This window comes from Pseudonocardia sp. 73-21 (assembly GCF_001899645.1).
Taxonomy (GTDB): Bacteria; Actinomycetota; Actinomycetes; order Mycobacteriales; family Pseudonocardiaceae; genus Pseudonocardia.
Genome location: NZ_MKVV01000054.1, coordinates 1 through 56,468, shown reverse-complemented (window position 1 = coordinate 56,468; position 56,468 = coordinate 1). Strand labels below are relative to the sequence as shown.

General features: G+C 72.8%; 59 protein-coding genes and 1 pseudogene (1 of these 60 running past the window's edge). 31 read left to right on the top strand and 29 right to left on the bottom strand.

Translation table 11 applies throughout. From position 1 onward, the window contains the following. Together BGP03_RS17630 and BGP03_RS17625 are read right to left on the bottom strand one after the other, a co-directional pair. A protein-coding gene (locus tag BGP03_RS17630) for an efflux RND transporter permease subunit (RefSeq protein WP_298800233.1) crosses the window boundary here: on the bottom strand, positions 1-1,712 show its beginning. 2,296 nt of this gene lie to the left of the window's left edge; 1,712 of the gene's 4,008 nt are visible here — the first part of the coding sequence; its start codon is at positions 1,710-1,712; its stop codon lies beyond the left edge, outside the window. Between the two features lie 269 nt (positions 1,713-1,981). Continuing rightward, positions 1,982-2,140 (bottom strand): hypothetical protein, encoded by a 159-nt coding sequence (locus BGP03_RS17625; RefSeq protein ID WP_296376392.1) that lies wholly within the window; start codon positions 2,138-2,140, stop codon positions 1,982-1,984. Positions 2,141-2,211: 71 nt separating this feature from the next. On the opposite strand from BGP03_RS17625, the gene BGP03_RS17620 reads away from it, so the two are divergent. The 3 genes from BGP03_RS17620 to ilvD are packed head-to-tail and all read left to right on the top strand — an operon-like array spanning position 2,212 to position 4,895. Continuing rightward, positions 2,212-2,664, top strand: coding sequence for a MarR family transcriptional regulator (locus BGP03_RS17620; protein ID WP_298800234.1), 453 nt, complete (start codon positions 2,212-2,214; stop codon positions 2,662-2,664). 4 nt (positions 2,665-2,668) lie between these two features. Beyond that, entirely contained in the window at positions 2,669-3,049 is a 381-nt protein-coding gene (locus BGP03_RS17615; protein WP_298800235.1) for a PH domain-containing protein, read from the top strand. 4 nt (positions 3,050-3,053) lie between these two features. Further along, on the top strand, positions 3,054-4,895 hold the full coding sequence (ilvD, locus tag BGP03_RS17610) for a dihydroxy-acid dehydratase (RefSeq protein WP_298800236.1): 1,842 nt from the start codon (positions 3,054-3,056) through the stop codon (positions 4,893-4,895). Positions 4,896-4,999: 104 nt separating this feature from the next. On the opposite strand, the gene BGP03_RS17605 is transcribed toward ilvD, so the two are convergent. The 3 genes from BGP03_RS17605 to BGP03_RS17595 form a co-directional block, all read right to left on the bottom strand. Continuing rightward, positions 5,000-5,857 carry an aminoglycoside phosphotransferase family protein gene (locus BGP03_RS17605; protein ID WP_298800237.1) on the bottom strand — a complete coding sequence of 286 codons (858 nt, stop codon included), beginning with the start codon at positions 5,855-5,857 and terminating at the stop codon, positions 5,000-5,002. An 85-nt stretch (positions 5,858-5,942) separates the two neighbouring features. Then, entirely contained in the window at positions 5,943-6,548 is a 606-nt protein-coding gene (locus tag BGP03_RS17600) for a DoxX family protein (protein ID WP_296376382.1), read from the bottom strand. Between the two features lie 28 nt (positions 6,549-6,576). Next, entirely contained in the window at positions 6,577-7,482 is a 906-nt protein-coding gene (locus BGP03_RS17595) for a 2-hydroxyacid dehydrogenase (protein ID WP_298800238.1), read from the bottom strand. A gap of 51 nt (positions 7,483-7,533) precedes the next feature. On the opposite strand from BGP03_RS17595, the gene BGP03_RS17590 reads away from it, so the two are divergent. Both BGP03_RS17590 and BGP03_RS17585 read left to right on the top strand, forming a co-directional pair. Next, the gene (locus BGP03_RS17590) at positions 7,534-8,685 is read left to right on the top strand and encodes a PQQ-dependent sugar dehydrogenase (RefSeq protein ID WP_296376377.1); all 1,152 of its coding nucleotides are present in this window, start codon (positions 7,534-7,536) and stop codon (positions 8,683-8,685) included. A 14-nt stretch (positions 8,686-8,699) separates the two neighbouring features. Continuing rightward, positions 8,700-9,017 (top strand): hypothetical protein, encoded by a 318-nt coding sequence (locus BGP03_RS17585; RefSeq protein WP_296376376.1) that lies wholly within the window; start codon positions 8,700-8,702, stop codon positions 9,015-9,017. Positions 9,018-9,109: 92 nt separating this feature from the next. Here BGP03_RS17585 and BGP03_RS17580 read toward each other — a convergent pair whose 3' ends face one another. Next, positions 9,110-9,361, bottom strand: coding sequence for a hypothetical protein (locus BGP03_RS17580; protein ID WP_298800239.1), 252 nt, complete (start codon positions 9,359-9,361; stop codon positions 9,110-9,112). Positions 9,362-9,725: 364 nt separating this feature from the next. Between BGP03_RS17580 and BGP03_RS17575 the strand changes: the two genes are divergently transcribed. Next, positions 9,726-10,109: a hypothetical protein gene (locus BGP03_RS17575; protein ID WP_298800240.1), complete on the top strand. Its 384-nt coding sequence runs from the start codon at positions 9,726-9,728 to the stop codon at positions 10,107-10,109. Here BGP03_RS17575 and gatB read toward each other — a convergent pair. The 3 genes from gatB to gatC are packed head-to-tail and all read right to left on the bottom strand — an operon-like array spanning position 10,090 to position 13,384. Continuing rightward, positions 10,090-11,589 carry an Asp-tRNA(Asn)/Glu-tRNA(Gln) amidotransferase subunit GatB gene (gatB, locus tag BGP03_RS17570; protein WP_296376371.1) on the bottom strand — a complete coding sequence of 500 codons (1,500 nt, stop codon included), beginning with the start codon at positions 11,587-11,589 and terminating at the stop codon, positions 10,090-10,092. The genes BGP03_RS17575 and gatB overlap by 20 nt on opposite strands. Continuing rightward, the gene (gene gatA / locus BGP03_RS17565; RefSeq protein ID WP_296376369.1) at positions 11,586-13,079 is read right to left on the bottom strand and encodes an Asp-tRNA(Asn)/Glu-tRNA(Gln) amidotransferase subunit GatA; all 1,494 of its coding nucleotides are present in this window, start codon (positions 13,077-13,079) and stop codon (positions 11,586-11,588) included. The genes gatB and gatA overlap by 4 nt, the downstream gene beginning before the upstream one ends. Beyond that, positions 13,076-13,384 carry an Asp-tRNA(Asn)/Glu-tRNA(Gln) amidotransferase subunit GatC gene (gatC, locus tag BGP03_RS17560; RefSeq protein ID WP_296376367.1) on the bottom strand — a complete coding sequence of 103 codons (309 nt, stop codon included), beginning with the start codon at positions 13,382-13,384 and terminating at the stop codon, positions 13,076-13,078. The genes gatA and gatC overlap by 4 nt, the downstream gene beginning before the upstream one ends. 237 nt (positions 13,385-13,621) lie before the next feature. On the opposite strand from gatC, the gene BGP03_RS17555 reads away from it, so the two are divergent. From BGP03_RS17555 to BGP03_RS17545, 3 genes are all read left to right on the top strand, one after another. Next, the gene (locus tag BGP03_RS17555) at positions 13,622-14,281 is read left to right on the top strand and encodes an ACT domain-containing protein (RefSeq protein ID WP_296376366.1); all 660 of its coding nucleotides are present in this window, start codon (positions 13,622-13,624) and stop codon (positions 14,279-14,281) included. Positions 14,282-14,348: 67 nt separating this feature from the next. Then, a complete protein-coding gene (locus BGP03_RS17550) occupies positions 14,349-15,527 on the top strand; it encodes a helix-turn-helix domain-containing protein (protein ID WP_296376364.1) in 1,179 nt (392 codons plus the stop codon). Positions 15,528-15,828: 301 nt separating this feature from the next. After that, a complete protein-coding gene (locus BGP03_RS17545; RefSeq protein WP_298800241.1) occupies positions 15,829-17,490 on the top strand; it encodes a family 16 glycosylhydrolase in 1,662 nt (553 codons plus the stop codon). A gap of 56 nt (positions 17,491-17,546) precedes the next feature. Here the strand turns inward: BGP03_RS17545 and BGP03_RS17540 are convergent, their stop codons facing one another. The 4 genes from BGP03_RS17540 to ligA form a co-directional block, all read right to left on the bottom strand. Further along, entirely contained in the window at positions 17,547-18,719 is a 1,173-nt protein-coding gene (locus tag BGP03_RS17540) for an acyl-CoA desaturase (protein ID WP_296376359.1), read from the bottom strand. Between the two features lie 8 nt (positions 18,720-18,727). Continuing rightward, positions 18,728-19,801, bottom strand: coding sequence for a ferredoxin reductase (locus BGP03_RS17535; protein ID WP_298800242.1), 1,074 nt, complete (start codon positions 19,799-19,801; stop codon positions 18,728-18,730). Between the two features lie 89 nt (positions 19,802-19,890). Beyond that, a complete protein-coding gene (locus BGP03_RS17530) occupies positions 19,891-20,613 on the bottom strand; it encodes a 3-keto-5-aminohexanoate cleavage protein (RefSeq protein ID WP_296376355.1) in 723 nt (240 codons plus the stop codon). A gap of 89 nt (positions 20,614-20,702) precedes the next feature. Next, positions 20,703-23,024, bottom strand: coding sequence for an NAD-dependent DNA ligase LigA (gene ligA, locus BGP03_RS17525; RefSeq protein ID WP_363093977.1), 2,322 nt, complete (start codon positions 23,022-23,024; stop codon positions 20,703-20,705). A gap of 268 nt (positions 23,025-23,292) precedes the next feature. Between ligA and BGP03_RS35975 the strand changes: the two are divergent. Further along, a pseudogene (locus BGP03_RS35975) lies at positions 23,293-23,409 on the top strand (hypothetical protein); the annotation flags it as partial. Between the two features lie 47 nt (positions 23,410-23,456). Here the strand turns inward: BGP03_RS35975 and BGP03_RS17520 are convergent. Further along, positions 23,457-23,951 carry a MarR family transcriptional regulator gene (locus BGP03_RS17520; RefSeq protein WP_299736765.1) on the bottom strand — a complete coding sequence of 165 codons (495 nt, stop codon included), beginning with the start codon at positions 23,949-23,951 and terminating at the stop codon, positions 23,457-23,459. 50 nt (positions 23,952-24,001) lie between these two features. Here BGP03_RS17520 and BGP03_RS17515 point away from each other — a divergent pair, with 50 nt between their 5' ends. Both BGP03_RS17515 and BGP03_RS17510 read left to right on the top strand, forming a co-directional pair. Further along, positions 24,002-24,385, top strand: coding sequence for a nuclear transport factor 2 family protein (locus tag BGP03_RS17515; protein ID WP_298800244.1), 384 nt, complete (start codon positions 24,002-24,004; stop codon positions 24,383-24,385). Beyond that, a complete protein-coding gene (locus BGP03_RS17510; protein WP_298800245.1) occupies positions 24,382-24,813 on the top strand; it encodes an SRPBCC family protein in 432 nt (143 codons plus the stop codon). Before BGP03_RS17515 ends, BGP03_RS17510 begins: the two co-directional genes overlap by 4 nt. 89 nt (positions 24,814-24,902) lie before the next feature. Here BGP03_RS17510 and BGP03_RS17505 read toward each other — a convergent pair whose 3' ends face one another. The 7 genes from BGP03_RS17505 to BGP03_RS17475 all read right to left on the bottom strand — a co-directional run bounded on the left by BGP03_RS17505 (position 24,903) and on the right by BGP03_RS17475 (position 32,187). Further along, positions 24,903-26,081: a methionine synthase gene (locus BGP03_RS17505; protein WP_296376346.1), complete on the bottom strand. Its 1,179-nt coding sequence runs from the start codon at positions 26,079-26,081 to the stop codon at positions 24,903-24,905. 47 nt (positions 26,082-26,128) lie between these two features. After that, positions 26,129-27,193 carry a tRNA 2-thiouridine(34) synthase MnmA gene (mnmA, locus tag BGP03_RS17500; RefSeq protein WP_298800247.1) on the bottom strand — a complete coding sequence of 355 codons (1,065 nt, stop codon included), beginning with the start codon at positions 27,191-27,193 and terminating at the stop codon, positions 26,129-26,131. Then, a complete protein-coding gene (locus tag BGP03_RS17495; protein ID WP_296376342.1) occupies positions 27,190-28,404 on the bottom strand; it encodes a cysteine desulfurase family protein in 1,215 nt (404 codons plus the stop codon). The genes mnmA and BGP03_RS17495 overlap by 4 nt, the downstream gene beginning before the upstream one ends. 226 nt (positions 28,405-28,630) lie before the next feature. Then, complete coding sequence (locus BGP03_RS17490) at positions 28,631-29,521, bottom strand: lysophospholipid acyltransferase family protein (RefSeq protein WP_296376339.1); 891 nt, start codon at positions 29,519-29,521, stop codon at positions 28,631-28,633. Further along, complete coding sequence (locus BGP03_RS17485) at positions 29,521-30,282, bottom strand: GNAT family N-acyltransferase (protein ID WP_296376337.1); 762 nt, start codon at positions 30,280-30,282, stop codon at positions 29,521-29,523. Before BGP03_RS17485 ends, BGP03_RS17490 begins: the two co-directional genes overlap by 1 nt. Positions 30,283-30,425: 143 nt before the next feature. Next, positions 30,426-31,385, bottom strand: a complete 960-nt coding sequence (locus tag BGP03_RS17480) for an electron transfer flavoprotein subunit alpha/FixB family protein (protein ID WP_298800248.1) — start codon at positions 31,383-31,385, stop codon at positions 30,426-30,428. Between the two features lie 16 nt (positions 31,386-31,401). Then, on the bottom strand, positions 31,402-32,187 hold the full coding sequence (locus tag BGP03_RS17475; protein ID WP_296376333.1) for an electron transfer flavoprotein subunit beta/FixA family protein: 786 nt from the start codon (positions 32,185-32,187) through the stop codon (positions 31,402-31,404). A 207-nt stretch (positions 32,188-32,394) separates the two neighbouring features. On the opposite strand from BGP03_RS17475, the gene BGP03_RS17470 reads away from it, so the two are divergent. Genes BGP03_RS17470 through BGP03_RS17460 form a run of 3 tightly spaced genes read left to right on the top strand, consistent with a single transcriptional unit; the run spans position 32,395 to position 33,889 of the window. Then, entirely contained in the window at positions 32,395-33,351 is a 957-nt protein-coding gene (locus tag BGP03_RS17470; protein WP_298800249.1) for a DUF302 domain-containing protein, read from the top strand. Continuing rightward, positions 33,351-33,662 (top strand): hypothetical protein, encoded by a 312-nt coding sequence (locus BGP03_RS17465; RefSeq protein ID WP_296376329.1) that lies wholly within the window; start codon positions 33,351-33,353, stop codon positions 33,660-33,662. Before BGP03_RS17470 ends, BGP03_RS17465 begins: the two co-directional genes overlap by 1 nt. A 23-nt stretch (positions 33,663-33,685) precedes the next feature. Continuing rightward, positions 33,686-33,889: a hypothetical protein gene (locus BGP03_RS17460; protein ID WP_298800250.1), complete on the top strand. Its 204-nt coding sequence runs from the start codon at positions 33,686-33,688 to the stop codon at positions 33,887-33,889. 314 nt (positions 33,890-34,203) lie between these two features. Here the strand turns inward: BGP03_RS17460 and BGP03_RS17455 are convergent, their stop codons facing one another. Continuing rightward, positions 34,204-34,455: a hypothetical protein gene (locus BGP03_RS17455; RefSeq protein WP_298800251.1), complete on the bottom strand. Its 252-nt coding sequence runs from the start codon at positions 34,453-34,455 to the stop codon at positions 34,204-34,206. A 471-nt stretch (positions 34,456-34,926) separates the two neighbouring features. Further along, positions 34,927-35,109, bottom strand: coding sequence for a helix-turn-helix domain-containing protein (locus BGP03_RS17450; protein WP_299736758.1), 183 nt, complete (start codon positions 35,107-35,109; stop codon positions 34,927-34,929). 1,073 nt (positions 35,110-36,182) lie between these two features. Here BGP03_RS17450 and BGP03_RS17445 point away from each other — a divergent pair. From BGP03_RS17445 to BGP03_RS17380, 14 genes are all read left to right on the top strand, one after another. Continuing rightward, a complete protein-coding gene (locus BGP03_RS17445; RefSeq protein ID WP_298800253.1) occupies positions 36,183-36,743 on the top strand; it encodes a hypothetical protein in 561 nt (186 codons plus the stop codon). Continuing rightward, positions 36,740-37,009 carry a hypothetical protein gene (locus tag BGP03_RS17440; RefSeq protein WP_298800254.1) on the top strand — a complete coding sequence of 90 codons (270 nt, stop codon included), beginning with the start codon at positions 36,740-36,742 and terminating at the stop codon, positions 37,007-37,009. Before BGP03_RS17445 ends, BGP03_RS17440 begins: the two co-directional genes overlap by 4 nt. Next, the gene (locus BGP03_RS17435) at positions 37,006-38,127 is read left to right on the top strand and encodes a hypothetical protein (protein ID WP_298800255.1); all 1,122 of its coding nucleotides are present in this window, start codon (positions 37,006-37,008) and stop codon (positions 38,125-38,127) included. The genes BGP03_RS17440 and BGP03_RS17435 overlap by 4 nt, the downstream gene beginning before the upstream one ends. Continuing rightward, a complete protein-coding gene (locus tag BGP03_RS17430) occupies positions 38,124-39,614 on the top strand; it encodes an SCO6880 family protein (protein ID WP_298800256.1) in 1,491 nt (496 codons plus the stop codon). Before BGP03_RS17435 ends, BGP03_RS17430 begins: the two co-directional genes overlap by 4 nt. Further along, positions 39,611-41,011 (top strand): hypothetical protein, encoded by a 1,401-nt coding sequence (locus BGP03_RS17425; RefSeq protein ID WP_298800257.1) that lies wholly within the window; start codon positions 39,611-39,613, stop codon positions 41,009-41,011. Before BGP03_RS17430 ends, BGP03_RS17425 begins: the two co-directional genes overlap by 4 nt. Next, a complete protein-coding gene (locus BGP03_RS17420; RefSeq protein ID WP_298800258.1) occupies positions 41,008-42,822 on the top strand; it encodes a type IV secretory system conjugative DNA transfer family protein in 1,815 nt (604 codons plus the stop codon). The genes BGP03_RS17425 and BGP03_RS17420 overlap by 4 nt, the downstream gene beginning before the upstream one ends. Further along, positions 42,819-43,313 carry a DUF4913 domain-containing protein gene (locus BGP03_RS17415; RefSeq protein WP_298800259.1) on the top strand — a complete coding sequence of 165 codons (495 nt, stop codon included), beginning with the start codon at positions 42,819-42,821 and terminating at the stop codon, positions 43,311-43,313. The genes BGP03_RS17420 and BGP03_RS17415 overlap by 4 nt, the downstream gene beginning before the upstream one ends. Beyond that, on the top strand, positions 43,310-44,461 hold the full coding sequence (locus BGP03_RS17410) for a transglycosylase SLT domain-containing protein (protein ID WP_299736754.1): 1,152 nt from the start codon (positions 43,310-43,312) through the stop codon (positions 44,459-44,461). The genes BGP03_RS17415 and BGP03_RS17410 overlap by 4 nt, the downstream gene beginning before the upstream one ends. A 311-nt stretch (positions 44,462-44,772) precedes the next feature. After that, on the top strand, positions 44,773-46,074 hold the full coding sequence (locus BGP03_RS17405; protein WP_298800262.1) for an IS256 family transposase: 1,302 nt from the start codon (positions 44,773-44,775) through the stop codon (positions 46,072-46,074). Positions 46,075-46,240: 166 nt separating this feature from the next. Further along, positions 46,241-47,407 (top strand): hypothetical protein, encoded by a 1,167-nt coding sequence (locus tag BGP03_RS17400; RefSeq protein WP_298800263.1) that lies wholly within the window; start codon positions 46,241-46,243, stop codon positions 47,405-47,407. Between the two features lie 177 nt (positions 47,408-47,584). Next, entirely contained in the window at positions 47,585-48,241 is a 657-nt protein-coding gene (locus tag BGP03_RS17395; protein ID WP_298800264.1) for a hypothetical protein, read from the top strand. A 71-nt stretch (positions 48,242-48,312) separates the two neighbouring features. Beyond that, positions 48,313-49,386, top strand: a complete 1,074-nt coding sequence (locus BGP03_RS17390; protein ID WP_298800265.1) for an FAD-dependent monooxygenase — start codon at positions 48,313-48,315, stop codon at positions 49,384-49,386. 564 nt (positions 49,387-49,950) lie between these two features. Further along, a complete protein-coding gene (locus BGP03_RS17385; RefSeq protein ID WP_298800266.1) occupies positions 49,951-50,145 on the top strand; it encodes a hypothetical protein in 195 nt (64 codons plus the stop codon). A 152-nt stretch (positions 50,146-50,297) separates the two neighbouring features. Further along, positions 50,298-50,579 (top strand): hypothetical protein, encoded by a 282-nt coding sequence (locus tag BGP03_RS17380; protein WP_298800267.1) that lies wholly within the window; start codon positions 50,298-50,300, stop codon positions 50,577-50,579. Between the two features lie 46 nt (positions 50,580-50,625). Here the strand turns inward: BGP03_RS17380 and BGP03_RS17375 are convergent, their stop codons facing one another. From BGP03_RS17375 to BGP03_RS17350, 6 genes are all read right to left on the bottom strand, one after another. Next, positions 50,626-52,221: a serine/threonine-protein kinase gene (locus BGP03_RS17375; RefSeq protein ID WP_298800268.1), complete on the bottom strand. Its 1,596-nt coding sequence runs from the start codon at positions 52,219-52,221 to the stop codon at positions 50,626-50,628. A gap of 167 nt (positions 52,222-52,388) precedes the next feature. Continuing rightward, positions 52,389-52,589, bottom strand: coding sequence for a hypothetical protein (locus BGP03_RS17370; RefSeq protein ID WP_298800269.1), 201 nt, complete (start codon positions 52,587-52,589; stop codon positions 52,389-52,391). Between the two features lie 26 nt (positions 52,590-52,615). Beyond that, complete coding sequence (locus tag BGP03_RS17365) at positions 52,616-52,954, bottom strand: DUF6247 family protein (RefSeq protein ID WP_298800270.1); 339 nt, start codon at positions 52,952-52,954, stop codon at positions 52,616-52,618. Positions 52,955-53,039: 85 nt separating this feature from the next. Then, entirely contained in the window at positions 53,040-53,312 is a 273-nt protein-coding gene (locus BGP03_RS17360; protein ID WP_298800271.1) for a hypothetical protein, read from the bottom strand. A gap of 296 nt (positions 53,313-53,608) precedes the next feature. Further along, positions 53,609-53,776 (bottom strand): hypothetical protein, encoded by a 168-nt coding sequence (locus BGP03_RS17355; RefSeq protein WP_298800272.1) that lies wholly within the window; start codon positions 53,774-53,776, stop codon positions 53,609-53,611. Further along, positions 53,773-54,498 carry a biosynthetic peptidoglycan transglycosylase gene (locus BGP03_RS17350; protein ID WP_298800273.1) on the bottom strand — a complete coding sequence of 242 codons (726 nt, stop codon included), beginning with the start codon at positions 54,496-54,498 and terminating at the stop codon, positions 53,773-53,775. Before BGP03_RS17350 ends, BGP03_RS17355 begins: the two co-directional genes overlap by 4 nt. Positions 54,499-54,593: 95 nt before the next feature. Here BGP03_RS17350 and istA point away from each other — a divergent pair, with 95 nt between their 5' ends. Next, entirely contained in the window at positions 54,594-55,868 is a 1,275-nt protein-coding gene (gene istA / locus BGP03_RS17345; RefSeq protein WP_298800274.1) for an IS21 family transposase, read from the top strand. Then, positions 55,865-56,425 (top strand): ATP-binding protein, encoded by a 561-nt coding sequence (locus tag BGP03_RS17340; RefSeq protein WP_298800275.1) that lies wholly within the window; start codon positions 55,865-55,867, stop codon positions 56,423-56,425. Before istA ends, BGP03_RS17340 begins: the two co-directional genes overlap by 4 nt. Positions 56,426-56,468 lie beyond the last annotated feature (43 nt).

Here is a 56,468-nt window from a genome sequence, read left to right as displayed (position 1 = left end):
GCGACGGTGCCGCCCATCAGGCCGACCGCGACCAGCACGGCGATCACCGGCCGGGCCAGGGCCCAGCGCAGCACGGGCAGGTAGCCGCGTTGCAGGGCGGTGGGCTTCTGCTGCGGTTCGGGATCGGCGTGCGCGGGGGACGCCGGGCTGCGCATGACGAGCGACGCGAGCACCGGCACCACGGTCAGCGACACGAGCAGCGACGCCAGCAACGCGGCCGCGACGGCCACCGCGAACGGCCGGAACAGCTCCCCGACCTGTCCGCCGACCAGGCCGATCGGGGCGAACACGGCCACCGTCGTCACGGTCGAGGCGGTGATCGCGCCCGCGACCTCCCGGACGCCGGTGAGGATCGCCGCACGCCGGGGGCCGCCGTAGCCGATGTGTCTCTTGATGTTCTCGATCACGACGATCGAGTCGTCGACCACGCGTCCGACGGCCACCGTCAGCGCGGCGAGGGTCAGGATGTTGAGGGTGAACCCGCCGACGTAGAGGACGATCAGCGCGATCAGCAGCGACAGCGGGATCGACACCGCCGTCACCAGCGTGGCCCGCACCGACAGCAGGAACGCGAGGATCACCAGCACCGCGAACGCCAGGCCGAGCAGGCCTTCGGTGGTCAGGTCGGACACCGACTGCTGGATGAACGGGGCCTGGTCGAACACGACGGTGACGGCGGCGGCGCGCGCCGGGCCGCCCAGCAGGTCGGTCACCTGCGGCAGTGCGTCGTTGACGGCCTTGGAGACCGCGACGGTGTTGGCGTCGCCGGTCTTGGTGACGCCGATCCCGATGCTGTCGACGCCGTCGGTGCGGGTGTAACCGGTGGCGGGGGCCCGCTCGGCGGTGACCGTCGCGATGTCGCCGAGGCGCACCGGGTCGGCCGGTGCGGCGGCGGCCGCGGACCGGGCGGCAGCGGAGGGGGCGCCAGCGGACGGGGTGGCGGACGGGGAGCGACCGGCGCCCGCGGCGGCGGAGGCACCTGGTGTCAGGTAGAGGTTCCGCAGCTCGTCGACGGTCGTGATCGGGCTGCCGACCTGCACGGTCAGGGGCGCGGTGTCGGGCGAGAGCTGCCCCGCCGGCACGCGCACGCCGTTGGCCTGCAGCAGCGATTGCACGGCGGTGAGCGACACGCCCTTGCCCGCGGCCTTGGCGGTGTCGACGTCGATGGTGATGCGGGGGTCGCGGATGCCCGTCAGGCTCACGTCGCCGACCCCGGCGAGCCCGGCGAGCAGCGGCTGGACCTTGTCGCGCAGCACGGCGGCGAGCTGGTCGGGCGGCAGCGTCGAGGAGGCGGCGAGCTGCAGCACCGGGATGCTGTCGGTGCCGATCGTGCCGACCTTCGCCGTCACGCCCTCGGGGAGCGTCGCGCCCTGGATCGCGCGCTCGACCTGCGTGGTGGCGGTGTCGGTGTCGGTGCCGTACGCCAGGTTCAGCGTCACGACGGAGCTGCCGCCGGTGCTGCTCGACGAGGTCCCGGTGACACCGGTGACACCGGCCACCGCCGCCTCGATCGGGTCCGTGACCTGCTCGGCGACCACCTCCGGCGACGCCCCCGCGTAGGGCGTGAGGACCGTGACCGTCGGCACGCTGAACGAGGGCAGCAGCTCCTGCCGCAGCGAGCCGGTGGCCAGCAGTCCGAACGCGAGGAGCAGCACCGTCACCAGACCGACGACGGCGCGGTTGGCGAGGCTGAGGCGGGCGAGCCATGTCATGGGTTCGATTGAATACTACGGACCATCCGAAGCATCGTCGCGATGCTGAGACTTCCCTGAGCGGAGCCGCCGTGAGCAGCGCCGATGACGGTCAGCGCCGGGAAGGGACCGACTCCCGCGACGGCCGCAACGTCACGTCGCAGCGCAGGGCGCCCGGGTGGGACCGTGAGCCCGTAGGTCGGGGACTCCCCACCGGGGGAGGCCGAAGACGCCGTCATCGGAGGCGTGGGCGTCGATGGTGATGCGGGGGTCGCGGATGCCGCTCGGCGTCACGTCCAGGGTCGTGGCCGTGTCGGTGCCGTACCCGCGGGCGGCGTGACGACGGAGCCGCCGTCGGCGCTGCTCGACGACGTGCCGGTGACACCGGGGAGCCCGGTGGCCGCCGCCCCGATCGGAGCGGTGACGCTGAGGCGGGCGAGCCAGGTCATGCGAGCGATCGGATACCATGGGCCATGCGGAGTATCGCGGGAGTGCTCGGGCTCTCCGGGGCAAGGGTGACGTGACGGGCGACGACGAGCGCGCGGCGTTGTTCGCGGCCATCGAGAGCCACGGCACGGAGATCCGCCGGGTGATGTCGCGCGCCGGGGCCGACCACCTGCTCGGCAGCGGCCTCACGATGCAGCAGTTCCGCGTGGTCATGCTGCTCTCCCAGGACGGCCCGCTGCCCCACAGCGAGCTCGCCCACGCCCTCGGCGTGAGCCTCGCCAGCGTCACCGGGCTCGTCGACCGGCTCGCGGCCCGCGGCATCGTCGAGCGCACCCCCTCGCCCGCCGACGGCCGCGTCCGGCTGGCCGGGCTGACCGCGCAGGGACTGACCCTCGCCGAACAGGTGACCACCGAGGGCCGCACCCTGCTCCACACGCTGCTGCGGGCCGTCGACACCGAGGCGCTGCGCGGGCTCGAGCAGGGTCTCGCCGCCCTGCGCGGGGCGATCGGGCATGAGGGACCATGAGGACGTGAGTGCACCGCAGGCGATCTTCCGCACCAGTCCCCTGGCCGTCCTCGGCGCCGTCGCGATCGCGTTCTGCGCCACCCCGGTGGCGTTCGCGGTGCCGTTCGGCGAGCTGGTCTACCTCGTGCCGATCGCGATGGTCGTGTGGGTCCTGCGGGTGCGCACCACCGTCGACGACGAGGCGCTGACCGTTCGGAAGGTCGTCGGGCACCGGCGCGTACCGTGGTCGGAGATCAGCACGCTGCGGCTCGACAAGAACCGGGTCAGCGCGATGCTGAGCGACGGGGCCGAGCTACCGCTCCCCTCCGTCGGCCTGCGCGACCTGCCCCAGCTCGCCGCCGTCAGCGGTGGCCGGCTTCCCGACCCGGCCGGAGAAGAGAGCTAGATCAATGCCTGAACTGCGTTCCCGCGTCACCACCCACGGCCGCAACGCCGCCGGAGCGCGGTCGCTCTGGCGCGCCACCGGCATGACCGACGACGACTTCGGCAAGCCGATCGTCGCCATCGCCAACTCCTACACCCAGTTCGTGCCCGGCCACGTGCACCTCAAGGACATGGGCGACCTCGTCGCGGGCGCGATCCGTGAGGCGGGCGGGGTGGCGAAGGAGTTCCACACCATCGCCGTGGACGACGGCATCGCGATGGGCCACGGCGGGATGCTCTACTCGCTGCCCAGCCGCGAGGTGATCGCCGACGCGGTGGAGTACATGGTCAACGGTCACGCCGCCGACGCCCTGGTGTGCATCTCCAACTGCGACAAGATCACCCCCGGCATGCTCAACGCGGCCATGCGCCTCAACATCCCCACCGTGTTCGTCTCCGGCGGGCCGATGGAGGCCGGCAAGGCCGTCGTCGTCGACGGCGTGGCGCACGCGCCCACCGACCTGATCACGGCGATCTCGGCGTCGGCGTCCCCCGCGGTGGACGATGCCGGGCTCGCCGAGGTGGAGCGCTCCGCGTGCCCCACCTGCGGTTCCTGCTCCGGCATGTTCACCGCCAACTCGATGAACTGCCTCACCGAGGCGCTCGGGCTCGCGCTGCCGGGCAACGGCTCCACGCTGGCCACGCACGCCGCGCGCCGGGAGCTGTTCCTCGAGGCCGGCCGGACGGTCATGAAGCTCGCGCGTCGCTGGTACGAGGAGGACGACGCCACCGCGCTGCCCCGCAACATCGCCACCCGCGACGCGTTCGAGAACGCGATGGCGCTCGACGTCGCGATGGGCGGCTCCACCAACACGGTGCTGCACATCCTCGCCGCCGCGCAGGAGGGCGAGATCGACTTCGACCTCGCCGCGATCGACGCCGTGTCGCGCCGCGTGCCGTGCCTGTCGAAGGTGGCGCCGAACGGCGACTTCCACATGGAGGACGTGCACCGCGCCGGCGGCATCCCCGCGATCCTGGGCGAGCTGTGGCGGGCCGGGCTCCTGCACGAGGACGTCCACACGGTGCACTCCCCCTCCCTCTCGCAGTGGCTGTCGGAGTGGGACGTCCGCGCCGCCTCGCCGTCGGCCACCGCCGTCGAGCTGTTCCACGCCGCCCCCGGCGGGGTGCGCACCACCCAGGCGTTCTCCACGGAGAACCGCTGGAGCTCACTCGACACCGACGCGGCCGAGGGCTGCATCCACGACGTCGAGCACGCCTACACGGTCGAGGGCGGGCTGGCGGTGCTGCGCGGCAACATCGCCCCCGACGGCGCGGTGATCAAGTCGGCCGGCATCCCCGAGGAGCTGTGGCACTTCGAGGGCCCCGCGCGGGTCGTCGAGAGCCAGGAGGCCGCCGTCGAGGCGATCCTGTCCAAGCAGGTGCAGCCCGGTGACGTGCTGGTGATCCGCTACGAGGGCCCGTCCGGTGGGCCCGGCATGCAGGAGATGCTGCACCCCACGGCGTTCATGAAGGGCACGGGCCTGGGGAAGGTCTGCGCGCTGATCACCGACGGGCGGTTCTCCGGCGGCTCGTCGGGTATCTCGGTGGGCCACATCTCCCCCGAGGCCGCGGCCGGTGGCGTGATCGGCCTGATCGAGGACGGCGACCAGATCGTGCTCGACGTCCACCAGCGCGTGATCGAGCTGCAGGTGGACGAGGACGTGCTGACCGAGCGGCGCGCGAAGATGGAGGCGAGCGAGAACCCCTGGCAGCCGAAGCACCGCGACCGCCCGGTGAGCAAGGCCCTGCGCGCCTACGCGGCCCTGGCCACCAGCGCCCACACCGGTGCGGTCCGCAAGCTGCCCTGAGAGAGGTGCGCTACCGCGCCCGTGCGCGGATAACGGTGTTCCCGCACTGATATCCGCGCACGACCCCCCGGCGGCATGACCAGCCGGCGCACGACGCTCGTTTGCTACGGCTCCAGTCGGCCGAGGGCGGCCGCGGCGAGCTCGACCATCTCCGCGACGCGCTCCGGGCCGAGGTGGTCCGCGGCGAAGCCCAGGTACTGCACGTTGACGTGGACGTCGGCCCAGTCGCGCTCGCCGGGGGGCTCGGGGTGATCCGACGGCAGCTCCGCCCCCTGCGCGCGGAGCACCGCCAGGTCCAGGCCGGCGGGCGCGACGCGGGCGTTGCCCCAGTCGATCAGCACGTCCCCGAGGATGTTGCCGCGGTGCGGGTCGCCGTGGCAGAGCGTGCGGGGCAGGGTGGCCAGGGCCCGCAGGATCCTCGGGTCGTCGCGCCAGGACCGGAGAGCCTTCTCCGCGTCACCGAATGCGGTGTCACCCGTGCGCGCCAGGCCGCCGCGGACCGCGACCAGGGTCCGGTCGCAGAGCGCCGCCCACCACGGGCCGTCCACCACCGGGATGCCGCGGGGGCGTTTGCGGTGCCAGTGCGTGTGGACGCGGGCGAGGGTGTCCCAGACCGCGTCCGGGACGGGGCGGCCGTCGGCGGGGGGCGGCGCGTCCACGAACGGCGTGACGATCCAGTCCGGCCCGACGGCGACCGGCCGGGGCACCCCACCGACCACCGCCACCGCGCGCATCGCGGCCACCTCCACCGGCGATGCCGCCTTCAGCACCACCGCCACCGCGCGCCCGTCGACGTCCAGGTCGATCCGCTCCACCGCGTCGGACACGTAGCCGCCGCCCAGGGGGCTGCGCACGCGCACGCGCGCGGTTCCACCGAGTGCGCGGCCGACGGCCGCGAGCCAGGGATCACCGGCGGATCGCGGTCCCCCGGTGGGCGACGACGTCGTGTCGCGGGCACTCACGCGCGGTCCCGTCGTGGTCGTCGCCCGCCGCACCGGCACGCCCGGCCGCGGGCGTCGGCGTGCGGCGACGGGCGATCACATGCGGTCAGGGCGTCGGCTGGCGCAGCAGGATCCGCACCAGCACCGCGGCGGCCACGCCGATCACCAGCGCCAGCACTCCCCACGACGCGGGGCGACGGTGCCAGGCGCGGCCGTTGTCCAGCGCGATCCGGCCGGGACCGGTGAACACCAGCGCGGCCGAGGCGAGCCCCAGCACGACGTCGAACTCCAGCGCGTCCGAGCCGGACGGGCCGGTCACGAAGAACCCGTTGCCGAGCTTCACCAGCACGGCGTTGATCATGACGGCGAGCAGTCCGGCCGCCGCCAGCGGCGTGAGCACCCCCAGCACGACGAACGCGCCGGCCACCAGCTCCCCGATGCCCGTGACCCACGACAGCGTGTCGGCCTGCTGGTAGCCGTAGCCGGACAGCTGGCGGGCGAAGGCGGCCTGCCCGGCGCCGCCCCAGATCCCGAAGACCTTCTGGGCGCCGTGCGCGAAGAACACCCCGCCGACCGCGAACCGCAGGAGCAGCAGGCCGACGTCGGCGCCGCCGTTCCAGGTCAGGGGACGGCGGGTGGGGCGCGTCTTCGTCGGCTCGTCCGTGCCGTACCCCACCGACCCCGGGAACGTCGTCGTCGGCTGCTCGCTCATGGTCGGGGAGAGTAGCCCGGTCGCGCGGTCAGTACCCGTTCTCGACGAGGTTCGGCGGTTTGTCCCCGCGGGCGAAGGCCCCGATCTGCTCGGCGGCGATACGGTAGGCGCGGCGGAACGCCCCCGGGACGCTCCCCCCGACGTGCGGGGTGATCAGCAGGCCCGGTGCCTTCCAGAGCGGGTGGTCGGCGGGCAGCGGCTCCGGATCGGTGACGTCGACGGCCGCGAGCAGGCGGCCGCCGTTCAGCTCGGCGAGCAGCGCGTCGGTGTCGGCCACGGGCCCGCGCGCGGCGTTGACCAGCAGCGCACCGTCGGGCATCGCCGCGAGGAACGCCGCGTCGACGAGCCCGCGGGTGTCGTCGGTGAGGGGCACGATCACGACGCAGGCGTCGAAGTGGGGCAGCAGGTCGAGCACCTCGTCGATGCCGTGCACGCCGTCCCGGGCGCGCCGACCCACCAGCGTGGTCTCCACCTCGAACGGGGCGAGACGCCGCACGGTGTGCTCCGCGACGTCCCCGGCGCCGACGATCAGCACCTTCTTCCCGGCGAGCTCCCGGGTCTGGCGCTGGTCCCAGCGGGCCTCGTCCTGCCTGCGGACGAACGCGGGCAGGTCCCGGTACACCGCCAGCATCGCGGCCACGATCCACTCCGCGGTGGCGCCACCGTGCGCGCCGCGGCAGTCCGAGAGCGCGACACCGTCCGGGAGCTTGCCCACCCAGTTCTCCGCACCCGCGGTGAGCAGCTGCACCAGCCGCAGCCCCTCCACCCGCGGGGCGAGCCCGACGGCGTCGGCGTTGGCGAGGAACGGCGGCACCAGCACGTCCGCGGCCGGCAGCTCGCCGTCGACGTCGTAGCGGGTGGCTCGCACCCCGGGGACGTCGGCGAGCGCGGCGACGCCCTCGTCGTGGGGCACCAGTACGTGGATCTCGGCCATGCCCGGACCGTACTCACTGAACGCTCACCCCGCGGCACCTAACCTGTCCCCGTGGGGAGACGGCTGCGGCACGGCATGACCATCGCCGCGCTCGGCCTCCTGCTGGCCGGCTGCGCCACCTTCCCCGACGACGGCCCACGCGCCTGGCAGCCCAAGATCGAGGGGGTCGGCGAGCTCGGGGGCCCGCCGGCGATCGCCCAGCCGAGTGCGCCGAACTCACCGCCGTCCGGCGGGAACGGCGCCCCCTCGAGCGGCACCCCGGCCCCGGCGTCGGGCTGTACGGATGCCGACCCGCAGGTCGTGGCCACCTGTCTCAACCCGGTCGGCGCCATCGCCGTGCTGCCCGACCCCGAGCAGGCGCTGGTCGGCGAGCGCACCACCGGCCGTGTCCTGCAGGTGACGAAGGGCAAACCACCCGTCCTGGTCGCGACCGTCCCCGTCGACGGCACCGGCGGCGGCGGGCTGACGGGGCTCGTGCTCTCGCCGTCCTACGCCGAGGACCAGCTCCTCTACGCCTACGTCACCACGCCCACCGACAACCGGGTGGTCCGCATCGCCCGCGGCGAGCCCGCCAAGCCGGTGCTCGTCGGGATCCCCCGCGGCCCGGTCGACAACGGTGGTGCGCTCGCCGTCGACGTCGACGGTTCGCTGCTGGTGGCCACCGGCGACGCCGGGGGTGACCCGAGCGGGCCCGGTCTGGCCGGCAAGGTGCTGCGCATCGACACGCTCGGCCGCCCGGGCACGGGCAACCCGACCGCGGGTTCGCCGGTGCTGAGCTCGGGCCTGCACGCGCCCGGCGGCATCTGCGTCGACACGCAGTCCACGTTGACCTGGATCACCGACCGCGACGGCACCCGCGACGTGCTGCACAAGCTGGTCCCGGGACCGCTCCCCGCGCCGGCGTGGACCTGGCCCGACCGGCCCGGCGTGGCCGGGTGCATGGCCGCACCCGGTGTCGTGACGGTGGCCGAGACCGGCGGGGCGGCGCTGTTCGTGCTGCACCCGGGCGACGACGGCACGTTCACGGGCGACCCCGAGACGCTGCTGGTCGGCACCTACGGCCGGCTCTCGGCCGCCGCGCTGGCGTCGGACGGTCTGTTGTGGCTGGGCACCGTCAACAAGGCCGGGGGCAGGCCGGTGCCCAGCGACGACCGCGTGATCCGCATCCAGCCCCCCGCGGGCGGCGGGGCCAGCGCGGCCTGACAGGCTCGTCCACCGTGAACGACCGCCGACGACTCTCCCTGATCGTGACGCTGCTCGGCAGCGCCTTCATCATCGCCGCGGGCGTGCTGAACCTGCTCGGCCAGGGCGTGGCGTCGCTGGTGTGCGTGGTGCTCGGGCTCGTGGTGGGGCTGGTCGGCATCGGTCTGCGGCCCCGTCCGCAGCCGCACGCCGATCGCGCCGCCGTCATCGACCGGGACGCCCTCCGGGCCGAGCGCGACGAGAAGGGCGAGGTGGCGGCGGTCACTATGCTCCGCACCGCCAACCCCGCCCTGTCGCTCCTCGACGCCACGAAGATCGTCCGCGGCCTCTGAGACGATCAGGCCATCGTCGCCGCCGCGCTCTCGATCGTTTGCGGCTACCGCCGCCCGTGCGCGGATAACGGTGTTCCCACCCTGATTTCCGCTCACGACCTCGTGGGGCACCGCTCGCACCACACGAACTCCCCCGACCAGCCGTGTCTCCGCAGGACAGTCAGCACTTCGAGAGCACCTCCACAGGGGTCGGTCGACAGGTCGACCCATCCGAACGTGAGCCGGGACCGCCCCGCGAGCTCGGCGGCGTTGTCGCGGCGGCGGTCGCGGAAGGCGACGTCGTCGAGCAGGTGGGTGCGGCCGTCGAGGCGGACGGTGAGCGGCAGGCCGACGTCGTCGTACACGGCGTCCTCCCAGAGCGTGACGCCGTCGACGGCGAATCGGCAGCACCGTGCGCGCCGCGCGGACGTCGGGCTCCTCGACCGCGACGTCGAGAGCGGTGTCGGCCCGGGACGTCCGGGGCGGGTCGGCCGCCACCACGATGTGCCGGTACGCGCGGGACCGGTGCACCACGACCAGATCCGGTTGGGAGATCGCGGACGTCCCGTACGGAACCGTGATGTGCACCGGGCCGTCGACCCGGGGGACGAGGTGCCACTCCTCGGCCGCGGTGCGGTGGCTGAGCACGGCGGCCGGACCGCCGTAGAGCAGCGCGGCGGCGATGCGGGACTCGCGCGGCAACGGCCCGGTGGAGGTGGCGTACATACCGTGGACGACCCGCTGCCACCGGGCGGCGGCGACCTGCGCGTCGATCGTGTCCCACGTGACGCCCAGAGAGCGGAGCTGCGTGATGGGGACGATGCCGGCCTGACGGGCCAGCAGGGCGTTCCACGTGTCGAGCAGCCCGCGAGCCTTGATCTCGGCCGGAACCGCGCGGTGGACAAGGGTCATGCCCCGACGATGGGGCAGGTCCGCCTCGTCGTGGGGCCGAACGTCGAGCCTGTGGACGAAGGCCGGCCGATGTGGACAACTCGCGCCCGCGGGGTCGTGCGGCTGCGGGTCGTGCGGCTGCAGGTCGTGCGCGGATATCAGTGCTGGGACACCGTTATCCGCGCACGGGCGGCGGCGGCCGCTATCCGCAGCGTTCGATGATCAGCTCGCGCACGCGCTTGGCGTCGGCCTGGCCCTTGGTCGCCTTCATCACCGCACCCACGATCGCGCCCGCTGCGGCGACCTTGCCGTCGCGGATCTTCTGCGCCACGTCGGGCTGGGCCGCCAGGGCCTCGTCGACCGCGGCGATCAGGGCGCCGTCGTCGGACACCACGGCCAGGCCGCGGGCCGCGACGACCTCGTCGGGCGTGCCCTCGCCGTCCAGCACCCCGTCGACCACCTGCCGGGCGAGCTTGTTGTTCAGCTCCCCCGACGCCACCAGCTCGATCACGCGGGCGACCGCCGCCGGGGTGATCGGCAGCTCGTCGAGGGGGACCTCGCGGGTGTTGGCCTGCTGCGTCAGGTACGCCACCCACCAGCTGCGGGCCTCGCCCGCGGGCGCGCCCTCGGCGACGGTGGCCTCGATGAGGTCGAGCGCCCCGGCGTTCACCAGGTCGCGCAGCTCCTCGTCGGTGAGGCCCCACTCGGCGGAGATCCGGCGGCGACGCTCCCACGGCAGCTCCGGCAGGGTGCCGCGCAGCTCCTCGACCCACTCCCGGGGCGGCGCGATCGGGACGAGGTCGGGCTCCGGGAAGTACCGGTAGTCCTCGGAGGTCTCCTTGATCCGGCCCGACCGGGTGCTGGCCGTGTCCTCCTGGAAGTGCCGCGTCTCCTGCACCACCTTCTCGCCCGCGTCGAGCACGCCGGCGTGCCGGCTCATCTCGTAGCGGACGGCGCGCTCCACCGACCGCAGCGAGTTGACGTTCTTGGTCTCGCTGCGGGTGCCCAGCACGCCGGAGTCGCGCGGCGAGAGCGACAGGTTGACGTCGCAGCGCATCGAGCCCTGGTCCATGCGGACGTCGGAGACGCCGAGGGCCTTGATCAGGTCGCGCAGCGCCGTGACGTACGCGCGGGCCACCTCGGGAGCCCGCTCGCGGGTGCCGGGGATCATCTTCGTGACGATCTCGATCAGCGGGACGCCGGCGCGGTTGTAGTCGAGCAGCGAGTACTCGGCGCCGTGGATGCGGCCCGTCGCGCCGCCCACGTGCAGCGACTTGCCGGTGTCCTCCTCCATGTGCGCGCGCTCGATCTCCACGCGGAAGGTGGACCCGTCGTCCAGCTCGACGTCCAGGTACCCGTTGACGGCGATCGGCTCGTCGTACTGCGAGGTCTGGAAGTTCTTCGGCATGTCCGGGTAGAAGTAGTTCTTCCGCGCGAAGCGGCCCCACGGGGCGATGTCGCAGTTGAGCGCCAGCCCGATGCGGATGGCCGACTCGACGGCCGTGCGGTTGACCACCGGCAGCGCGCCGGGCAGGCCCAGGCAGATCGGGCAGACCTGCGTGTTGGGCTCGGCGCCGAACTCGGTGGGGCAGCCGCAGAACATCTTGGTGTTGGTGTTGAGCTCGACGTGCACCTCGAGCCCGAGCATGGGGTCGAAGCGCTCGACGACGTCGTCGAAGTCGACCAGCGTGGGCGCGGTCATGCCTTCACCTCCGGGGCGACGAGGGGCTCGCGGGTCGATTCGTAGGCCGCCGCCACCCGGTACATGACGGCCTCGCCGAGCGCGGGCGCCATGATCTGCAGGCCGACGGGCAGCCCGTCCGCCAGCCCGGACGGCACGGACATGCCCGCGGTACCCGCCAGGTTGGTGGGGATGGTGGCCAGGTCGTTGAGGTACATGGCCAGCGGGTCGTCGACCTTGTCACCGATCGGGAACGCCGTGGTGGGCGTCGTCGGCGACACGAGGACGTCGGCCTGCGCGAACGCGGCGGCGAAGTCGCGGCTGATCAGCGTGCGCACCTTCTGGGCCTGCCCGTAGTAGGCGTCGTAGTAGCCGCTCGACAGCGCGTAGGTGCCGAGGATGATGCGCCGCTTGACCTCGGGGCCGAACCCGGCCTCGCGGGTGGCGGCCATGACCGCCTCCGCGCTCGCGCCCTCGTCGACCCGCAGGCCGTAGCGCATGGCGTCGAAGCGGGCGAGGTTGGACGAGACCTCGCTGGGCAGGATCAGGTAGTACGCCGCCAGCCCGTACTCGAAGTGCGGGCAGCTGACCTCGACGATCTCGGCGCCCAGCTTCTCCAGCTGACGCAGCGCCCCGTCGAACGACGCCCGGACGCCGGGCTGGTAGCCCTCGCCCCCCATCTCGCGGACGACGCCGACGCGCAGCCCGGAGAGGTCGCCGTTGGCGCCCTCGCGGGCGGCGGCGACGACGGCCGGGACCGGCGCGTCGATCGAGGTGGAGTCGAGGGGGTCGTGGCCGCCGATCACCTCGTGCAGCAGCGCCGCGTCGAGGACTGTGCGGGCGCACGGGCCGCCCTGGTCCAACGACGACGCGCAGGCGATGAGGCCGTAGCGCGAGACGCCGCCGTAGGTGGGCTTGACGCCGACCGTGCCGGTGAACGCGGCCGGCTGGCGGATCGAGCCGCCGGTGTCGGTGCCGATCGACAGCGGGGCCTCGAACGCCGCGAGCGCCGCCGCCGAGCCGCCACCGGACCCGCCCGGGACGCGGGTGAGGTCCCACGGGTTGTGGGTGGCGCCGTAGGCCGAGTACTCGGTGGACGAGCCCATCGCGAACTCGTCCATGTTGGTCTTGCCGAGGATCGTGACGCCCGCGGCGCGCAGCCGCGCGGTGAGCGTGGCGTCATACGGCGGGCGCCAGCCCTCGAGGATCTTCGAGCCCGCGGTGGTGGGCATGTCGATCGTGGTGAACACGTCCTTGAGCGCCAGCGGCACGCCGGCCAGCGGCGACGCCGGGGCGGTGCCGACGGCGAGCGATGCGTCGACGAGCGACGCCGACTCCAGCGCCGCCTCGGACGCGACGTGCAGGAACGCGTGGACCCCGGGACCGTCAGCGGAGCCGTCGACGGCCTCGATGCGGTCGAGGTGGGCCTGGGCGACCTCGACGGCGGAGACCTCGCGCGAGTGGATCTTCTCGGCCAGTTCGGCGGCCGAGAGGCGGATGAGGTCGGTCACTGCTCCTCCCCCAGGATCTGCGGCACGCGGAAGCGGCCGTCCTCGGAGGCGGGCGCACCCGAGAGCGCCTGCTCCTGGCTCAGGCCGGGGCGCAGCTCGTCGGGGCGGAACACGTTCTGCAGCGGCACCGCGTGCGACGTGGGCGGGATGTCGTCGGCGGCGACCTCGCCGACGCGCGCGACCGCACCCAGGATGACGTCGAGCTGGCCCGCGAACAGGTCCAGCTCCGCGTCGGTGACGGCCAGCCGGGACAGCTTGGCGAGGTGCGCGACCTCGTCCCGGCTGATCTGATCTCTGGAACTCAACACGTCCTCCAGGACGACTTCTCGGGGCTGCTCGACGGAACCGGGCGGTGACGTCAGAACGGACGGCGGCGCGGGCGTCGGATGGGCCTGAGTTTAGGCCGAGACCGCCATCGAGTTCCCACGCGGGGACGCTCCGTCGCGGGGATGTGCCTGGAGGCGGTCGGCCTGACACAATCCACCGTCGGGCGGCACGCGGCGTCGCTGTGCGCGAGAACAGTCGACGAGAGGGCGTGTGGAGTGTCGTACCTGCTCCGGGTGGTGCTACCGGACAAGCCCGGCAGCCTGGGGGCCGTGGCCACGGCGCTGGGCAACGCGGGGGCCGACATCCTCGGCGTCACCGTCGTCGAGCGGTCCCCCGGCCACGCCGTCGACGACCTGGCGGTGGAGCTGCCGAACGGCCGGCCGCCCGACGTGCTGATCACGGCGGCCGAGTCGGTGCCGGGCGTCGAGGTGGAGTCGGTGCGGCCGCACTCGGGGCTGCTGGAGACCCACCACGAGCTGGAGCTCATCGAGGAGATCACCGGCGACCCGGCGCGCGGGCTGGAGCTGCTCGCCGCCGGGGTGCCGCGGATCTTCCGGGCCGGGTGGGCGATCATCGCCGTCCGCGAGGGCACCCGCTCCTACCGGGTGGCCCAGAGCTCCGCCGCCCCCGAGACGATCGCGGGCCACCTGCCGTGGCTCCCACTGACCAAGGCGATCGTCATCGATCCCGAGGTGCACTGGGTGCCCGAGCCGTGGAGCTGCCTCGACACCGAGCTGGCCGCGGCGCCGTTCGGATCGGCGGCGCAGGCGCAGGCGCTGGTCGTCGGGCGGCCGGGCGGCCCGGTGTTCCGGCCGTCGGAGCTGGCGCGGCTCACCCACCTCGCCGGGATCGTGACGACCGTCCTGGCCTCGTGAGCGGATATCGGTGCCCGGGCACCGCCATCCGCTCACGACCCAGCCGCGCACGGGCCGCGGAGCGGCCGTGACGGGCGGGCTGGACCGGCCCTGGGCCCGGGTGCCGGCCTGGGTCGGGGCCGCGCTGCGACCCGAGCTCGCCGGCTCGGCGGACGACATCATCACGGCGGTGCGCACCGACGTCACCGACTACGCACGGCCGCTCGTGGGGCGCTTCGGCTCACGGCTCACCGAGGGCGTCTCGGTGGCGCTGGGCCAGTTCCTCGACCTGCTCGGCTGCGACGTGCCGCTCGAGGACGTCCGCGTCTACCGCGCGCTGGGCCAGCTCGAGCACCGCGAGGGCCGGACGCTCGCGGCCCTGCAGTCGGCCTACCAGGTCGGCAGCCGCACGCTGTGGCGCCGGCTCGGGGAGAGCACCACCGCCCGGCAGCTGCCACCGGACGTCATCTTCCGGCTGGCGGAGGCCCTGTTCACCTACATCGAGGAGCTGTCGGCGGCATCGGTGGCGGGATGGGCCGCCGAGGAGTCCAGCCGGGCGGGCTCGCTGCAGACCCGGCGTCACGCGCTCGTCGAGCTGCTGGCCCGGCCGACCCCGGCCCCTCCGGCCGAGATGGAGCGGCTGGCCGCGGCGGCCGGCTGGCGGCCGCCCGCCCGGCTGGCGGCGCTCGTCGTCGAGGACGCGGTGGAGGTGGCCACCCGGCTCCCGTCCGCGATCGGCGCGGACCTCGACCCGGTCGGTGTCGCACTCGTCGCCGTGCCGGAACGGGACGGCTGGGTCGACCAGGTCCGCGCCGGGCTGCGGGGCCGGCCGGGGGTGCTGGGCCCCGTGGTGGAGCCCGCCCGGGCACCCCGGTCGATCGCCCGGGCGCAGGCCGCCTGGCCGCTGCACGTGGGCGGGATGCTCCCCACCGACACGGACGACCCCCTCGTGCGCGCCGACGAGCACCTGCTGGCCCTGCTGCTGGCTGCGCAGCCCGATCTCGCCGCCGACCTCTGCGAGCGGGCCCGGCACCCGCTCGCCGACCTCCCCGACGGTGCCGCCGCCCGGGCCGAGGAGACGCTGCGGGCCTGGCTCGACGCCCACGGCGACGTGACGGCCACCGCCGCGACCCTGCACGTGCATCCGCAGACCGTGCGCTACCGCCTCGCCGGGCTGCGCGAGACGTTCGGCGGGGCGCTCGACGACCCGCTCCGTCGACTGGAGCTGGCCATCGCGCTCCGCACGACCGACCCCGACCAGCACTGAGGACCGCTCGTCGCGCCGATGTCGCCGCTCGACGGAAACTGCCGTTCGTCGCGCAACCCGAACCGGGGTCACCCGTTCGTGGAAACGGACGGCCCGGTCGTCGCAGATCCGTGGAAGGTTGCTCCGCGGACGGTCACGAGGTGGTTACGGTCTCCTGGCCGGTCGACCGCTCCCCACTCTCGACCGGTGCGCCTGGTCGGTTCCGGGATCCTGCCCGCCGACGCTCCCCACGGGCGGCCCCCAGCACACCGGGCAGGAGTCCGCGGCCGCCGCGGACACCGGGTACGAGGATCGCTCCCGCATGTCCAGACACAGCCTGCCCAGCTCCGGCCTGCCCGATCGTGGAACGTCCCGGCACGGCCTGGCGGACACCGTCGCTGACGGGTCCCCCGCAGCCGACGCACCGGGCTCCGGCCGCCCGGCCATCCCGCGGCCCCGCACACCGAGCGAGTCCCGGCACGCGCCGAGCGACTCCCGGCACGCGCCGAGCAAGTCCCGGCACGCCGTCGGCACCGCCCGGCACGCCGCGGACGGCCTCGGGGCGGGGCCGGCACCGTCGCGACACGCGGCCGACGCTCCTCCCGCGGCCCGCAGCGACCGGCCGGCCGGCCGGCACGCGACGGCCGATGAGTCCGAGACGCAGCGCCCGATCCACGACCCCTCGACCGGGCGCCCGGCCGAGCCGCTCACCGCCCCTCTCCCGGTCGTCCGCGCGCAGTCCGCGCCGGAGCCGGTCGCCGACGAGACGCCGACGGCCGCGACCGACGACGACGACGACGACCCGGCCGGCGACCCGGCCGGCGACCCGGCCGGCGACCCGGGTGACGACCCGGCCCCGACCCGCACGGCCGGCCGCCACGCCGCTCCGACGCGCCACCGTCGCAGGACCGACGCCGACGCCTCCCGCCCCGACAAGGGCCGGCGCGCGCTGGCCGGGCTGGGTGGGAGCCGCCGCACCGCCGCGGTCCTGCTCACCGCCGCCGTCGCGCTCGTCACGCTGCCGACCGCCGGTTCCGCGGCCGTCGACCAGTGCCGCTGGCAGGTGGCCGCGCACGACCTCCTCGTGAGCCTCGACGGGCAGACCGACGCGCGGTCCGTCCAGCTGCGGAAGGCCCTGACCCGGGCCGGGGTGGGCGCCGAGCTCCCGGCCGAGTGCGCCGGGCAGGCGGCCGACGACGCCGCATCGCCCGCGCCGGCCACATCGGCGCCCCGTACCCGCACCCCGCGCACCACCGCCCCGAAGCCCGCGCCCGCCGCGACCACCCCGCCGAAGGCCACCGCCGCACCGAAGACCACCACGGCGGCGCCCGCTCCCGCGCCGGCCGCGGCGGGCACGGGCACCGGCAGCACCGCCGCACAGGCCCTGGGCTGGGGCACGCCCACCAAGTCCGACGACTTCTCCGCCGGCCTCGGCCAGTGGGGCGTCTACGACGGGAGCGGCCACGCCGGCAACGGCCGTCGCACGCCGTCCGCGATCACCACCGCCGACGGCATCATGACGATGACCGGCGACACGAACGGCAACACCGGCGGCATGGCCTGGGGCGACGGCCAGAAGTACGGCCGCTGGGAGGCCCGCGTCCGCTCCACCGCGGGTTCGTACCACCCCGTGATGCTGCTGTGGCCGTCGGCGGAGAACTGGCCGATCGGCGGTGAGGTCGACTGGATGGAGATCTCCGACCCCGCCCGCAAGGTGGCCGACACGTTCCTGCACTACGGCGCGAACAACAACCAGGTGCAGGGCGACGTGAACGTCGACGCCACGCAGTGGCACAACTGGGCCGTGGAGTGGACGCCCCAGGGCATCACGACCTACCTCGACGGCAAGGCGTGGTGGTCGACGAAGAACACGTCGATCCTGCCGCCCGGCCCGATGCACATGACGATCCAGCTCGACAACTTCGGGGGGCGGAACACGACCACCCAGATGCAGGTCGACTGGGTCAGGCAGTACGCGCTCTGACGCCTCGTGCGCGGAAATCAGTGCTCCCGCACTGATTTCCGCGCACGGGGGGTGGGTCAGGCGCCGCCGGGGAACGCCAGGCGGACGATCTTGCGGACCACCTTCGAGTACTGCTTCGGCAGCGAACCGGCGGTGTAGGGCAGGCCGTAGCGCTCGCAGATCTCCTGCACCTTGGGCGCGATCCGGGCGTAGTGGTTGCTCGGGACGTCCGGGAACAGGTGGTGCTCGATCTGGTGGCTGAGGTTGCCGGTCATGAGGTGGAACAGCTTCCCACCGGTGAGGTTGGCCGAGCCCAGCATCTGCCGGACGTACCACTGGCCCTGGGTCTCGCCCTCGAGCCGGTCCTCGTCGAAGGTCTCGGTGCCGTCCGGGAAGTGCCCGCAGAAGATCACGGCGTGGGACCAGACGTTGCGCAGGGTGTTGGCCGTGAGGTTCGCCAGCGCGGTCGGGACGAAGCCCGGCCCCGAGAGCAGCGGGAACAGGATGTAGTCCTTGGCGAGCTGCTTGCGCGCCTTGCGCCACAGCGTCATGAGCTCGGCCTTGGCCTCGTCCCACGGCTTGATGCCGGCCTGGACCTTCTCCAGCTCGACGTCGTAGATCGCGATGCCCCACTCGAAGATCAGCGACAGCACCACGTTGGTGAGCGGCTGGATCAGGTCGGCGGGCTTCCACTCCTGCTCCGGCGTGATCCGCATGATCGCGTAGCCGAGGTCGCGGTCCTTGCCGCGCACGTTCGTGAACGTGTGGTGCTCGTAGTTGTGCGACTTCTGCCAGGACGCGCTGGGCGAGGCGTGGTCCCACTCCCACGTGGTGGAGTGGATCTTCTCGTCACGCATCCAGTCCCACTGGCCGTGGAGGATGTTGTGGCCGAGCTCCATGTTGTCGAGGATCTTCGCCGCGGTCAGCGCGGCGGTGCCGGCGATCCAGGCGGGCGGGAGCAGCGAGAACAGCAGGGCGCCGCGGCCGCCGATCTCCAGGCCGCGCTGCAGCTTGATGATCCTGCGGATGTAGGCGGCGTCCTTCTCGCCGAGGTTCGCGACGACCTCGGCGCGGATGGCGTCGAGCTCCTTCGCGAGCTCGGCCACCTGGGCCTCGCTGAGATGCGCGGCGGCCGACGGCGGGGAGGGCACGGCCGGGTCGAAGACCTGCGCGGTGGTGGGCAGCTCCCGGCGGGCCGGGGCCTTCTTCGCTCGCGTGGTGGTGCGGGGGGTGTCGAGTGTGGCCGTCATGATTACTCCTAGAGCTCGATCTCGACGTCACCCGCGGCACCGGAGACACAGGTGCGCACGGACTCGCCGGGGGTGTCGTACAGGTCACCGGTGCGCAGGTCGCGGACGGCGCCGGAGCGCAGCGTCCCCACGCAGGTGTGGCAGATGCCCATGCGGCAGCCGCTGGGCAGCAGCGCGCCGGCCGCCTCGCCGGCCGCCATCAGCGGCTCGCCGGGGGCGGCGTCGGCGTCGATGCCGCTCGTGGTGAACGCGACGCGGCCGCCGGTGGCGCCGTCGGCGGCGAGGGTCGGCGGGGTGAAGCGCTCGATGTGCAGGGCGTCGGGGTCGCCGTGGCGGTCCCACTGCTCGGTCAACGCGTCGAGCAGCCCGGCCGGGCCGCAGGCCCACGCCTGCCGCGCCGTCCAGTCCGGGACGTCGTCGGTGAGGGCGTCCCCGGTGAGCCGTCCCTCGAGCGCGGTGTGCCGCTCGACGAGCCGCATGCCGGTGGAGGCGGCCATCGCGCGCAGTTCGAGTCCGAAGACCAGGTCGGCCGGGGTCCGGTCGCAGTGCACGACGACGGCGCCGTCCAGCGTCTCGGGTCGGGTGGAGTGCAGCTCGCGCAGCATCCCCATGATCGGGGTGATGCCGCTGCCGGCCGCCAGGAACAGCAGTTTCTCGGGGGTGGGCTCGGGCAGCACGAACTCGCCGGCGGGCGGGCCGATCCGCACCAACGCGCCGACCGGGGTGCGGTGGGCGAGCAGACCCGAGACGGCCCCACCGGGAACGGCCGTGACCGTGACCGCGAGGTGCTCGTCGCCGGGGCGCGACGTGACCGAGTAGGTGCGCCACTGCCACACGCCGTTGACCTGCACCCCGACGCCGACGAACTGCCCGGCCCGGTGCACCGGACGACGCACGCCCGGGCGCAGCAGCAGCGTGGTGGTGTCAGCGGTCTCGCGATGCAGCCCGACCACGCGCGCGTGCGGCTGTGTGGTGGACCACAACGGGTTCAGCGTGCCGAGCAGGTCGTCGGGCAGCAGCGGCTGGGTGAAGCGTGCCGCCGCGTCCCGCGCGAGCTGACCGATCGAGCTGAGAACTCCCATACACACGACAGTATTGCGCGGTTCGCACAAGCGGCCACGTGTCCGACCACGTCCGGGTCCTCAATACTGTTGCAGAAGCAAAAGACCGATCAGCCACGGATGGCGAGTGCAGCCTTGGCCAGATCGTCGTTGCCGGTGGCGAGCCAGCCGTCGGGGCGCACCAGCACGTCCTCGAACCCGATGCGGGTGTCGATGCGCATGCGCAGCGCGTACTCCAGGACCGGCCACGCGCCGTCCTCCTCGCCGTGCAGCAGCACCGGCGCCCCCAGCTCCGAACCCAGCGCACGCATGATGCGGATGGCCTCGGCCACCGCGGTCTCCGGATCGGAGACGGTGGACTCCGCCAGCACCCGAGTGGTGCCGTGGGGAACACCGTTCGTGCGCAGGGTGACGGCGTCGCCGCTGGTCCAGACCCCGAGCTCGACCCCGATGCCGACCGACGCCGCGGCGGCGCACACGTCGACCCAGCCCTTCTCGTGCACGTTGACCGAGCACACGTCGGGCTTGCCGACGCCCAGGTGCCCCCAGGCCAGGACAGCCTCGATGCGCAGGCGTGGGTCGGGCTGGATCCACCGGCCGGTGGTGACCCCGATCTCCATGCCGGGCACCTCCTGGCGGATGGCCGCGACCGCGTCGCCGACGTGCATCGGGTCGAGCGTCTCCTGCCCGTCCGGGCCCCGGGGGTGCACGTGCACGGCGGAGATCCCCAGCCGGCCGACGGCCCGGGCGTCGCGCGCGAGGTGCCGCGCGAGGACCGGCAGCGCCGGGTGCGCGTCCTCGGGCCGCGATCCGTTCAGAACCGCCTGCAGCACTGCGACAACTCCCCCGCTGGGACCGGACCGACATCGACGATCATACGGACACCGGTGGCGCCCCGATCGGGGCTCCTCCCGCGCCGGGTTCAGCCCGTGGTGGCCACCTCGCGCGCCGCGTCCGGACCGCGGTCGAGCAGCACCCGGAAGCCGGCCTCGTCGAGGATCGGGACCCCGATCTCGAGCGCCTTCTCGTACTTGGTCCCGGGAGCCTCGCCGGCGACCACGAACGAGGTCTTCTTCGACACCGACCCCGCGGCCCGGCCGCCCCGTGCGGTGATGGCCTCCTTGGCCTCGTCGCGCGAGTACCCGTCCATCGAGCCGGTGACCACGATGGACAGGCCGTCGAGCGTGCGGGGCACGGACTCGTCGACCTCGTCGACCATGCGCACGCCCGCGGCGCGCCACTTCGCGACGACCTCGCGGTGCCAGTCGACGGAGAACCAGTCGCGCACCGCGGCGGCGATGGTGGGACCCACCCCCTCCACGCCGGCGATGGGAGCCAGTGCCGCGGCCAGGGCCCTGGCCTGTGCGCGGGTGGCGGCCCTGGCCGCCTTTTCCGCGGCGAGGGCGCGTTCCTCGGCGGAGCGCTCCTCCGGCTCGGCCTCGGGATCCACGGGTACGACCGACTCGGGCTCGTCCCCGGCCGTGTCCTCGCCCGTGTCCTCGCCCGCGTCCTCGCCCGCGTCCTCGGCCGCGCTGCCGTCGGAGGTGATCGCGACGCCCGCGGCCTCCGTGTCGTGGGCCGCCTGCGCCGCGGCCGCCTCGATGGCGTCCATCGACGTGAACTCCCGCGCCAGCGCCTGGGCCGCGGTGGGACCGACGTGGCGGATCGAGAGCCCGACCAGCACCCGCCACAGCGGCCGCTCCTTCGCCGCCTCCAGGTTGGCGAGCAGCTTGGCGCCGTTGGCCGACAATCCCCCGTCCTTCTTGCGGAACAGCTCGACCTGCAGCAGATCGGCTTCGTCGAGCGCGAAGACGTCGCCCTCGTCCTGGACCACCCCCGAGGTCAGCAGCGCGGTGGCGGCCTCGTAGCCGAGGCCCTCGATGTCGAACGAGCCGCGGCCGGCCACGTGGAACAGCCGCTCCCGCAGCTGCGCGGGGCAGGAGCGGGCGTTGGGGCAGCGCTGGTCGATGTCGCCGGCCTTCTGCCGCACGAGGGCGGTGCCGCACTCCGGGCAGTGGGTGGGCATCACGAACGCGCGCTCGGAGCCGTCGCGCAGGTCGATGACCGGGCCGAGCACCTCCGGGATGACGTCGCCGGCCTTGCGGATGACGACGTGGTCGCCGATGAGCACGCCCTTGCGGCGCACCTCGTCGGCGTTGTGCAGCGTGGCCATCTCGACCGTGGACCCCGCGACCACCACCGGCTCCATCATCGCGAACGGCGTGACGCGCCCGGTGCGCCCGACGTTGACGCGGATGTCGAGCAGCCGGGTGGTGACCTCCTCGGGCGGGTACTTGAACGCGATGGCCCACCGGGGTGCGCGCGAGGTGGAGCCCAGTCGCCGCTGCAGCGCCACCTCGTCGACCTTGACGACGACGCCGTCGATCTCGTGCTCGATGTCGTGGCGGTGCTCGCCCCAGTACCGCGTGTGCTCGATGACCTCGTCGACGCCGGTGAGGACCACCGTGCGCTCCGAGACCGGCAGGCCCCAGGCCCGCAGCGCGTCGTAGCCCTGGGACTGGTGCTCCAGCGCGAACCCCGTGCGCTTGCCGAAGCCGTGGCAGATCAGCCGCAGGCGCCGGGACGCGGTGACGCGCGGGTCCTTCTGCCGAAGCGACCCGGCCGCGGTGTTGCGCGGGTTGGCGTAGACGGGCTTGCCGGCCTCCACCATGAGCGCGTTGAGCGCCTGGAAGTCCTCCAGCCGGAAGTAGACCTCGCCGCGCACCTCCACCAGCTCCGGCACCGGGAACTCGTCGGTGCCGGTGAGCTGGACCGGGACCTCCTCGAGCGTGCGCATGTTGAGCGTGATGTCCTCGCCGGTGCGCCCGTCGCCGCGGGTGAGCGCGCGGGTGAGCTTGCCGTTCTCGTAGAGCAGGTTGACGGCCAGCCCGTCGATCTTGAGCTCGCAGAGGTAGTGGACCTCCTCCGTTCCCACGTCCTTCGCCACCCGCTCCGCCCAGCCGCGCAGGTCGTCGTCGGAGAAGGCGTTGTCGAGGCTGAGCATGCGCTCGAGATGGTCGTGGGCCACGAAGTCGGTGTTGAACCGGCTGCCGACCTTCTGCGTGGGCGACTCCGGCGTGACCAGCTCCGGGTGCTCCTCCTCCAGCGCCAGCAGCTCGCGCCACAGCTCGTCGAACTGCCCGTCGGACAGGACGGGCGCGTCGAGCACGTAGTACCGGAACTGGTGCCCCGCGACCTCCTCGGCCAACCGGGCGTGCCGCTGCTGCGCAGTTTCTGGGCTCACGGGGGCGAGGTTACCGACGAACCCCGACAATCCCGGACGGGCGACCAGCCGCTTCCGGGAGCGGGACCCCCTCGGTGGGGCTCCGGCCGGCGCCCGCACCTCGTGACGCCGCGGGGATGCGCGGACGGTGCCGACGGGTGGCGGCGGGTGGCGGCGGTAACGCTGCTCGTCGTGGCCGCCTGCGGCACGCCGTCGGGGCCGAGCGCCCGGCGGTGGCTCGACCCGGCGCTGCCCAGGGTGATCGACGCGCCGGGCCACCACCGTCACCGTGCGGCTCGCGGCCACGCCCGGCGAGCGGTTATTCGGGCTCGGCGAGGGCTTCGGGCGGCTGGACCTGCGCGGGCAGGTGCTGCGGAGCCGGACGGCCGACGGCATGGGCTGGACGGCGCCGCGGTCGGGTCCGCGCTGCCCCCCGGACGCGCTGGGGCCCGGTCAGGTCTGCCCGTCCTCGATGCCGGCGAGCAGGGTGCGGACCAGACCGTCGAGGGTCTCCCGCTCCGCCCGGGTCAGCACCGCGAGCAGCCGTTCCTCGTTCGCCACGTGCTCGGTGACGGCCGCGTCGACGGTGGCCCGCCCGGACGCGGTCAGGGACACGAGCATGCTGCGCCGGTTGCCGGGGTCGAGCGTGCGGGTCACGTGACCGGCGCCCTCCAGGCGGTCGAGGCGGTTGGTCATGGCGGCGGGCGAAAGCATCATCGACCGCGCCAGCACCGACGGGGGGAGCGTGAACGGCTCGCCTGAACGCCGCAGCGCGGCCAGCACGTCGAACTCGCCGGTGGTGAGCCCGTGCCGCAGGAACACCGCCTCGATGGCGGGCCCGGCCGTCCCGAGCAGCCGGCCGAGCCGGCCGAACGTGGCCATGGCGTCGAGGGGGAGGTCCGGGCGCTGGGTGCGCCACTGCTCGATGTGCTGGTCGACCGCGTCCACGACGGAATCCTACTTGACACAGTATATTTCGACGTCGTACTTTTCGATGCATGCAGACCACCGTTCACCGGCTCTACGCCGCTCTCGCCGCGGGGGACGTCCCCGCGGCCGCCGCCGTCCTCCGGCCCGACGCCGTCCTCCACGTGCCCGGCACCCACCCGCTGGCCGGCGAGCACGCCGGGATCCCCGCGATCCTGGAGTTCCTCTCCGCGACCCGCGCCCGCTCCGACGCGGGTGAGCGCATCGACGTCCTCGACGTGCTGGACGGGCGCGACCACGTCGCCGTCTACTGCCGCGTGCGGGCCGAGCGGGGACCGGCCACGCTCGACAACCCGACGGTGCACCTGCTGCGCCTGGAGGACGACCGCGTCGCCGAGATCTGGTTCCACAACCGCGAGCAGGCGCCCGTCGACGCGTTCTGGTCCGGCCGGTGATCGGCATCGCGGTGGAGGTCGCGATCACGCGGCCCGCGGCGCAGGTGTGGAACGTCGTCGCCGACTACGCCCGCGACCCCGAGTGGCGCCGGGGCGTCACGGCGATGGAGCCGTCGGGGCCGCTGGCCGTCGGCACCACCACCGACGAGCGCATGCGGTTCGCCGGCAAGGGCTACCGCAACGGCGGCGTCGTCGAGACGGTCGGACCGGGTCCGACGTTCACGTGGCGCACCACGTCGGGGGTGACGGCGGCGGGGCGGCGGACGGTCGAGGCGCTCGGGCCGGACCGGTGCCGGGTGCGGCTGGAGACCACGGTGGAGCCGAGCGGGTTCGAGCGACTCCTCGCCCCGGTGCTCGGGCGGCTGCTGCAACGGAACCTCGCCGGTGACGCCGCGCGCCTCCGGGAGCTGGTGGAGCGGGGGCCCTGATCGCTGCCGGTCGCACCGGGACCCCGACCCGGACGCACGCAGGCCCCGACTCGCGCGCACCTGCGCCCCGACCCGCGGGCAGCGTGCGGTCAGTCCCTCGTGTCCGGATCCTGGGGGTCGGTGTCGGGCGGGTCGACGAAGGCCTGGCCCAGCTCGCGGGCCAGCTCCAGGGCGCGGCGGGCCCAGCGGGGGTCGGCGCCGGCGAGGCCGCACGTAGGGGTCGGGACGGAGAGCGTGCCGAGCCGGGCGCGGTCGAAGCCGAGCCGGTCGGCCAGGTCGAACGCGGGTCCGGCCAGCTGCCGGCTGGTGACGCGGCCCCGGGGAGCCGTCGAGGGCACGAGGCCCAGCAGGAGCGGGGTGCCGGCGTCCCAGATCTCGCCGATGCGGTCCAGTGACGCGGGCTCCGCGGTGCGGCCGGCGATCTCCGGTCGGGTGGCGTCGATGCCGACGGCCGCCGCGCCCACGTCGGCGAGCACCGCCATCGGCGGCCGCGACGCGCAGCAGTGCAGCACCACCGGCACGCCGACGGCGGTGATCAGGTCGCGCAGCACGGTCCCCGCCGCCGCCTCCGACACCGCGCGCACGGTGCCGTACCGCGATGGGGTGGGCACCAGGCCGTTGATCACCGCGCCGAGCGACGGCTCGTCGAGCTGCAGCACGACGTGTGCGCCCGTGCGGGCCGCCACCTCCGCGATGTGCTGCTTGAGGCCCTCGGTGAGGCTGGAGGCGAACTCGCGGACGGCACCGCGGTCCGACAGCACGGTGTGGCCCGTGCGCACCTCGACGGACGCGGCGAGCGTCCACGGCCCGGCGGACTGGACCTTCACCCAGCCGGGGTGCACGGGGTCGCAGGCCTCGTCGAAGGCGTCGAGGTCGCCGCGCAGCAGGTCGACGGCGGTGCGGTGGTCGCGGCCGGGCCGCGACGCCACCCGGTAGCCCGACGGCCGCACCTCCACCGCGATGTCGACGAGCAGCCCGGCGGTGCGCCCGATCATGTCCGCACCCACGCCGCGCGCAGGCAGCTCGGGCAGGAACGGCATCAGCGGCACCTCGCCGACGACGGTGGCCGCGGCCTCCCGCACGTCGTCACCGGGCATGGAGCCGACGCCGGTGGCCGCGCCCGCGGGCCAGTGCGGGGCCGGCTCGGCGGGCTCGTCCGGGGTGACGACCTCGATCACCGGGGACGGCGGGGGCGGCGGTGCGCCCGGCCGGACCCCGGCGAGGCCGGCGGCGGCGAGTGCGGCGGCCAGCGGATCGTCGGTGCTCACGGCGCCTGTCTACCAGCACCGGGGTCGTGCGCGCGCGTCAGCGCACCTCAGTGGGCCCCGGTGATCGTCGCGCTGCCCAGCACCACGTCGCCGGCGTAGAGGGCCACCGCCTGACCGGGGGCCACCCCGCGTAGCGGCTCGTCCAGCTCCACGCGCACGCCGTCGGCGCTGGGCTCCGCCGTCGCCCCGGCCAGGCCGCCGTGGGCCCGCACCTGCGCGACGCACCGGAACCGCGGGCCCGGCGCGCGGCCGCTGCCCCACACCGGACGGGCGGCGTCGATCGTGCGGACGTCCAGCGCGGCGGCCGGACCGACCCGCACCGTGCCGCTCACCGGCTCGATGCCCAGCACGTAACGTGGGCGGCCGTCCGCGGCGGGCGCGTCGACGCCGATGCCCTTGCGCTGGCCGACGGTGAAGCCGTGGACGCCGTCGTGGCGCGCCAGCTCCTCCCCCGTGGCGTGGTCGACGATCGCGCCCGGACGCACCCCGATCCGCTCCGTGAGGAAGGCCCGCGTGTCACCGGAGGGGATGAAGCAGATGTCGTGGGAGTCGGGCTTGTCGGCCACCCGCAGCCCTCGCCGCGCGGCCTCGGCCCGGACCTCGGACTTCGGGGTGTCGCCGATCGGGAACAGCGCGTGGGCGAGCTGGTGCGGGGTGAGCACCGACAGGACGTAGGACTGGTCCTTGTCCTCGTCGACGGCCCGCCTGAGTGCACCGTCCACGAGCTGCGCGTAGTGCCCCGTGCACACCGCGTCGAAGCCCAGCCCCAGCGCCCGGTCCAGCAGCGCCGCGAACTTGATCTTCTCATTGCAGCGCAGGCACGGGTTCGGGGTCTGGCCGGCGGCGTAGGAGGCCACGAAGTCGTCGACGACGTCCTCGGTGAACCGGGCCGCGAAGTCCCAGACGTAGAACGGGATGTCGAGCACGTCGGCGGCGCGGCGCGCGTCGCCCGCGTCCTCCTTGGAGCAGCAGCCGCGGGAGCCGCCCCGCAGGGCGGCCGGGGTCTCGGACAGCGCCAGGTGCACGCCGACGACGTCGTGCCCCGCGTCGACGGCCCGGGCGGCGGCCACGGCGGAGTCGACGCCGCCGCTCATGGCGGCGAGGACCTTCATCGGACCGGCTGCCCGGCGCGCCGGGCCCGGTCCACGACCTGCCCGATCACCGCCGCCACCGCGTCGACGTCGGCGGCCGTGGAGGTGTGGCCGAGGGAGAACCGCAGCGAGCCGCGGGCGGTGGCCTCGTCGGCCCCCATCGCGAGCAGCACGTGGCTGGGCTGCGCGACCCCGGCCGTGCACGCGGAGCCCGTCGAGCACTCGATGCCGTGCGCATCGAGCAGCATCAGCAGGCTGTCGCCCTCGCAGCCGGGGAACGACAGGTGCGCGTTGCCGGGCAGCCGCGACGGGCCGCCGTCGACGACGCCGGTGCCCGGATCGCCGTTGAGGACGGCGTCGTCCACGCTGGCCAGCACCTTGCCGATGAGGTCGTCGCGCAGCCCGGCGAGCAGCGCGGCGCGGCGCGGGGCGTCGGCCACCGACATCTCGACGGCCGTGGCCAGCCCGACGACGGCGGGGGTGTCCAGCGTGCCCGACCGCACGTCGCGCTCCTGGCCGCCACCGTGCAGCAGCGGGGTGAGCGCGACGCTGCGACCCAGCAGCAGCGCGCCGGCGCCGTAGGGACCGCCGAGCTTGTGGCCGGTGAGCGTGAGCGCGTCGACGCCGGACGCCGTGAAGTCGACGGGCAGGATCCCGACGGCCTGGACGGCGTCGGTGTGCAGCGGCACGTCGAACTCGTGGGCGATGGCGGCGAGCTCGCGGACCGGGTTGACCGTGCCGACCTCGTTGTTGGCCCACATCACCGACACGAGCGCGACGGACCCGGGCTCGCGGGCGAGAGCGGCGCGCAGCGTGTCGGGCCGGACGCGGCCGTGGGCGTCCACGGGCAGCAGCTCCACCGTGGCGCCCTCGTGCTCACCGAGCCACTCGGCGGCGTCGAGCACGGCGTGGTGCTCGATCGCGGAGACGAGCACCCGCTTCCGGCGCGGGTCGGCGGCGCGGCGCGCCCAGTAGAGACCCTTCACCGCGAGGTTGTCGCTCTCCGTGCCGCCGGTGGTGAGCACGACCTCCGACGGCCGGGCGCCCAGCGCCGCGGCGATGCGCTCCCGCGACTCCTCGACGTCGCGCCGCGACCGGCGACCGGCGGTGTGCAGCGACGACGCGTTTCCGGTGCGCGTGAGCGCCTCGGCCATCCGCGCCACCGACTCCGCGAACATCGGAGTGGTGGCGGCGTGGTCGAGGTACGTCGCCCTGGTGCTGGGAGTGCTCACGTCAACCGTCCGATCGAGTTCCTCCGGACGAGGGTAGTCGCCGCGCCCCGGTCAGGGCCCGTCGACCAGCACCCCGGGTCCACGACGTGCGCAGGTACCGGCGTGCGCCGCGGTCGGACTCGCCGCCGCAGGTGATCCACCGCGGTTCCTACTCCGCGTATCGGGCCGGTGAGTAGTACGGATACCCCGTTCGGCCGCTCGCTACCCCACGACAGGGCCGAGCGGCTCAGGCCGCGACACCGAGGGGTTCGGCGGCGACGCGCAGCGGGGACGATACGGGCGCCGTCCGCCCGGTGAGGTGCGCCACGCCCGTCGCCGACCCCACGGCCGTCGCCGCCCGGGCGGCGAGCCCGCGGCGGTCGTGACCGGCCGGGTCGATCGCGGGCAGCACGTTCACCTCGCACACCAGTCCCGGCAGCCGCAGGACGCGCAGGAGGGAGTCGAGCAGCGTCTGCTCCCCCACGAACGCCGCCCCGCGGGCCGGTGTGCCGTCGGACAGCCGGAAGCCGATCGCGACCGGGCGGACCGTCACCTCCGCGTCGATGGCCGCCTGGAACGCCGCCCGGCGGAACGAGCCCGCCGCCTCGCCGCACCACGTCGTGCCCTCCGGGAAGACGCCGACGGCGGCGCCCGACCGCAGCGCGTCGGCGGTGGCCGCCACGGTGGCCGGCAGGGCGCGGAGCCCGGCCCGGTCGACGAACAGCGCGCCGGTGCGGGCGGCGAGCCCGCCGATCACGGGCCAGCCCCGCACCTCGAGCTTGGCGAGCATCCGCACGGGCTCCACGGCGTCGAGGGCGAGCACGTCGATCCACGACATGTGGTTGGCCACCACGAGCGCCCCGTCACCGGCTCGGTAGCGGTCGGCGCCGGTGACCCGCAGCCGCACGCCGGCCGCCCGCAGCGCGGCCCGGCTGCAGCGGCGGACCCAGCGGTCGCGCAGGCCGGCCGTCAGCACGGGGGCACCGGCGACGGTGGCCAGCAACACGAGCACCAGCCCGGTCATCCGCGCCGCGACACGCAGCCGTCCGCAGCGGGGGCCACCGGCCGGCGGGAGGCACTCGGGCGTGCACGGGGAGGCCGGGGCCCAGCTCGGCTCCCGGAGCACCGGGTGGGCCATCACCGCTCCCCCAGGAAGAACCGCGCGTACCGGGCGTCCATGTGGTCCAGGCCGAGCAGGACGAGGAAGTCGGCGCAGTCGAAGTCGGGATCGAAGGCCGGGTCGCCGCAGACCCAGGCACCCAGCCGGACGTACCCCCGCAGCAACGGCGGCAGGGCGGCCTTCGCCGGCCGCGCGATCCCGGTCGGGTCCCACGGCCGCAGCGGACGCACCCGGTAGGCCCCGGACGCGAGGTGCCGTTCCGCCACCCGGTCTGCGACCCCGGCCGCGAGGTGACCACCGTCGGCCAGCGGCACGCTGGCGCAGCCGACGAGCCACTTGTTGCCGGTGAGCAGCATGTAGCGGGCGAGGCCGGCCCACACGAGGCTGACGACGGCGCCGTCGCGGTGGTCGGGGTGCACGCACGAGCGTCCCGTCTCGACCAGTGAGGAGCGCAGGGGCGCGAGCGCGTCGATCGCGAACTCGCTCTCGCAGTAGAGCGACCCCGCGGCCCGGGCGCGCTCGGGCGGCAGCACGCGGTAGGTGCCGACGATCTCCCCCGTGGCGTCCTCCCGGACGACGAGGTGGTCGCAGAAGGCGTCGAAGCGGTCGGCGTCGATCCCGGGCTCGGGGCTGTGCACGGTGGCCCCGAGCTCGTCGACGAACACGTGGTGGCGCAGCCGCTGGGCGGCCACCACCTCGTCGGAGTCGGTGGTCAGGAGCAGCGAGTACCGCGAGCCCGCGGCCTGCGGCGTCTGGACGAGTACCTGCGAGGACGTCACGGCCCACTGTGTACGGACCGCGGGCAACGCGCGGCCCCAGAAGGGCCGACGTGTCGATGGAACCCGGATGAACTCCCCGGATCGCCCCACGGACGGCACCGCGCCCCCGAACGGGAGGGCTCGGGGGCGCGGAGGGGACGAGATCAGCTCTTGCGCTTGGCGATCTCTTCCTTGAGCTGCGGGGCCACCTTGAACAGGTCACCCACCACACCGAAGTCGGCGATCTCGAAGATCGGCGCCTCGGTGTCCTTGTTCACCGCGATGATCGTCTTCGACGTCTGCATCCCGGCCCGGTGCTGGATGGCACCCGAGATGCCCAGCGCGATGTAGAGCTGCGGGGAGACCGTCTTCCCGGTCTGCCCCACCTGGAACTGGTGCGGGTAGTAGCCCGAGTCCACCGCGGCCCGCGAGGCGCCCACGGCCGCCCCGAGCGAGTCGGCCAGCACCTCCACGACCTGGAAGTCCTCGGCCGAACCCACGCCACGACCACCGGAGACGACCACCGAGGCCTCGGTGAGCTCCGGACGGTCACCGCCCACGATCGGCTCGCGGCTGGTGACGGTGGCCTGACGCCCGGTCGACGCGGGGACATCGACGGTCTCCTCGGCGCCCGCACCCGCGGCCTGCTCGATCTCGATCGAACCCGGGCGCACCGTGATCACCGGGTGCTCGGTGTTGGCCTTCGCCTCGGCGATGAACGCCCCACCGAACACGGAGTGCGTGACCGCTGCGGCATCCCCACCCACCCCGACCCCGACGACGTCGTTGAGCCACGCGGAGTTCGTGCGCACCGCGAGCCGGCCGGCGATCTCCTTGCCGTCGGCGGAGACGCCGATCAGCACCGCGGCCGGGGACTTGCCCTCGATCAGCGACGCGAGCACCGACACCTCGGGCGAGAGGAAGTCGCTCGAGTCGGTCTCGGCCACGTAGATCTTCTCGGCGCCGTGCGCCTTGAGGCCGTCGGCCAGCTTGCCGGCGGTGCCCGCGGCACCGACGACGACCGCGGACGGCTCACCCAGCGCGCGGGCGGCGGTCAGCAGCTCGAACGTGGACTTCTTGATCTCACCCTCGAGGTGGTCGACCAGGACCAGGACCTCAGCCATGTTGTCTCTCCCCTTCTCAGATGAGCTTCTGCGAAACCAGGAACGCGGCGATCTTCGCTCCGCCGTCGCCCTCGTCCTCGACCTTCTCGCCCGCGCTCTTCGGCGGCTTCGGCGAGCTGGAGGTGACGGTGGTCAGCGCGCCGGCCAGGCCCACCTCGGACGCGTCGATGCCGGCATCGGCCAGCGTGATCGTCGACACGGGCTTCTTCTTCGCCGCCATGATCCCCTTGAACGAGGGGTAGCGCGGCTCGTTGATCTTCTCCGACACGGAGATGACCGCCGGCAGCTGCGCCGAGAGGAACGTGACGCCGTCGTCAGTCTCGCGGCGGACCTTCACGTCCGTGCCCTCGATGGTGATCTCGCGGGCGTGGGTGAGCGCCGGGACGCCCAGCAGGTCGGCGACCATGGCCGCCATCGCCCCGCCGCGACCGTCGGACGCCTCGTTGCCGGCGAGCACCAGGTCGAACTCCCCCGCGGTGCCGATCGCCTTGACCAGCGCCTTCGCCGTGGACACCGCGTCGGAACCGGCCAACGCCTCGTCGGAGAGGTGCACGGCCTTGTCCGCGCCCATCGACAGGGCCTTGCGGATGGCGTCCGTGGCACGGTCCGGGCCCATCGTCAGGACCGTCACCTCGGAGCCGTCGTTGGCTTCCTTGAGCTGCAGCGCCGCCTCGACCGCACGCTCGTTGATCTCGTCGAGCACCGCGTCGGTCGCGTCACGGTCCAGCGAACCGTCGGACGACTTCAGTTTGCGCTCGGAGTAGGTGTCGGGCACCTGCTTGACCAGCACGACGATGTTCATCGGACCTCTTCGACCTCCTGCCGGTGCGGGCGCCCGGGGCGCGCGACGCCGCTGCTCTTCTTCGTCTAGTACTCGGGTCGACTCTGCCACCGTCGCCGCACGTAAGCGCGCCGGGGCGGCACCGAACCGATTGTTACCGGTGAGTAAGCAGTCGGCAAACGTCAGCGGGGTGAAACACCTCACCTGCGGCGCCGATAGGGTCCTTCCGTGAGAACCGGCCGGCGAACGCCGCGTGTCGTGGTCGTACTGGCGGCGGTTGCGGTGTCGCTCGTGCCGGCGGCGTGCGGCACCGGTGACTCGGTCTACGACCTCGCCCCTCCGGCCCGCCCCGGCCGGCCCGCGGGCACCGTGCTCGTCGCGTCGGGCGCCGACCTCGCGGCCACCGTCACCCGGGTCCAGGACGCGATCACCAAGGCCGGCGGCACGGTGACGGTCGTGGTCGACCACGCCGCCGACGCGAAGACCGCGGGTGTCGACCTCCCGCCCAGCCGTCTCGTCATCGGCGGATCGGCCACAGCGCAGGACCCGCTGCTCCGCGTCAACCAGGGCGCCGGGGCCAACCTCCCCACCCGTTACCTGGTGCGACAGGCCGCCGGCGGCGCCGTGACCATCACCTACGACAGCAGCGACTACGTCGCCGCCGTCTCCGGGATCGGCAACCCGGGGGTGTCCCGCGTGCTGCAGACCGAGATCGACACGGTCGCCGCCGCGGGCGCGGGCGTCACCGTCCTGCCGATGGCCGCACCCCTCGTCGGCGTCACCCCCACCGGTTACCTCGTGACCACAGCGGGCCGCTCCGCGGTCGCGGCCACCGTCACCCGGATCACGGCGAACGTGGACGGGCCGAGCAAGCTCGTGGCCACGATCGACCTCGCCGCCGGCTCGGCCACCACCGGGCCGGCGCTGCGCGACACCACCGAGCTGCTCGTGAGCACCCCCGCAGCCGAGGCGCCCCTGATCGCCGCGGCCCCGTCGTTCGGATTGGAGATGCCGATGCGCTTCGTGGTGTGGGACGACGACAAGGGAGTGACGCAGATCGCCTACCCGGACGTGAAGGTGCTGGCGGCCCGGCACGGTCTGCCCGTCGCCGACCCGAATGTCGTGCGGCTCGCCGCCGACGCCGACCGCCTGGCCAAGCTCGCTGCCGGATCGGCGGCCCAGTGATGGTGGTCACCGGGTACGACGACCGCAACGGCTGTGGCTACGTGCTGAGAACCGGCGCCGACGCCACGCCCACGCCGGGCGCCCAGACCGTCTCGCACGACGGGGTCACGGTGCTGGCCACCCCCGAGCTCGCCGCCACCCTGCGCGACGCGCTCACCTACCGCGCCGTGGCGCAGCTGAGCTGGACCGGCCCCGAGGTCGCCCTGACCCTCGACGACCGCACGGTGCTCGCGTGGCTGCGGTTCACGGTCGGCGGCGTGCTCACCGTCTCGGGCGCTCCCGGCCCCGACCCGCGGGTGGCGGGGCGCTGAACCCCGTCGTCCAGGATGGGGGCATGACCCTGCCTCTCACCGGCGAACGCACGGTGCCCGGCATCGCCGAGGAGAACTACTGGTTCTCAATCACCCGAACGGTGTACGAACAGGGCTTCTGCCAGGTCGGCCACAAACGCTGTGCGCATAGTTTCGTCGGCAAGAGTGGATCACCGGGCCGCATGACAACGCCTATGTCTGCTGACCCAGGTTGCAGGGCTGCGTGACGGCATCGGGTTGATCATCGATCCGGATGAGATTCCTGGCGACCACGTCGTCGTCCCGGCCGATGGCCTCCTCCACCACTCCGGGAGTCGGGCGTCTCTACCTGGCGTCGATGGGTCTTGGTGCGCGCTGGTTGACATGCACTCATTGGGCAGCAGCCCCTATGAGTCTGGCGGCCTCGCGCTCTGGATCTCGTCAGATGTAGAGCGTTCTCGACGATCCTGGTCCTTCGTGCGGGGCACATGACTTGGGCGGCAACCGTAGCACTGTGATCGACCTCGGCCGTATACCTCGCCGTCAGGTGCTGGCGTCGCGACTACGAACGGCGTCGGCGTCGGCCCTGGGCAGAACGCAGTGCCATGCGGGTGAAGTAGGCGGTGCGCAGGTTCTCCACCCGCTTCGACAGTTCGTCCGGTGGTAGGACGCCATCCGGATCGGCTTCGCGCTCGAACTTCCGCTCCAACGCGGCCCGTGCCGGGGCGGTCGCCGCAGCCCGATCGACGGTCTTCGCCCATCGCGTGTGAGCAGCTATGCGCGCTGCCATCGAACGATCGGTCTGCTCGGCCATGACTCGGAGCCTGCGAACACCGATGGTCGTTCGCGTGGGCGCCAGGTGCTCGCCCGCGTACCTGATCATGGTCGGCGTTGTCATGGCGTCTCCATGTAGAGGCTGGTGCTGCGGGCAGACTCGGGCTCCAGCTCGGCTCGCGTGTGGGCAGGCGCAGCGTTGGCGGACCGTGGATCGATCCGTGGTCCAGCGTGGTCGAGGCCGTCGCTGGACGTGGCCACCGCGTGGTCGAGCCCTGGTCAGGTGTGGCCGGTACCGGCACCCCGCGCTCGGCGGGATCGATGCGGCGTGGTCATCCGCCGCCTGGTTGACATGCTGAAATGCCGGGCCTCCGGCGATTTCCGGGCCGGGCCGGAGCACGTAGCCCGGCTGGTCGACGAGGTGTCCGGGCGACTGGACGGCCGCCGACGCGGCATGGCCGATCTGGTGTCACGGCGGGCCGCGGTTGCCGGAGCGACAGAGCTTTGGAGATCAGCCTCCGCCGTCCTCACGCAGCCGCCGCAGTTGTGCGCGGACGTCATCGAGCTTCCAGCGGTGGTGTCCACCGGGGGTGCTCAGCTCGGGCTGGATCTTGCCTTCGCGGGCCCACTTGACCACCGCGCCGCGCGAGACGCCGAGCTCGCGCGCGAGCTGTCCAGTGGTCAGCAGTTCCATGATCCGCCAACGGTAGTTGCTGACCATGCGCAATGTTACCCGCAGTATCCGTTGCAGACGATCGCGTCGTTGTACGCGTTTAATTCGCTATGCTCGTTCGGTGGGCAGAGACGGGTACGACCGATGGACCGGATTCGTGGCGGAGCTGGCTCGGATGCCGGACGTCATCGAGCGGCTGCTGGCCGATCACACCGACGACGGCGACGGGTTCTGCCGCCGCTGCCGCACCCCTGGGCGGGGAACACCGGGCACACGTCACCCTGCTCCCTCGCGACGCTCGCGGCCGAGGCCCGAAGTCGCCAGGTGGTCGTACCCTGGCCCGCGACCCGGCCGCCAGCCTTGCCAACCACGATCCCGGAGCGGCGGATCGTTCGGCGACAGCCCGGGCGGCGCACTCAGCGCCGCTCCTGAATCTCGCGGCAGGCTGCTTCCAGCACTCTCCCGTGTCACCGCCGGTATGGCTGATGCCCATCGCTTCCGAGCGTCATCAGTCGTCGTTCCCGCCGCTCCGCTGATGCTTGACCAGGACACGCCCGCCTGCCGCGCCAGTCGTACGGCCTCGCGGAGGCGCTCCTCGGTCTCGGCGAGGTCGCGGGCGAGGTCATGGACGGCGAGCAGGGGTACTGCGCGGTTGAGGTGGCGCGCCCATTCGGCGAACGCGGCCGTGCCGGTCTCCCAGCCGTCGACCGCCTCCGGTGCCAGGCCGCTGCTGCTGGGCCACTCGCTGCGCGGGTAGAACTGCGCCCCGCGCCACCCGCAGTCGCAGCCCGACCGCCAGCCGATGACGTCCTCACTGCCGGGTCCGGAGTGGCTGCCGGTCTCGGAGGCCGTCGAGCTGTACCGCGACGGGGTAGCCGGTGTGGTCGTAGGCCGGCGCGTAGCCGGTGTCGTGAATCCATGCCATCTGCCGACCCCTCCGCGGTGATCCCGGTTGGGACGGTCGCGCCACCGGTGGTCGAGCCGTGGTCGTCGCGTGGTCACCGACGACCGCCACCGCGACCACGCCGCCGGACACCCCGCGACCACCGCCGTGTGGATCGTCGACGTCGATCGACGAGCACAGGAGGCACGGTGTGGACGAGGACGAGATGAGCGCGATCATCCGGCGTGGCCTACCCGGCCGGCCGATGGTCGCGGGTGTCGCGGGCGGGGTCGGGACGACGACGGTCGCACGAGCGGTCGGCGGTATCGACCGCGGGGTGTTCACCGGGCGGATCGTGGACGTCCTGGTCTGCCGCGCGACCGGGGACTCGTTGATCCGCGCCGCGCGCGCCGCGCAGCTCGTCGTGGCCGCTGGCGGGGTCCGCCCGGTCCTCGCCGTCTGTGCGGCCGGTGCGTCCGGGCCGAGCCGGCCGACCGCGGCACGGATGCGTCTGTTGGAGCCGCACACCGCCGCTGTGGTGGTGCTGCCCTATGTGCGGCGGTGGCGCGACATGGCCGTCCCGCTCGATGACGTCACCGGGCTGCTCACCCGCCCGCTGACCGAGCTCCCCCGAACGCTGCGCCGCTACGCCGCCGCGGCCGGGCACCTGCATGGCGTCCTCGAGGGCGCGACACCACCCCGACGGGCCGCGGCACCACGCCACGTGTCGGCGGTCCGCATTCACCCATCCACGACGAGGAGCCAGCGATGACCATCCCGATCGCCCAGCCGCCCAACCCGGCCCCCATCGCCCCACCGGGGATGGCGAACATCGTCAACCAGCTGCTGGGCTGGATGAAGTGGGGAGTCGTCGCCGTCGGGGTGGCGGGGATCCTGATGTGCGCGTTCATGCTGATCATCGGGCGCCGGAACCGCTCAGCCACCGCCTACGAGGGCGTGGTCGGGTCGGTGTGGGTGCTGGCCGGGCTCGGACTGGCCTCGGTCGCCGCGCTTCTCGTCGGGGCGTTCCAGCTGTGAACGCCCTGATCGCGCAGGCCCCGGGTATCGGATGCACGTTCGATCTGGGCTGCCAGACCGGACAGGCCCTGCGGTCCGGGTTCGGCGTGCTGGTCGCCGAGATCGCGAAGGGCACCGCCGAGTTCGTCGTCGCCGCGACCGCGTGGTGGACCACGACCAGCAGCGTCAACCCGGCCGACCCCGCCGTCACCTCGGCCCAGCAGATGACCCGGCCACTGATCCTGGCGATCATGGTCGGGTCGGTTCTGGTCCAGTCGATCCGGATCATGATCTCCCGCAAGGGCGAGCCACTGGTCATGGTCGTGACGGGGCTGCTGCGCTACGCGATCGTGTCCGCGCTCGGGCTGGTGGTGCTGCAGGCCGCGCTGTCGGCGGGCGACGCGCTCGCCCAGGACGTGCTGCACGGCGCGGCCGGCAACTTCGCCTCCTTGATGTACACGATGTTGACCGCGACCCCGACCAACCTGTGGGCCACCCTGGTCCTGTCCGGTATCGCCGGGCTGCTGGGGATCATCCAGTGGGTGTTGATGGCGCTGCGCCAGGCCGGGTTGCTGGTGCTGGCCGCGATGCTGCCGCTGGCCGCGTCGGGGTCGCTGAGCCGCTCCACCCGCGGTTGGCTCGACCGGCTGATGGGCTGGTTGATCGCGATCGTCGTCTACAAGCCCGCCGCCGCGTTCGTCTACTACATCGGGTTCAGCTACCTCTCTACCCGCTCATCGAAGCCCGGTGACATCGCCACGCTGCTGACCGGGCTGCTCGTGCTCGGCCTGGCCGTGGTCGCGATGCCGGTGCTGCTGAAGTTCTTCTCCTGGTCGGGCACCGCGCTCGGCGGGTCGGGCGGCGGCGGGTCCGGGCTGCTGGCCGCCACCGGCGCGGTGACCATGGCCCGCGGCAGCCGTGTCGGCAGCGACCGCACCACGGCGATGGACACCACCGGCCCCGGCACCGGCCCACCCGGAGCCGCACCGAACGCCGGTCGCGCCACGACAGCGGCGGCCGCAGCCGCCGGTGGACCCGCGGCCGGCGCGGTCGCCGCCGCAGCGGCCGTGGCCGCCGCCGGGCGGGGCGCGGCAGGCAGGATGGCCGGCGGGCCACCCCCGGGAGGTGGCCCCGGATGAACGCGCCCACCGAACCGGCGCGGCGCGACGGTCCGCGGCTCTACGGGAACTGGCGCCCGGAGCGCGGCTGGGGCATCGGCGCCCTGTCCACCACCGCCACCGTAATCGTGTTCGCCGCGGTGCTCGCGCCGCTGCTCGCGGTCTCGACGGCCCCCGCGGTGGCGCTGCCGCTGTTCGCGGTCGGTGCGGTCGTGATCGCCGCGCTCGTGGTGCGGCTGGGTGGGGTGTCGGCCGCAGACGTCATCGCACGCCGGGTCCGGTTCCACCGCGCCCGCCGCGCCGGTTGGACCCGCCTCTCCGGCGGGGTACTCACCGACCATCCCCGCGCCGAGGACCTGCCCGGCGTGCTGGCCCCGCTGCGCGCGCTCGACGTCGAGGACGGCCGCGGATCCTGCCACGCCCTGCTGTGGAACCGGCGCACCGGCGCCCTGACCGCGGTCCTGCGCTGCTCCCCGATCGGGCTCGAGCTGACCGACGCCGACCAGGCCGACATCTGGGTCGCGGCGTGGGGCGGGTTCCTCGCCGACCTCGGCTACCAACCGCTGGTCCGCCACGTCGCGGTCACCGTGGACACGAACCCCGCGGCCGCCACGACCGTCGCCGATCACGTGCGCGCCCATCTCGACCCCGGCGCGCCCGCGCTGGCCCGCCGGGTCCTGACCGAGCTCGCCGACGCCACCCCGGACCGCAGCGCCACGATCGACGTGCGGCTGGCCGTGTGCCTGGACCCCAACCGGGCCGTGCCGAAACCCGGCGATCTCCTTGCCGCCGCCGTCGAGGTCGGGCGCTGGCTGCCCGGGCTGGAGACCGCGCTCGCCGGATGTGGAGTCGCTGTCCTCGGCCGGGCCGACGTCGGATGGCTGGCCGGGCGGATCCGCGGCGCGTTCGACCCGCACAGTCTTCCCGACTCCCACCGTGGCGGCGCCGCGCTGCCGGGGTGGGCCGACGCCGGACCGGTCGCCGCGGAGGAGGCCTGGGACCGCTACCGCCACGACGGTGCCGTCTCGGTGACGTGGGCGTTGCGCGAGGCACCGCGGCAGGCCGTCACCGCCACCGTCCTCGCGCCCCTGCTCGCGCCTGGCCCGTTCGCCCGCCGGGTCACCTGGCTGTATGAGCCCTACCCCGCCGAGCAGGCCGCCTCGAAAGTCGAAGCGCAGGTCACCGCAGGCCAGGTCCGGCAGGCCTGGTCGGCCCGCACCCGGCGCGACGACACCCAACGCGACCGCGACGACCGCCACCGCGCCCTGCAGTCCGCGCGCGAGGAAGCCGAGGGCGCCGGCGTCGGCCGCGTCACCGCCTACGTCACCACGACCGTCACCGACGAGCACCTCCTCGACGCCGCGGTCGCCGACGTCGAGCAGCGGGCCGGGCAGGCCATGCTTCGGTTGCGGCGATTGCGCGGAGCCCAGGCGGCCGGGTTCGCTGCCGCACTCGGGCTCGGGATCGACCCGGCCGAGTTGCTCGCCCACCGGGGCGGCCGGCGATGACCGCCGACGCACCGGTGCCGCGCCCGTGGGGATGGGCGCTGCCGCACGGCGGGCGGGCCGCGAACGTCGAAGCCGGAACCCGGTACGCGGGCACGACCAGCCAGCTGTGCGGGCTGTTCCCGTTCGCCGTCGCCTCCGGTGCCGACGTGCGCGGCGTGCCGATCGGCCGTCACCTGTACACCGCCGAAACCGTCGGGCTCGACCCCGCGCACTGGCTGCGCACCGGCCTGGTCTCCAACACCGGGGTGTGGGTGCAGGGCCAACCCGGTATCGGGAAGTCCTCGATCACGAAACGCCTGATCCTGGGCCTGGTCGGGTTCGGGCTGCGCGCCGTCGTCCCCGGCGATGTCAAGGGCGAATACACCCCGCTCATCGCCGCCCTCGGTGGCACGGTGTGGCGGATCGGGCGCGGGCGCCACACCCTCAACCCGCTCGATCCCGGCCCCTACCAACCCGCGATCGCCGCCGCCGTCGGCGCCGAACGGACTCGGCTCGCCGAGACGCTACGCGCCCGCCGGCTCGCGCTGCTCGACGCTCTGCTCACCGTCGTCGCCGGCCGCGATACCGACCCCACCGGACGGCGGCTGCTCGGCTCCGCCCTCGACCTGGTCACCCACACCACCGACGCCCCGCTGATCCCCGAGGTCCTGCACGTCCTGACCCGCGGCGGTGACCTGCTGCATCGGATCGCCGCCGCCACCGGGCCCGACGACTACGCCCGCACGACCCGCACGCTGGTCAACACCCTCGGGCTGCTGTGCGACGGCCCACTGCGCGGGCTGTTCGACCAACCCTCCACCGTCCGCCCGGACGCCGACTCGCCCGCGGTGTCGCTGGACATCAGCGCACTGGACGGAGACACCGACGACATAGTCGCCGCCGCGATGCTCTGCTCCTGGGCCTGGGCCGCCGCGCTCACCGACACCACCACCCGCAACGTCGTACAGGTCCAGGACGAGTTGTGGCGGGCACTGCGCGCGGCACCCGGGCTGGTGGAGAAGGCCGACCGCATCACCCGCCTGGGCCGCCACCACGGCGTCGTGTCCCTGCAGATCACCCACAGCCTCGACGACCTCGACGCCCTGGCCACCGACGCCGACCGGGCCAAAGCCCGCGGCCTCGCCTCCCGCACCGCGATCCTCGTCCTCGGAGGCATGCCCGAACGCGAGCTCGACCGGCTCCGCGGCATCGTCTCGCTCACAGACAGCGAACGGGCCCTCGTCGCGTCCTGGGCGGCACCCCCGACCTGGCACACCGGGCACCGCCATCCCGGACGCGGCAAATACCTGATCAAATCCGGGCAGCGGATCGGGCTGCCCGTCGCCCTCACCCTCTCCCCCGCCGAGATCGCGCTGCACGACACCGACACCGCCTTCCACGCGGGCGGTCCGCGATGACCCGCCCGCCCAGCGGGCTGCTGCGCGACGCGGCCGCACCACTGATCCTCCTGGCCGTGATCGCGACGAGCATCGTCGTGAGCAGCGCCGTCTGGGTCGCGGCCGCTGTGGCGTCGATGGCGGGTCATGCGCGCCCGCCGGCGTGGAGCCTCGCCCTGCTGCCCCGGCTGCTCACCGACGGGCCGAGCGCAGTCCTGCCCGTCGACGCACCGGTCGCCCTCTTCTGGACCGCGATAGCCGTCATATCCCTTGTCGCCGCAGCCATCCTGACCGCCGCGGCCGTCATCCACATGCAGCGCGTTCCCCGGGATCCGGTCCGCCGCTCGCTGCTGCGGCGCCACCACCTCGGCGACCTCGCCGGTGACGCCGCCGCACGCAAGGCCCGCCAGCTCCGCCCCGCCCTCGACGCGGACCCCGAGCCAGCCGACCGCGGGATCCGGCTGCTGCGCATCCACGGCCGCGACGTCTGGATGTCGTGGGAGGACGTCGCCCTCGTCATCATGGGCCCACGGTCGAACAAGACCAGCGCCGTCGCCGTCCCCGCCGTCCTGTCCGCCCCAGGCCTGGCCGTCGCCACCTCCAACAAGGCCGACCTCTGGGCGCTGACCTCCGGGTTGCGCGGCGAGACCGGCCCGGTGTGGACGTTCGACCCGCAGCAGATCGCCTTCGCCCCCCAACAGTGGTGGTGGGACCCGCTGCGCGCGATCCGCGACGCCCCCGACGCCGAACGCGTCGAGGCCGCAGCCCGGCTGGCCGGACACTTCATGGCCACCATCGGCGGCACCCGACGCGACCCGTTCTTCCACGCCGCCGGCGAGCAGGTCCTCATCGGCACCCTGCTCGCCGCCGCCCTCGACCAAGCGACGCTCCGCGACGTCGTCACCTGGCTCCAGAACGGCCGCCGCGACGCCATCGCCGCTCTCGACGCGGCAGGCGCCGACGCGGAAGCCGCCGACCTCCACTCCAGCCTCGGCGGCGCCGACGTCACCACCAAGGGCATCTTCCAGACCGCCCGCACCGCCACCAAGGCACTGACCTCCGAGCGGATCCTGCGCTGGGTCACCCCACCGGCCACCTGGCGCGACCCCGGCCCTGAGCTGCCCGAGCTCGACCCCTGGCAGATCCTCACCGCCGCCGGCCACGGCCCGGCCACCCTGCACCTGCTGTCCAAGGAAGGCGCCGCGACCGCCGCACCCGTCGTCGCCGCGATCGTCGACCGGCTCCTCGAGGTCGCCGAACTCGCCGCCCAGGCCCGCGGCGGCCGACTCGACCCACCCGTGGTCGCCGTCCTCGACGAGGCCGCGAACATCTGCCCCATCCGGACCCTGCCGCAGCTGTACTCCCACTACGGCTCCCGCGGCATCCAGGTCCTGACCATGCTGCAGAGCTACCAGCAGGGCGTCGGGGTCTGGGGCAGCCAGGGCATGGACGCCCTGTGGTCCGCGTCCACGATCAAGCTCGTCGGCGCCGGCGTCGACGAGCACGCTTTCCTGCAACGCCTGTCCGGGCTCATCGGCGATCACGACGTCGAACAGACCTCGATCAGCCACGCCCGCGGGCAGGGCCCCACCCGGCAGTACTCCACGACCAGGCGGGCGATCCTGCCCGCCGACCGGCTCCGCGCTCTGCCCAAGACCCACGCCGTGCTGCTCGCGACCGGCCGACCGGCCGGGCTCGGCGAGCTGCAGCCCTGGTACCGCGAACCCGACGCCGCCCCCATCCACGCCTACGCCGCCACTGCGCTCGCCGAGCTCCGCGACGCCGCCGCGTCGCACCCCACCCACAGAATCAGCCGAGGAGACCAACCGTGACCGACGACATCACCCGCACCCTCGCCGAGCTCGCCGCGCGCGTCACCGCCCTCGAATCCTGGCGCGCCCACCAGACCGACCTTCTCGACGACCTCCTCAACGGCCACCCCGGCCTCGACATCGACCCCGACGACGACGTCGCCGCCCCCGTCGACCCGCCACCACTGGACGGGGAAGCGCTGATCGAGTGGGTGCACGACACCGTCGCGGCCGTCACCGCCCGCCCCCTACGCGGCGAGTACGCCTGGTGCCCGCGCTGGTGGGAACACCCCGAAGCGGTGTTCCGCTTCGAAGCGCTGCACCGCGCCTGGACCGAACTCGCCCCCGAACCCGGCGTTGCGATGTCGCTGTGGATCCGCGACCACCTCGACCCCTGCCTCCGCGAGCTCCTGCACCCCTCCGGGCCCTTCACCGACTGCGCCCACCACGAACGCCAACCCGCCCACACCGTGCACCGGCCGCTTCCCACCCTGCCGACCCAGGGACCATGAGCACCGGCCGGACGGTCACCGGACTCACCGCGGCCGCCGCCGCGGTCATGCTCGCGCCGCTCCTGCTCATCGGCGCCCTCACCGCCACGGTCATCCCCGCGCTCAGCACCGCGACTGCGCGGATCGACACCAGCACCCTCCCGCCCCTGGCCACGCAACTGCTGCCCGAGCTGACAAAGTTGATCGACCGCGACTGTCCCGAGCTACCCCTCCCGTGGGCGGTCGCCATCGCCGACGTCGAGTCCGGCTGGTACCCCGCCGCCTACAACCCGACCGGCCGCGCAGCCGGCCTCTTCCAACTCACCGAACCCACCTGGAACGGAGCTGGCGGCGCGCCCTGGCCGGCGACACCGCCGCCCACCGGTGCCGAGGTCTTCCAACCGGATCGGCACCTCCAGATCGCGATCCCCTGGATCTGTAGCAACCTCCGCCTCGTCACCGCCCATATCGCGGCCACAGGTAAACCGACCGACCCTCTCGACGCCCTACTCGTCTGCCACGTCGCCGGCTGCGGCCGCGTACTCGACTCCCGCAGCGGAATCCCCGCTGCCGGGGAAGCCGGCTGCGGCACGGCCTGCGCGGCCACGGTCCAGCGCTACATCGCCGACGTCCACGCGATCACCGAGCGCATCAGTCGCCCGACCGCGCCCGTCACGATCACCGACCTTCCCGATCCAGCGCCGTTCAGCGCGTCGGGGAGGGGCTGCACACAACCCGATCCCAACGGACGGGGCTGCGTCACCCCGACCATGCGTCACGCCTACGACGAGATCGTCGCCGCGTTCGGAGCTCCCGGCCCAGGCCGGGCGATCCGCGCCGCCGGATGCTGGGATCCACATGCCTGGAACCCCACAAGTGATCATCCCAAGGGCAATGCCTGCGACCTGTTCCCCACCCGCGCCGGTACGTTCCCCACCGGATCCGACCTGGCGGACGGCTGGCGCATCGCCACCTGGCTCCGCGCCCACGCCGCCGCCCTGCACGTGAAATACCTGATCTGGCAGGGCCGATTCTGGTCACTGACGACACGTGATGTGGCCGGCAGCTGGGGTGAACCCTACGACGGCGGCGGTATCTACAACGTACGAGACGCTACCGGCGGCCACTTCGATCATGTCCACGTATCCGTGGACGCGCAACATGCATAATTGCAATGAATGCGAGTTTCGCGTATCGGGTCGGTCGTGTGCTACCGAACTGCACTCGGCGGACGAGACCATCCGTCACCCACAGCTCGTCCGTATCGGTCATGATCGGCTCTCATAACATCTTTGGGCGAGTCGAGTTGGCGGAACGTGCCAAGCCAGTCGCGCTCGCGCCGCTGTCGACCTGACCGTGCGGGCCGGGCACCGAGGTTGTCCCGGGTCTCGTGGAAGTTGAGGTGGCGGTCCCCCACCTGAGTCCTGCCATGGGGTAGGTACTCGGGTGATCTGCCAAGAGCACCTGGAAGGGGACCGCCGTGAGGAAGAATTACCAGACCGATCCGATGGATACGAGTGGGCTGGCCGTGCCGGAGACGGTGAACGTGGCGCTGGCCGAGCTGGCCCAGGACATGCGCGAGGGCCTGTTGGCTCTCGCGGTCGGTGCCGGGTTGCAGGTGATGGCCTCGATCATGGAGGCCGAGGTGACCGCGATCGCGGGGCCCAAGGGCCGCCACGACCCGGACCGGACCGCGACCCGCCACGGGCACGGCGCCGGCTCGGTGACCCTGGGCGGACGCCGGGTCCCGGTCGATCGACCGCGGGTCCGCGCCGCGGATGGCTCCGGGGAGTTGCCGGTGCCGGCCTACGAGCTGTTCTCCGGCACGGAGGTGCTGGGACGGATGGCGATGGACCGGATGCTGGCCGGGCTCTCGACGCGCCGCTACCCGGTCGGGCTGGAGCCCGTCGGTACCCGCACCGAGCAGACCGCCACCGCGACCAGCAAGTCGGCGGTGTCGCGGCGGTTCGTCAAGGCCACCGAGACCGCGCTGGCCCAGCTGCTGGCCGCGGATCTGTCCTCGCTGGACCTGGTGGCGTTGATGATCGACGGGGTGCACTTCGGGGAGCACCTGTGCGTGGTCGCGCTGGGTATCGGCATCGACGGCACCAAACACCCGTTGTCGCTGGTGGAGGGCTCCACCGAGAACACCACCGTGGTCCGGGACCTGCTAGTCGACCTGCGCGAACGCGGCCTGGACACCACCGCGCCGATCCTGGTCGTCCTCGACGGCGCGAAGGCGCTGCGGGCGGCGGTACGCGAGGTGTTCGACCACCCGGTGATCGGCCGCTGTCAGCTGCACAAGATCCGCAACGTGCGCGACAAGCTCCCCCAGAAACTGCGCTCCGTCGTGGTGAAGCGGATGCGGACGGCCTACCACGCCGAGTCCGCGCTGGCCGCCCAGGCCCAGCTCGAGGCCCTGGCCGCCGAGCTCGACCGCACCCACCCCGGAGCCGCCGCCAGCCTGCGCGAGGGCCTGGAGGAGACCCTCACCGTGCTCCGCCTGGGAGTGCCTCCCACGCTCGCTCGAACGCTGCGATCGACCAACGCCATCGAAAGCATGATCGGCATCTGTCGTGATCACAGCACGAACGTCAAGCGGTGGCGCGACGGCACCATGGCGCTGCGCTGGTGCGCCGCGGGCATGGTCGAGGCCGGCACCCAGTTCCGGCGCGTCAACGGCCACCTCCACCTCAAGACGCTGCGGGCCGCGCTCGAACGGCATGTCGCCACCGAAACTGTCGGTGGCACCCGTCATGATGAGACCGTCAACGCCGCCTGATGATCACCGGGCCGCCACCGAAGTTCCACGAGCTTCGGGACAACCTCCCGGGCACCGGACGCAGCGAAGCCATCGTGCAGAGCGCTCCACTCCGAACAGGCGTGCTCCGCCGACCTTGAGAACACTTGTTTGAGTCGGTTCACCGGTACGGCCAGGATAGTCTTTCGTGTTTATGGAGCGGCGCCTGCAGGACAGAGTTGCCGCGTCGCGGCGGCGGACCTTCGTGGGCCGGGTCGCGGAGCGCGAGCTGTTCGGCGCCAGCTTGGTGGCCGATACCGGTTCGGGTTTCGTGGTGTTGTTCGTGCAGGGCGACGGAGGGGTCGGCAAAAGCGCGTTGCTGCGGATGTTCGCTGACCAGGCTACCGAGGCGGGGTTCGCGGTGGTGCGGGTCGATGGACACGACGTACGCCCGAACTCGGAGTCGTTTCTGCAGGTCGCGGGCCCGGATGTCGGCGTTGGACCGGTGGTGGTCCTGGTGGACACCTACGAGTTGCTGGAGCCGCTGGATGACTGGCTGCGCGAGGAGTTCGTGCCCGGTCTCTTCGACGGCTCGATGGTGGTGATCGCCGGCCGCCGCCCGCTTCCACCGGGTTGGCTTTCGGACCCGGCGTGGCGGGAGTTGTTGCGGGTGATCCGGCTGGGGAACCTGGGCATGGAAGACGCGACGCGCTATCTGGCTGCTGCGGGGGTGGATGCGGACGTGCGTGCCGAGACCGCTGTGGCGGTGCGCGGGCATCCGCTCGCGCTGGCGCTGGTGGCAGACGTCCTCGCCGAACACGGTCGGGCCGCGCTGGAGGGGTCTCTGCTGAGTGACCCCGACGTGCTCGCGGTACTGGTGTCGCGACTATTGGATGTGGTGCCCGACGAGGCGCATCGTCGCGCACTCGCGGTGTGTGCGCTGGCCCGATTCACCACCGAGTCGGTGCTGCGGGAGGTGCTCGAGGTCGACGACGCCGGCCCGCTGTTCGACTGGTTGCGTGGCCTGTCGTGTGTCGATGCGGGTCCGCGCGGGCTCTATCCGCACGACCTGGCCCGCGACGTGCTCGAGGCGGATCTGCACTGGCGTGACGAGGGGCGGTACCGGGAGCTGTCGGGGCGGATCCTGGGCCGGGTCTATCAGCGGATCGGCGTCGAGACCGGCAGCGCCCGGAGGGAGGCGATCTTCGATCTGATCTTCGCGGCGCGCGCCCACCCGGTCTCGAGCCGGTACTGGAACTGGGAAACGTTGGGCACGGTCGTCGGGGAAGCGGTGGACACCGTGGACCGCGATGAGCTGCTGGCTCTGGTGGCCGTCCATGAGGGGCCCGAATCCGCGGCCATCGCCGCCCGCTAGCTGCACCGCCAGCCGGAGGCATTCACCGTCTATCGCACCCGCGGCGAGCTCGCCGGAGTGGTCGCCTGGCTGGCCCTCACCGAAGCAGACGACGACGTTCGCGCAGACCCGGTCGCGGCCGCGGCCTGGCGGCACGCCCAGGAACACGACCCCCCGGCGCCGGGGCAAGAGGTGCTGTTGAACCGGTTCACGATCGACCGCGACGTCTACCAGAATCCTGGCTCGCCCGCGGTGGACCTGAACTCGGTGATCACTATCGAGCTGGTCGCCACCCGTCCGATGGTGGCCTGGGTGATGACGACCGCGGCCGACCCGGATGTCTGGGCGCCGTTCTTCGCCACGATCGCCTACCACCGTGCACCCGGACCCGACGAGCCGATCGGGCGCCGTCGGTACTCGCTGTTCGTGCATGACACACGCCGGCCGGGGAGGTTCGACGAGGCGATGCCTCCGTCACCGCCGGCTCCCGAGGCAGCGTTGACTCGGGAGGTTCTCGCCGACGCCACCCGCGCGGCGCTGCGTGATCTGGGCCGCACGGATCTGCTGGCCGGCAACCCACTGCTGGTGCTGCGCCAGGTGCGCGAGCGCGGCGGCGGACCCGAGGCGCTGCGCGCAGCTTTGTCCGAGGCGGCCGAGGCGCTGCGCGGGCACCCTCGCGACGAGAAGCTGTTCCGGGCGATCGACCGCACCTATCTGCGCCCGGCCCCGACCCAGGAACGGGCCGCGGAACTGCTCGGGCTGCCGTTCTCCACCTACCGGCGCCACCGCCGCGAACGAGTAGCCCGGATCGTCGAGCTGCTGTGGGCGCACGAGAACGGACAGGACCGGAACTGACCAGTTTCCGACCTGGGAACCGACCCCCACCCGCGGACATCCTTCGGCACTCGACAAGCCGGAGGTGCGCGATGGGCACGACCACGATCGGTGATCACGCCGTAGTGCTGGGTGGCAGCATGGCGGGCCTACTGGCCGCGCGGGTACTCGCGGAGAGCTACACGCGGGTGACCGTGGTGGAGCGCGACCAGCTGCCGGCCGCGGCAGCGCAGCGCCGCGGGGTACCCCAAGGCCGGCACGTCCACGCCCTGACCCCGCGCGGGCGGGAGCTGGTCGAGGAGCTGTTCAACGGCTTCACCAACGAGCTGGTGGCAGCCCGCGCGGAGACCGGAGACGAGCTCGCGCAGACCCGGTGGCTGTACTCCGGACAGCGCCTGGCCCGCACCCCGACCGGCGGGACCGCGTTGTACCTGAGCCGCCCGATGCTCGAAGGCCACCTACGAGCCCGGGTCCGCGCGATTGCCTCGATCACCATCGCCGACGGCTGCGACGTGCTCGGGCTCACCAGCACCCCGGACCGCCAGAGGGTCACCGGCGTGCACGTGCTAGACCGCGCAGCTGGTAGCACAGCTCGGACACTGGCCGCTGACCTTGTCGTCGATGCGACCGGGCGCGGGTCCCGCACGCCGGTCTGGCTCGAACAGCTCGGCTGCCCGGCCCCGGAGAAGGACAGGGTGGAGATCGGGATCTGCTACGCCAGCCGCAACTTCCTCCTGCGCCCCGACGCTCTCGGCAGCGACCGAGTGATCCTCTGTGGCGGCACCGCCGAGCATCCGCACGGGGGCGCCCTGAGCGTGCAGGAGAACGGGCGGTACATCGTCTCGACGGCCGGCATGCTCGGCGAACGCCCGCCCACCGAGCTGGCCGCGTTCCGCGCTTTCGTCGCAACCATGCCGTTCCCCGACATCGCCGAGGCGATCCGCGACGCCGAACCCATCGGCGAACCGGCGACGTTGCGCTACCAGGCCAACCAGCGCCACCGCTACGAGCGACTGCACCGCTTCCCGGACGGGCTGCTGGTGTTCGGGGACGCGGTGTGCTCGTTCAACCCGATCTACGGCCAGGGCATGACGGTGGCGGCACTGCAGGCCCACGCGCTGCGCGCGCTGCTCGCCAACGGTGAGTGCCCAAGCCCCGAGCGGTAGTTCGGGAGGATCGCGAAAGTGATCGACCCGGCATGGGACATGACCATCGGAGCGGACCTGGCCAACCCCGGTGTCGTCGGGAGACGGACCCCCGCGGTGCGACTGGCCAATGCCTACCTCCCCCGGCTGCACGCCGCAGCGGCCACCGACCCCGCACTGACCGTGGCATTCGCCCGAGTCGCCGGCTTGACCGACCCACCCCAGGCGCTCATGCGCCCAGACCGCCTACTGCGCGTGCTGACAGCCCCCTACCGACGGCGGGGGAAGGCGCCAACCAAATCCGACGACCAGCATCGGGCCACGGTGATCCCCCGCTAATCCCCACCGGCGGAAGGAGCACCCGCCAGCAGTTTCGTGGCCCGCGCCGCCCTGAGCGCGACGTGACCCGGACAGCTGACCGGTCCCTGATGAGCGAGCAGCCCTAAATGTCGAGGGTGGTGTCTGACTACTCGACGGGATGTCCATTGCCGGACGAGGTGATGCCGAGGAGGACCGACCGATGCTCATCACTCCGCTGCCGGGTGTCGACCGGCAGCATGTCGCGCGACCCTTGACAGGGTGAGGGTGGCCGTCGAGAACCTGCGTGGCGCATTCGTCGGGAAGCAACCCATCGACTGTGTGTACACCTATCTCATCTGGGCGCACGACGCCGTCCGGCACTTGCACGCCTTCATCGCGAACCGCGACCGCACCCACCATCCTCTCGATGCTGTTCCCCGCTCTGTTCCCAACAACCGTCTGACCAGCATGAACATCTAGGAAATGCCGGCGCAACGCCGGAGCCTCTACGCCAACACGCGACGGGAGCCTCCCGACCCGCAGCGAAGTGATCACCAGCACGGCCGACCACACACAGCAGTGCTGATGCCCCACCCGCCCGTGGAGGTGCCGATCTGGGGCAAGGTTGGGGTATGAGCATCGCAGCGGAAGGACTCGTGGCAGCTGGTCGGAAATACCAGCCGCTCCATGATTGGCTCCGGCACCAGAACTCGGAGCAGCTGTCGATGAGCTTCACCGACGTCGAGACCGTGCTCAGCGCCACCCTCCCGCCGTCGGCCCGGCGATACCGCGCGTACTGGTGCAATGCGAACCCGCTCGGTCGAGCGATCCGGGACGCAGGCTGGAAACCGGATCAGGTCGACTTGGTCGCCGAGCGAGTCGACTTCGCGAGAGAGCTGACCACGCGGTCGTGAGCGCACGGTCGTCGCCGCTCTCACGTGTGACGCCATACATCGTTGATCACTCGTAGGCGGCGCTGATCGGGACGACGTCGAGGTTCGGGCTGTTCTTGGCCTGGTAGCGGATCGTCCAGCTGGCGGTGCTGGTGTCGGGGGCGCCGTAGAGGTTGCCGCCGTCGGTGCATCCGTAGTTCAGGCGGAGGTCGGCGACCGTGGCGGTGGCGCCGGTGATGAAGGTGCAGCTTGTGCCGGTGGTGAGCTCGAGCATCCACGGTGCGGAGGGCGCCGGCGCGGTCGAGGGGTCGGGCAGCGGGTCGGTGAGCGTGATGACCACGACGTGCTCGAGGTCGGGGTTGGGGCAGGCCACCTGCCGCTCTCCGCTGCCGAAGGGGTTGGTGAAGCACGGGTCGTTGATCTCGCTGCCCGCGCTGCAGCGGAACGCGTCGACCCGCCCGACCGCGACGGAGGCGCTGAAGCATGACCCGCTGGTCCGCGCGGTGGCCGTGATCTGGCTCGACAGACCGCCCGGGGTCCAGGGCTGGTAGATCGTGATCCGGGTCGCCACCCGGCGCGGCGGGTCCACGGCGGACGTTGTCGCGGCCGCAGCGGTAGCCGGAGTGGCCGTCTCGGCGGGGGTGGCGGGGCCGGCCGCGGCGGGGGTGGGGCGTTGCCCGATCAGGATGCCGGCGAGCCCGGCGAGCAGCAGCAAGGCCACAGCCACCGCGGCAGGGATCACCCAGCGCTGGACCCGTCGGCGGGCCGGCGTCGTGGGCGGCTGCTCGACTTCCCGGGTGTGGGCCCACATCTTTGTGACCGCCGCTGCGCCCGCGTGTTCCTGCTGCTCGGGTGGGACGTCGCGGCCCAGGAGCCCTCGGAGCAGGGCGGCGGCGGTGGGGCGGGCCGCAGGGTCTTTGGCGAGCGCGGCCTGTACCGCGGCAAGCAGCTCCGGTGGGGTACCGGTGATGTCGGGGTCGGCGTGCACGACCCGGTAGAGCACCGCGGCGGCCGGGCCGGTCCCGAACGGTGGCCGGCCGGTTGCGGTGAACACGACCGTCAGGGCCCAGGCGAACACATCGGCCGGGGCTCCCGCATCACCGTGGACCTGCTCGGGCGCCATGAAACCGGGCGATCCGATGGTCATGCCGGTACCGGTCAGCGCGGTCGCGTCCGCGACCTGCGCGATACCGAAGTCGATGACTCGTGGCCCGTCGGGACCCAGCATCACGTTCGCCGGTTTGAGATCGCGGTGCACCACACCGGCGGCGTGGATCGCGGTGAGCGCGGTCGCCAATCCCAGCGCTACGGCCCGGACCCGGTCAGGTGTCAGTGGCCCGCTCGCGGCGACCTGGTCGGCCACCGACAGCCCGCGAACGTAGTCCATCACCAGGAACGGGCGGGCGGTGTCGCTCACCACCGCCAGGACGCGCGCGGTGCACGAGCTGTGCACGCGGGTGAGAGCGATCGCCTCGCGCCCGAACCTCGCCCGGAACCCGGCGTCGGCGGCGAGTTGGGCGTGCATCTGCTTGATCGCGACCAGCTGCCCGTCAGCGTGGTCGGCCAGGAACACCACGCCCATGCCGCCCGCGCCCAGCCGGCCGATCAACCGGTAGCCACCGATGGTGGGTGGATCATCGCCGTGCAGCGGCGCCAGAGCCATCCGCCCTCCTCTCAGGCTGCCGTCGGGGCAGCATGCCAGCCACCCCGGCCGACGACCGCATCGACACAGGCCCCGCCGGGAAGACCTGGGCCGCACAGAGAGCCTCGGGCAGGCCGGCTACGGCCAGGTGATGAGCAGGATGTCGACGCGCTGATCGCGGTCGAGGATCAGGTAGGTGAGCATGCCGCCGGCGCCGAAAGGCAGATTGCGGACCGGGGCGTCGGGGTCACGTTCGGGTTCACCGAGCGGCCGCTCCACGGGGTCAGCTCCAGCATGGCCAGCGCCTCGGCGAGCGAAAGCAGCGCCGCCGGCGGCAACGCGGAGATCGTGTCCTGCGCGACCGGGTCGATGTCGATGGAGTAGCTCACGTCGCTGCTCTTCGGGCCCGGTGTGTCTACTCGGGCAGCCCGAGCTCCGCCTTCAGCTGGGCCCACGGCACGGCCCCCACCGCCCGTTCTCCGGTCCGGGGCCGGGTCCGGGCGGAGGCCAGGGTGGTGCGGTAGGTCTCGGCGCCGTGCACGGAGGTCACCCATGCGACCTGCCGCCAGGCCTCGAGCGCGTCCTGGACCTCAGTGAGGTCGAGCTGCTCGGTCGCACGCGCCATCAACGCCCGCCACTGCCGGTCGAACGACGCCGCGTCCTCCGGGGTCAACGCCGCCCGGATCCGCGCCGGCGAGGCGTCGGCGAATGGCGAGCGTCCCGACCGGGACTGTGAAGCAGCGGCAGCGGTCACCCGACCACGGTAGTAGCCCACATCCGCCCGCACCCCACGACACGGCCGCAGATCCCCGACGCCGGCGCGTCACGAGGACGACGCGTCACGAGGACGACGCGAGCTTCCCGTCCAGCTGATCGAGTGCTGCCTTGGCCTCGCCCAGCGCCGCAGCGGCCGCCTTGAGAGCACGGGTGAGCTTGTTGTACTCCACGACCAGATCGCGGCGGCGCTTCAACGCCTCCTCCGCCGGAGTTCGGCACAGCGCCGACCGGCCGCTGGCCACGTCCTTCACCAGCCCATCGACCTCACGGGTCGCGGCCTGCAGCTTCTTGCGGCCCTGCACCAACGCCCCGTGGGCCGCTCGCGTACTGGTCATGGTCAGGACTCCGTCCACCGGCCACTCGTCGTGGCCCACGACGGTACGGCGACTGCGGGCGGCGCACGAGTACCAGCTCACCGACCCAATTGCTGCAACTGATATCCAATAATGGCGGCACGGACCGACAGGTCGCGGGAGCAGGTCCGGCTCGGCGTGCCGATGCCGGGCTCAGACCAGCCCTCCCCACTGGACCTAAACGTTATCCGAGATGCGAGGATTATGACATCAAACTGTTGAAAGAAGCCGACCTCGGTCTCTGGCGAGAGTGTGGATCTCGCAACGGAGTGCGTGGATCAGAGTCTTGGGCCGGCGCCGCGCCGTTGGGTGGCTCGGTATGTGGCGGTGATCGAGCCGATAAGCAATGTGAAAAGGCCGATCGTCCACAGGATCGAGATCTGCTCAAGAGATCCGACCCCCAGCAGGATCGCTCCGAGGATCGCTACTCCCATCGCGAGGATCATTGCTCGGCCTTGATCCGGGCGCGCACGCCGCCGGGCATTATCCGGCAGGAACCGGGTCCGTCGGGCTGGGTGGACGCTTCGCCGGCGACACCCAGCCGACTCGCCAAGGCTAAATGATCGCGGGTCTTGCCGCCGTTGGCGTCAAGCTCGCGAGGGACATACTTGCGGGCCCCGTTGATCTTGCCGAGGGTGTAGCGGCCCTGCAGGGTGCCCGGGTTGACGTCGATGCCCCCGCCGTGGGCGCGGCGGGCGTTTTCCGGGCCGGGGAGCAGGCCCATGAGCTGATAGGTGTCGTCCCAGCTCATGTGGTCAGGTGGTTCGCCGAAGTAATACCAGGCGGCGTCGCACACCCCGTAGAGGCCGGGCCCGAACTGGGCGACGTTGAGATATAGCTCGAGCACGCGGGTCGTGAGCAGGGCGTGCACGAGTTGTTCGGCCAGCACCGTGTCGACCGCCTTGCGGACGGCGGTCTGCGCTGGGAACAGCAGCAGGTTCTTCGAGAGCTGCTCGGGGATCGGGGACCCGTAGGGATCGTCGTTACCCGCCTCGTAATTCTGCGCCCGCTGCAGCAGCTGACCCCAGTCCAGGCCGGTGAACCGGTCGGGCAGCCGAGCGTCCTCGTGCGCCAAGGTCGACGCGATCATGTATCGGGACACGTAGCGGAGATCCACATGATCGTGGAGGAAGTCCTTCCCGTTGCCGAAGATCCGCGCCTCCAGCATGTAGGCCGTGGCCGGCGGGTCGATCCATGTCGTCGGATCCTGAAATCTGACCCCCTGGCGTCTTCTGAATCTTGACCCCTCTCGACGCTGGGGAGGTGATCACTGTGGAGGACTGGGCGGAGATCCGTCGGTTGCACCGGGCTGAGGGTGTGCCGATCAAGGAGATCGCTCGGCGGCTGGGGGTGGCTCGCAACACGGTGCGGGCGGCGTTGGCGTCGGACCGTCCACCGCGCTATGAGCGAGCCCGGCGAGGTTCGGTCGCTGATTCCTACGAGCCGCAGGTTCGGGCGCTGTTGACGCAGTGGCCGAGGATGCCGTGTCCGGTGGTGGCGCAGCGGATCGATTGGCCCTACTCGGAAGGGCCGTTGAAGAAGCTGCTGGCCCGGATCCGACCGGAGTACGTCGGGATCGACCCGGTGGACCGTGTCAGCTACCAGCCCGGCCAGATCACGCAGTGCGATCTGTGGTTCCCGGAGACGCGGATCCCGGTCGCCGCTGGTCAGGACCGGGTGCTGCCGGTGCTGGTGATGGCGTTGGGGTTCTCCCGGTTCCTGTCCGCGACGATGATTCCCTCGCGGCAGGCCGGGGACATTCTGGCCGGGATGTGGCAGCTGATCTCCCAGGTCGGGCGGGTCACCAAGACGCTGGTGTGGGATCGGGAGTCCGCGATCGGGGGCACCGGTCGGGTGTCGCAGCCGGCGGCGGCGTTCGCCGGGACGCTGGCCACCAGGATCCAGCTCGCGCCGCCACGGGATCCGGAGTTCAAGGGCCTCGTCGAGCGGGCCAACGGCTATCTGGAGACCTCGTTCCTGCCGGGTCGGGCGTTCCGGTCCCCGGCCGAGTTCAACGACCAGCTCGGTGAGTGGTTGGCGTTGGCCAACATGCGCACGGTCCGGTCGCTGCAGGCCCGCCCTGCGGATCTGCTGGCGGCCGATGTCGCGGCCATGACAGTGCTGCCACCGATCGCACCGCTGGTTGGGCTGCGGCACCGGATCCGGCTCGGCCGCGACTACTACGTCCGCATCGACGCATGTGACTACTCGGTCGACCCGCGCGTGATCGGCCGGTTCGTCGACATCGTCGCCACCGCCACCCAAGTGACGGTGACCTGCGATGGCAGCCCTGTTGCGGCCCACCCACGGTCCTGGGCCAAGCACGTGGTGATCACCGACCCCGGCCACGCCGCGGTCGCCGCGGCGATGCGCCAGGCCCTGGCCCACGACCGTCGCGCCCGGGAGGCCGCGACGCGCCAGCACACCGACGGACACACCGTCGCGCTGCGCGCGCTCCCGGACTACGACGCCCTGTTCGGCGTCGATTTCACCCCTATCCCCGACCCCCTCTCGGAACCGAAAGTGAGCGGCCAATGACCACCGCAACAACCACGTCGACAACCACGCCGCGCCCGGACCCGGCCACCGTCGCGTTCAAGGACGGCTTGGCCTCGATGCTGGCCTACCTGACCCGGGTGCTGAAGATCCCCACGATCGCGCGCTGCTGGGAGGACCTCGCCGCCCAGGCCCGTGACGAGAACTGGTCGCACGAGGAGTACCTGGCCGCCCTGCTGCAACGTCAGGTCGCCGACCGCGAGTCCGCCGGCACCATCATGCGCATCCGCACCGCGCACTTCCCCGCCGTCAAGACCCTCGACGACTTCAACCTCGACCATCTACCGTCGCTGCGCCGTGACGTGCTGGCCCACCTGGCCACCGGCACGTTCGTGGCGAAGGCCGAGAACGTGATCCTGCTCGGCCCGCCCGGGATCGGGAAGACCCACCTCGCGATCGGGCTCGGCGTCAAAGCCACCCAGGCCGGCTACTCGGTCCTGTTCGACACCGCCAGCAACTGGATCACCCGTCTCGCTGGCGCGCACCAGTCCGGGCAGCTCGAGGCCGTGAACCGCCCTGGGTCCGGGAGAGGCTCCTGATCTAACAAGGAGACTGGAGCCATGTCCGCTCCCCGCAAGTTCG

Bases quoted from the DNA above. Each gene is read 5' to 3' on its own strand.
- BGP03_RS17425 (WP_298800257.1), top strand. From the start codon at position 39,611: ATGACCGCCGACGCACCGGTGCCGCGCCCGTGGGGATGGGCGCTGCCG.
- BGP03_RS17490 (WP_296376339.1), bottom strand. From the start codon at position 29,521: ATGGCCCACCCGGTGCTCCGGGAGCCGAGCTGGGCCCCGGCCTCCCCG.
- BGP03_RS17595 (WP_298800238.1), bottom strand. From the start codon at position 7,482: ATGGCCGAGATCCACGTACTGGTGCCCCACGACGAGGGCGTCGCCGCG.
- BGP03_RS17625 (WP_296376392.1), bottom strand. From the start codon at position 2,140: ATGACCTGGCTCGCCCGCCTCAGCGTCACCGCTCCGATCGGGGCGGCG.
- BGP03_RS17375 (WP_298800268.1), bottom strand. From the start codon at position 52,221: ATGGCTCTGGCGCCGCTGCACGGCGATGATCCACCCACCATCGGTGGC.
- BGP03_RS17455 (WP_298800251.1), bottom strand. From the start codon at position 34,455: ATGGCCGAGCAGACCGATCGTTCGATGGCAGCGCGCATAGCTGCTCAC.
- BGP03_RS17380 (WP_298800267.1), top strand. From the start codon at position 50,298: ATGAGCATCGCAGCGGAAGGACTCGTGGCAGCTGGTCGGAAATACCAG.
- ilvD (WP_298800236.1), top strand. From the start codon at position 3,054: ATGCCTGAACTGCGTTCCCGCGTCACCACCCACGGCCGCAACGCCGCC.
- BGP03_RS17360 (WP_298800271.1), bottom strand. From the start codon at position 53,312: ATGACCAGTACGCGAGCGGCCCACGGGGCGTTGGTGCAGGGCCGCAAG.
- BGP03_RS17535 (WP_298800242.1), bottom strand. From the start codon at position 19,801: ATGGGAGTTCTCAGCTCGATCGGTCAGCTCGCGCGGGACGCGGCGGCA.
- BGP03_RS17540 (WP_296376359.1), bottom strand. From the start codon at position 18,719: ATGACGGCCACACTCGACACCCCCCGCACCACCACGCGAGCGAAGAAG.
- BGP03_RS17440 (WP_298800254.1), top strand. From the start codon at position 36,740: ATGACCATCCCGATCGCCCAGCCGCCCAACCCGGCCCCCATCGCCCCA.
- BGP03_RS17355 (WP_298800272.1), bottom strand. From the start codon at position 53,776: ATGATCCTCGCGATGGGAGTAGCGATCCTCGGAGCGATCCTGCTGGGG.
- BGP03_RS17420 (WP_298800258.1), top strand. From the start codon at position 41,008: ATGACCCGCCCGCCCAGCGGGCTGCTGCGCGACGCGGCCGCACCACTG.
- BGP03_RS17340 (WP_298800275.1), top strand. From the start codon at position 55,865: ATGACCACCGCAACAACCACGTCGACAACCACGCCGCGCCCGGACCCG.
- BGP03_RS17390 (WP_298800265.1), top strand. From the start codon at position 48,313: ATGGGCACGACCACGATCGGTGATCACGCCGTAGTGCTGGGTGGCAGC.
- BGP03_RS17410 (WP_299736754.1), top strand. From the start codon at position 43,310: ATGAGCACCGGCCGGACGGTCACCGGACTCACCGCGGCCGCCGCCGCG.
- BGP03_RS17515 (WP_298800244.1), top strand. From the start codon at position 24,002: ATGCAGACCACCGTTCACCGGCTCTACGCCGCTCTCGCCGCGGGGGAC.
- gatB (WP_296376371.1), bottom strand. From the start codon at position 11,589: ATGACCGCGCCCACGCTGGTCGACTTCGACGACGTCGTCGAGCGCTTC.
- BGP03_RS17480 (WP_298800248.1), bottom strand. From the start codon at position 31,385: ATGGCTGAGGTCCTGGTCCTGGTCGACCACCTCGAGGGTGAGATCAAG.
- BGP03_RS17430 (WP_298800256.1), top strand. From the start codon at position 38,124: ATGAACGCGCCCACCGAACCGGCGCGGCGCGACGGTCCGCGGCTCTAC.
- BGP03_RS17465 (WP_296376329.1), top strand. From the start codon at position 33,351: ATGGTGGTCACCGGGTACGACGACCGCAACGGCTGTGGCTACGTGCTG.
- BGP03_RS17450 (WP_299736758.1), bottom strand. From the start codon at position 35,109: ATGGAACTGCTGACCACTGGACAGCTCGCGCGCGAGCTCGGCGTCTCG.
- BGP03_RS17600 (WP_296376382.1), bottom strand. From the start codon at position 6,548: ATGAGCGAGCAGCCGACGACGACGTTCCCGGGGTCGGTGGGGTACGGC.
- BGP03_RS17460 (WP_298800250.1), top strand. From the start codon at position 33,686: ATGACCCTGCCTCTCACCGGCGAACGCACGGTGCCCGGCATCGCCGAG.
- BGP03_RS17545 (WP_298800241.1), top strand. From the start codon at position 15,829: ATGTCCAGACACAGCCTGCCCAGCTCCGGCCTGCCCGATCGTGGAACG.
- BGP03_RS17350 (WP_298800273.1), bottom strand. From the start codon at position 54,498: ATGCTGGAGGCGCGGATCTTCGGCAACGGGAAGGACTTCCTCCACGAT.
- BGP03_RS17475 (WP_296376333.1), bottom strand. From the start codon at position 32,187: ATGAACATCGTCGTGCTGGTCAAGCAGGTGCCCGACACCTACTCCGAG.
- mnmA (WP_298800247.1), bottom strand. From the start codon at position 27,193: ATGAAGGTCCTCGCCGCCATGAGCGGCGGCGTCGACTCCGCCGTGGCC.